Here is a 57,671-nt window from a genome sequence, read left to right on the forward strand (position 1 = left end):
CCTCCCCCTCCTCCCCCCCCCCACCCCCCCCCCCACCCCCTCCCCCTCCCCCCCCCCCCCCCCCCCCCCCCCCCCCCACCCCTTCGCCTTCCGCTCCAGCCCCGCTCCTCGCCTCCCCGCCTCCCCGCTCCCCGCGCCGACTGGAGAACCGCCCATGCGCCGCCGCGTCTCTGTTTCGTACGGTCCGCTCCTCGCGCTGTTGCTGCTGGTCGCGGGCCTGCTCCTGCCCGCCGCGACGGCGACGGCCGCGGACAACGGCACCTGGGGGGTGTTCCCGACTCCCCCGGCGGGCGCCGCGATGACCGACCGCGCGTACTTCTTCCACCAGGGGGCGGCCGGGACCACCGTCGGCGACAGCGTGACGATCCTGAACTCCTCCGACAAGGAGCTGACCTTCCAGATCTTCGCCACCGACGCCGTGAACACCCCGGCCGGCGGCGCCTTCGCCCTGCTGCCGGTAGACCGGAAGCCCAAGGACGTGGGCACGTGGATGGCGCTGCCGCCCGAGACGGCGACGCCCGTGACCGTGCCGCCCAAGGGCCGCAAGGACATCCCGTTCACGGTGAAGGTGCCCGAGGACGCGACGCCCGGCGACCACGTCGGCGGGATCGTCGCCCTCAACACCGCCGTGGAGGGCATCCGGCAGGAGGGCAAGGTCCAGGTCGGGGTGAAGCGGCAGGTCGGCTCACGGCTGTACTTCCGGGTGCCGGGGCCGGTGACACCGGGGCTGAGCGTGGAGAACGTGAAGGTCAGCCGGTCCGCGCCGCTTCTGCCGTGGGTCAAGGAAGCCCGCGCCACGGTCTCGTACACGCTGGTCAACCGGGGCAACGTGGTCGTCGAGCCCAAGGTGGCGGTGTCCGCCGAGGGGCTGTTCGGCCGCACGGTGCTCGACCGGCCGGCCCGCGAGCTGAAGCTGGTGCTGCTGCCCGGCCAGCGGATCGAGCTGACCGAACCGTGGGCGGACGCGCCGCAGTCGGACTGGGTCACCGTACGGATCTCGGCGGGGGCGAGCGCCTATCCGGACCTCGCCTCGGCATCCGAGGCGGAGTTCGTCGCCGTGCCGTGGCCCGCCGCCGGCGCCCTGCTGGTCCTGGCGGGCGCCGCGCTCACCGCCTGGGTGCTTCGGCGCCGCCGCCGGTCCCCTGCGGAACAGGCCGAACCCGCACCGGACTTGGCGGCAACGCACTGACGGGCAAGGGCGTCCCCCCGGTGACGGCATCCGGCCTCCGCACTGGGCCGAGCGACCGGGCACCGGATCGGAAACGGAGCTCGCCCCCCGCGGGAGGGGTGCGGGGGGCGAGCGGGTCCTGCGGTCCTACGCGCCCTGCGGCGCGCGGTCGCCGTCAGTGGTTGCGGGGGAAGCCCAGGTCCACGCCCGCCGGGGCCTCGGACGGGTCCGGCCAGCGGGTCGTGACGACCTTGCCGCGGGTGTAGAAGTGGATGCCGTCGTTCCCGTAGATGTGGTGGTCGCCGAAGAGCGAGTCCTTCCAGCCGCCGAAGGAGTGGTAGCCCACCGGCACCGGGATCGGCACGTTGACGCCGACCATGCCCGCCTCGATCTCCAGCTGGAAGCGGCGGGCCGCGCCGCCGTCACGGGTGAAGATCGCGGTGCCGTTGCCGAACGGCGAGGCGTTGATCAGTGCCACGCCCTCCTCGTAGGTCTCGGCGCGCAGCACGCACAGCACCGGCCCGAAGATCTCGTCGCGGTAGGCGTCCGAGTCGGTCTTCACGTTGTCCAGCAGCGACAGGCCGATCCAGTGGCCCTTCTCGAAGCCGCCGACCGTGTAACCCGTACCGTCCAGGACCACGTCCGCGCCCTGGTCGGCCGCGCCCTTCACGTACGAGGCGACCTTGTCGCGGTGGGCGGCGGTGATCAGCGGGCCCATCTCGGAGGTCGGGTCGTTGCCCGGGCCGATCTTGATCTTCTCGGCGCGCTCGCGGATCTTCTCGACCAGCTCGTCGCCGATGGAGCCGACGGCGACGACCGCCGAGATCGCCATGCAGCGCTCGCCCGCCGAGCCGTAGGCGGCCGAGACCGCCGCGTCGGCGGCCGCGTCCAGGTCGGCGTCCGGCAGCACCAGCATGTGGTTCTTGGCGCCGCCCAGCGCCTGGACCCGCTTGCCGTTCGCGGAAGCCGTGGTGTGGATGTGGCGGGCGATCGGCGTGGAGCCGACGAAGGAGACGGCCGCGATGCCCGGGTGGGCGAGCAGCGCGTCGACGGCGACCTTGTCACCGTGGACGACGTTGAGCACACCGGCCGGCAGGCCGGCCTCGGACGCCAGCTCGGCCAGCTTGTTGGCGGCCGACGGGTCCTTCTCGCTCGGCTTGAGGATGAAGGTGTTTCCGCAGGCCACGGCCAGCGGGAACATCCACATCGGCACCATCGCCGGGAAGTTGAACGGGGTGATGCCCGCGACCACGCCGAGCGGCTGGCGGATCGAGGAGACGTCGACCCGGTTGGAGACGGAGGTCGACAGCTCGCCCTTGAGCTGCGTGGTGATCCCGCAGGCCAGCTCGACGATCTCCAGGCCGCGCGCGACCTCGCCCAGCGCGTCCGAGTGGACCTTGCCGTGCTCGGCGGTGATCAGCTCGGCGATGAGGTCGCGGTTGGCGTCCAGCAGGGCGCGGTAGGCGAACAGCACCTTGGTGCGGGCGGCCAGCGAGGACTGGCCCCAGGTCTGGAAGGCCTCCCGGGCGACCCGTACGGCCGCGTCGACCTCTTCGGCCGACGCCAGGGCGACCTGCGTGGTGACCTCGCCGGTGGCCGGGTCGGTGACCGGGCCGTAGTTGCCCGACGCGCCCTCGACGGTCTTGCCACCGATCCAGTGGTTGACGGTCTTCATTGCCTTGCTCCTTCACAGATGGCGACGTCGCTGCGCGGCTTGCCGGTCGTACTCTTCGCGGGCCGCGTTCGCGGACGCACGGGTCGCGGTCTCGGCCACAGGAACATCCCACCACGCCTGTGCCGGGGGCGGGCCCGACACAGTGTCGGGTGTTCGGGTCTGTGCGTAGACACATGTGGGTCGGTCCGCCTCACGCGCTTCCGCGAGGGCTTTCCGCAGGTCACCGATGGTGCGGGTGCGGATCACGGCCATCCCGAGGGAGGCTGCGTTGGCCGCGAGGTCCACCGGCAGGGGCGCTCCGGTGTACGCACCGTCGTCCGCCCGGAAGCGGTACGCCGTCCCGAAGCCCTCCCCGCCCACGGCACCGGAGAGGCCGCCGATGGAGGCGTAGCCGTGGTTGTCGAGGATCACCACCTTGATCGGGATGCCCTCCTGCACGGCCGTGACGATCTCGGTCGGGTTCATCAGGTACGTCCCGTCGCCGACCAGCGCCCACACGGGGCGGCCGGGGGCGGCGAGCGCGACGCCGATCGCCGCCGGGATCTCGTAGCCCATGCAGGAGTACCCGTACTCCACGTGGTACTGGTCGACCGAGCGGGCCCGCCACAGCTTGTGCAGGTCACCGGGCAGGGAGCCGGCGGCGTTGATCAGGATGTCGTCGGGGCCGACCAAGGCGTCGAGCAGCCCGAGCACCTGGGCCTGCGTCGGGGCGGCGTCCTCGTCCGGGGCCGCGCAGGCCCGGTCGACCAGCTGCTCCCAGCTACGTTTCTTTTCTTTGTACGCCGTCTCGTACGCGGGGTCCACGCGGTACCCGGCAGCCGCGTCCCGGAGGTCTTCCAGGCCGACCCTCGCATCGCAGACCAGCGGCCGGGCGGCGAGCTTGTGGGCGTCGTACGGGTCGAGGTTGAGCCCGAGGAAGCGGACGGCGGGGTTCTGGAACAGGGTCGCCGAGGCGGTGGTGAAGTCGGTGAGCCGGGTCCCGGCGGCGATGATCAGGTCGGCGCCGCGGGCCAGCTCGTCGGCGGTGGCGGTCCCGGTGTGCCCGATGCCGCCGACGTCGGCGGGGTGGTCGTAGGGGAGCGCCCCCTTGCCCGCCTGCGTGGAGGCCACCGGGATCCCGGTCGCCTCGGCGAACTCCGCCAGTGCGGCCTGGGCCGCGCTGTGCCGGATCCCGCCGCCGGCGACGATCAGCGGGCGCGCGGAGCCCCGTACGGCCGCGGCGGCCTGCGCGAGCTCGTCCCGGTCGGGCCGGGGCCGGCGCACGCCCCACACGCGCTCGGCGAAGAACTCGGGCGGCCACGCGTACGCCTCGCTCTGCACGTCCTGCGGCAGCGCCAGGGTGACCGCGCCGGTCTGGACGGGGTCGGTGAGCACCCGCATGGCCTGCAGGGCGGCCGGGATCAGGGCCTCGGGCCGGGTGATCCGGTCGAAGTGACGGGAGACGGGCCGCAGGGTGTCGTTGACGGAGACGTCCCCCGCGTAGGGCACCTCGAGCTGCTGCAGCACGGGATCGGCGGGCCGGGTGGCGAAGGTGTCGCCGGGCAGGAGGAGGACGGGGATCCGGTTGATGGTGGCGAGGGCGGCCCCGGTGACCAGATTGGTGGCGCCGGGCCCGATCGAGGTGGTGACGGCGTGGGCCGAGAGCCGCCCGCGCTGCCGGGCGTACCCGACGGCGGCGTGCACCATGGCCTGCTCGTTGCGCCCCTGGAGGAAGGGCATCTCCCGCGGGCCGCTCTCGAGGAGGGCCTGGCCGATGCCGGCGACGTTCCCGTGCCCGAAGATCCCCCAGGTGGCGGCGATCAGCCGCTCGCGGCGGCCGTCGCGCTCGGTGTACTGGGCGGCCAGGAACCGTACGAGGGCCTGGGCGACGGTGAGCCTCATGGGGTCTCGTCCTCCGCTCGGTGTCGGTGGAGTGGCAGCCGGGGGTCGGTGTCCTGGCCGGTCCAGGTGTCCCGGATCCAGCCGTGGTCGGGGTGGTCGCGGATCAGCCACTCCCGGGGCTGGCCCGGAGGCCCGGCCATGACGTTGAGGTAGTACATGTCGTGCCCGGGCGCGGCGATGGACGGCCCGTGCCAGCCGTCCGGGATGAGCACCGCGTCGCCGGTCCTCACCTCCGTGAGGATGTCGGTCTTCCCCGCGGGGGAGGGGGTGACACGCTGGTAGCCGAGGCCGGGGGTGTCCCCGTGCGGGGCGATCTCGAAGTAGTAGATCTCCTCAAGGCGGGACTCCTGGCCGGGGTGGAACTCGTCGTGCTTGTGGGGCGGGTACGAGGACCAGTTCCCGCCGGGGGTGAGGACCTCGACGGCGATGAGGCGGTCGCAGTCGAAGACGCCGGCGGCGGCGAAGTTGTTGACCTGCCGGGAGCACTGGCCGGCGCCGCGGATCTCCACCGGAACGTCCCGGGCGGGCCCGTACCGGGCGGGCAGCACGGTCTCGCACCGCGCCCCGACCAGCGCGAAGCGCCCTCCGACGGAGGACCCGATCTCGCCGTTCCCGTCCCGGGGCAGGTACGCGAAGTCGGTCGGCCCGCTGAACACATTGTCCCGCCCGCGCAGTTCGAACACCGAGGCCGGTGGCCCTCCGGGAGTCCCTCCCCCACCCCGCCCCTTCCCGAAACCGGGGCTCTGCCCCGGACCCGGCGCCTCAACCGCCGGCGGGGCGGGGACAGGCTCCGCGCAGCGGATCGTGCAGCTGCCGGCCAGCGGGAGGACGATCCACTCGTGGTCCCCGCACGCGTGCGCGTACCGCTCGCCCGGCGCGAGCTCCAGTACCCGCAGCGCGGTGAACGCCATCTCGTGCGACGCAGTCACCGTCACGGCTCCAGCACCTCCTCCACTTCCTTCGCGTACGGCATCGCCACCGAGCACGCCAGCCGTGACGCCACGATCGCCCCCGCTGCATTGGCGTATCGGATCACCCGCGCCAAGTCCCAGCCCGCCAGCAGCCCGTGGCACAGCGCCCCGCCGAACGCGTCCCCCGCGCCCAGCCCGTTCACCACCTCCACCGGCACCGGCGCGGCCTCCACCACCGTTCCGTCCCGCCGCATCGCCAGTACCCCGTCCGGTCCCCGTTTCACCACCGCCAGTTCCACCCCGGCCGCCAGCAGCGCCCGGGCCGCGGCCCGCGGTTCGGACTCGCCCGTCGCGATCGCGCACTCCTGCGCGTTGCCGACCGCCACCGTGGCGAGGCCGAGCGCCTGCGCGTACGCGTCCCCCGGTTCGCCCTCCCACAGCATCGGCCTCCAGTCGAGGTCGAAGACCGTGATCCCGGATTTCGCGCGGGCTTCCAGCGCGGCCAGGGTGGCGGAACGGCTCGGCTGCACGCTCAGGCCGGTCCCCGTCATCCAGAACACCCGGGCGGCCCGCACCGCCGCCAGGTCCAGCTCGGCCGGTTCGATCTCCAGGTCGGGGGCCTTCGGCAGCCGGTAGAAGTAGAGGGGGAAATCGTCCGGCGGGAAGATCTCGCAGAACGTGATCGGGGTCGGATAGCGCGCCGCCTCCCCCACCCACCGGTCGTCCACCCCGAACCCGCGCAGTTCGGCCCGCAGGTAGGCCCCGAAGGGATCCGCTCCGGTCTTGGTGATCACCGCCACCCGACGGCCCAGCCGGGCCGCCGCGACGGCGACGTTGGTGGGCGAGCCGCCCAGGAACTTCCCGAAGGTGTCCGCCTCCGCCAGCGGTACGCCCGTTCTCAGCGGGTAGAGATCCACCCCGATGCGCCCCATCGTGATCAGGTCGAACGCGACATCGTCCGCGGTGGTCACAGGCAGTCCTCCCAGTCGTCTTGCACCCTAAGGTGGCCGTCATGACGTCCTCCCCGCCCGCGTTGACCCGTATCCGCATCGGTTCGGCTCCGGACTCCTGGGGTGTCTGGTTCCCCGACGATCCCCTGCAGACCCCGTGGGACCGGTTCCTCGACGAGGTCGCCGACTCCGGATACGAGTGGATCGAGCTCGGCCCGTACGGCTATCTCCCCACCGACCCCGCCCGCCTTGCCGAGGAGACCGCCAAACGGGGCCTGCGCGTCAGCGCCGGCACCGTCTTCACGGGACTCCATCACGGGCCCGCCGTCTGGGCGGACACCTGGGAGCACGTGTCGCGGATCGCGGCGCTCACGCAGGCCACGGGCGCGGGCCACCTCGTCGTCATTCCCTCGTTCTGGCGGGACGACAAGACCGGCGAGGTGCTGGAGGACCGCACGCTCACGCCCGCGCAATGGCGTGAACTGGCCACGCAGACCGAGCGCCTGGGCCGGGAGGTGCAGGACCGGTACGGGCTGCGGATCGTCGTCCATCCGCATGCGGACACGCACATCGACACCCCGGAGAACGTGGCCCGTTTCCTGGACGCCACCGATCCGGACCTGGTCTCCCTGTGCCTGGACACCGGGCACTACGCCTACTGCGGCGGCGACAGCGTCCAGGCCGTCGAGACGTTCGCCGAGCGGATCGGCTACCTCCACCTCAAGCAGGTAGACCCGCGGATCCTCGCCGAAGTCGTCGCGGAACAACTGCCCTTCGGACCGGCCGTGGCCCGCGGGGTGATGTGCGAGCCGCCGTCCGGGGTGCCCGCACTGGAACCCGTACTCGCGGCCGCCCAGCGGCTCGGCGTGGACCTCTTCGCGATCGTGGAGCAGGACATGTACCCGTGCCCGCCCGACCGGCCGCTGCCGATCGCCCGCCGCACCCGCGCCTACCTGCGCTCCTGCGGCGCCCGCTGACCATTTGGAGGGATACGAACATGAGCACGCTGGGCATCGCCGTCATCGGGACGGGGAAGATGGGCGCCGACCACGTCCGCCGGATCGGGCGGACGGTGGGCGGGGCCCGGGTGGTGGCCGTGGCCGACCCGGACGGCGACCGGGTCAAGGCGGTCGCGGCGGGGCTGGACGGCGCGAGCGCGCACACGGATCCGGCGGCGGCGATAGCCGCACCCGGGGTGCAGGCCGTGCTGATCGCTTCTCCGGGGCCCGCCCACGAGGAGGCGATCCTGCAGGCCCTGGAGCGGGAGCTGCCGGTGCTGTGCGAGAAGCCGCTGACCCCGGATCCGGCGGGGGCGCTGCGGGTGATGGAGGCCGAGCAGCGGCTGGGCCGGCGCCTGGTGCAGGTGGGGTTCATGCGGCGGTTCGACGCGGAGTACGAGCGGCTCAAGGAGCTGCTGGACGCGGGCGGGATCGGCCGACCGCTGTTCCTGCACTGCCGGCACCGCAATGCCTCCTCGCCGTCGTTCTTCACCAGCGACATGCTGATCAGCGACTCCGTCGTGCACGAGGTCGACGCGGCGCGCTGGCTGCTCGGGCAGGAGATCACGGCGGTGTCCGTGCTCTCCCCGGCGCCCACCGCGGCGGCCCCCGAGGGGCTGCGCGACCCCCGGCTGGTGCTGCTGGAGACCTCGGGCGGGGCGATCGTGGACGTGGAGATCTTCGTCAACTGTGGCTTCGGCTACGAGGTGCGCTGCGAGGCGGTCGGCGAGGCGGGCAGCGCCCAGATCGGCGAGGGGCAGGCGATGGTCGTCCGGTCCGCGGGCCGCAGCTACGGGGAGATCCCGCAGGACTTCACCGTGCGCTTCGCCGACGCGTACGACCGCCAGCTGCGGCGCTGGGTGGCCGCGGCCGCGCAGGGTCGGGTGGCCGGGCCCGATGCCTGGGACGGCTACGCGGCGGCCGCGGTCTCCGCAGCGGGGCTCACTGCCGCGCACAGCGGCGTACGGACCCCGGTGGAGCTGGTGGAACGGCCGGCCCTGTACCGCTGAGCCGCCCTCCCGCCCCGCTCCCCGTTCGCCGCTCGCCTCCTATCCGTTGTGCCGCATCTGTCACAGGCGTCGCCCTTGTGTCACGTATATCCGCATGACGCGGGTTTTCCGTCACAGCAACTCAACAGCCCCTCCCCCGCCTTCACCCTCCGTCGTTGTCCGGGCACAACCTGACTGATCGTCTGTGTCCACGCGTCGGCTCCCCCGACGGCCTCCAGGCCGGCCCCGCGGCGTGGACAAGGAGGTGTCGTCGATGAGCGACCGACAGCTGTGGTCGTACAAGGAGATCGCCGCCCACATCCGGGTCCAGCCGGACACGGTGCGCTCGTACCGCAAGCACGGCCTGCTCCCCGCTCCCGACCACGTGGAAGGCGGCAAGCCCTACTGGTACGCCGACACCATCCGCGCCTGGGTGGCCCGCCGCCCCGGCAACCGGGGCCGCCGCGAGGACTGACCCCCACGCTCGGGGCCCTGCGGACGGGACCGCCGGGGCCCCGTCCACAGGGGGGAGCCGCCCCCAGCCGCGGCGGCTCCCCCCACCGGCCCCCCACCGGCCCCCATCGCCCCCTAGCGGCTTCCCGCGGGTATCCGGTCCGGCTCCGGTGCCTCCCCCGGCACCTGCGGCAGCGCTCCCGGCTCGGACTCCCCCTCGCTCAGCCCGAACCGGTCGTGCAGTCGCCGCAGCGGGCCCGGCGCCCACCAGGTGGCCTTCCCCGTCAGCTTCATGACCGCCGGAACCAGGAGGCTCCGTACGACCAGTGCGTCCATCAGCACGGCCAGTGCGATCCCGAGCCCCAGCATCTTGGTGTTGGTCACCCGGGAGCTGCCGATGGCCACCATGACCACCGCCAGGATCACGGCCGCCGCGGTGATCAGCCCGCCCGTGCGGACCAGTCCGGTGCGGACCGCCCCCTCGTGGTCCCCGGTCCGCTCGTACTCCTCCTTGATGCGGGATATGAGGAACACCCCGTAGTCCATGGAGAGTCCGAAGGCGATGCAGAACATCAGGACGGGCAGGGTGGTCTCGATGTCCCCGGTGGAGGTGAAGGAGAGCAGTCCGGACAGGTTTCCGTCCTGGAAGACCCACACCACCGCCCCGAACATCGCCGTCAGGCTCAGCGCGTTGAGCAGCACCGCCTGGACGGGTATCAGCACGCTCCCGGTGAGCAGGAAGACCAGCAGCAGCGTGGCCAGGACCACCAGCGCCAGGGCGGCGGGCAGCTTCTGCGCTATCGCCTTCTGGGCGTCCACGAGCACCGCCGCCTGCCCTGTCACCGAGGTGTCGAAGGGCGCGTCCACCTTGCGCACCTCGCCGACGAGGTCCTGGGCCCGCTGCCCCACCGCCTCGCCCTCGGTGGCCACCGAGAAGTACGCGTACCCCGGCCGGGCCTCGGAGCTCACCGGCCCGGCCACCCGCACCCCGGGCAGCGCCGCCAGCCGGTCCCGGTAGGCGGCGAGGTCCGCGGGACCGGCCGCGCCCTCGGCCAGCACGGTCAGCCCGGCGCCGGGGCTGCCCGGGAAGCCGTCGCGGATCTGCTGCTGGACCAAGTGGGACGAGGCGGTCTCCGGCAGCTGCCGGTCGTCCACGGTGCCGAACTTCACCCCGAGGAAGGGCAGTCCGAGGAGGAGCAGCCCGGCCGTGGTGGCGATGGCGAACACGGGGGCCCGGCGCATCACCAGCGCGGTCGCCCGCGCCCAGCCCCGACCGGCCTCGGCGTTCGTGCCCGGCGCCCCCGCAGCGGCCCGTCCGCGCCTGCGCCGCCACAGCCGCCGCATGTCGAGGGAGTTGACCCGCTCCCCGAGCAGCACCAGCGCCGCCGGCAGCAGGATCAGGGCGGCGGCCGCCGCGAGCAGGACCACCGCGACCCCGGAGTAGGCGAAGGACCGCAGGAAGTACATCGGGAAGAACAGCATCGCCGAGAGCGAGACGGCCACGGTCAGCGCCGAGAACAGCACCGTGCGCCCGGCGGTCCGCAGCGTGGCCCCGACGGCTGCCACCGGATCCCGCCCGGCCGCCAGCTCCTCGCGGAACCTCCGCACGATGAACAGGGCGTAGTCGATGGCGAGTCCGAGGCCGAGCGCGGTGGTCAGGTTCTGGGCGAAGACGGAGACGTCGGTGAACTCGGTGAGGCCGCGCAGCACGGCGTTGGTGCCGAGGATGGCGACGATGCCCACGCCCAGCGGCAGCAGCGCGGCGACGGCACTGCCGAAGACGATGACGAGCAGGACGAGGGTCACCGGCAGGGCGATCACCTCGGCCCGCAGCAGGTCCTCCTGGATGGTGGTGGTCACCTCGCGCTGGACGGCGACGGGCCCCCCGAGCGAGACCTGCACCGGCCCGTGCTCGCCCCGGTAGCGCGGGGCGATCCGCTCCAGCACCGCGGCGCGGGTCTTCTCGTCGCCGAGCACCCGGGCGGCGATCAGGGCCTGCCTGCCGTCCTCGGAGCGCAGCGCGGGCAGGTGCGTGCGCCAGTACGAGCCGACCCCGGCCACCCCCTGCTCGGAGGCGAGTTGCGCGGTCAGCCGCTCGGCCTCGGCGGCGACGGCGGGATCGTCCACCTCGGCCGCCCCCGCCCTCGCGCCGGCCCCGGTGCCGGTGCCGGTGCCGGTGCCGGTGCCGGTGCCGGCGTCCACCAGCAGGAGCAGGTTGGGCTGGGAGCCGGGGAACTCGCGCTCCAGGACCTTGGCGGCATAGGTGGACCGGGCGTCCGGGTCCTCCCAGCCGCCGCTGCCCATCCGGTCGGCGACGCCGCCGCCCGCGAGGACGGCCAGTGCCGTGACCACGAGGGCGAGCAGCAGCGAGAGCCGCGGCCTGGCCGTGACGATCCGGGTCCACCGTCCGCTCTCCCCTGGCGACGGCGGTTTTTTGACTTCGGACATGACTCGGTGTCCCCTTCACCGTGATTGCCAGGCAACTTAGACTGGCAAACACGAGCAGTCGCTCGCGTTTTCCAAGAATGCGAGCGCCCTCTCGCGTTTGTCAATCACCCACGGGAAGCAAAGGACGTGACATGCCGGAGAGGCCGCAGGTCGAAACCGCCACAAAGGCCCCGAAGGCCACGAAGAAGGCTGCCGCGCCCCGGCGCCAGGCCCGCGGGGAGCGCCGGATCGCCCAGCTCCTGGCGGCCGCCGCCAGCGTGTTCTGCCGCACCGGCTACGCCGCGGCCAGCACCAACGCGATCGCCCGCGAGGCCGAGGTCTCGCCGGGCACGCTCTACCAGTTCTTCCCGAACAAGGAGGCCATCGCCATCGAGCTGGGCGGCCAGCTGCTCCGGCGCGCCCACGAGATGCACGGCCAGGCCTTCCTCCCCGAGAACCTGGACAGGCCCCTGCCCGAGCTGCTCGACGCCGTCCTGGACCCGGTCATCGCCTTCAACTGCGAGAACCCGGCGTTCTGGGCCCTCATGCACGGCTCCGGCATCCCCGGCATCACCCAGGAGCACGAGGAGCTGCACTCCGGGCTGCTGACCCGGGTCCAGGGCATCCTGCGCAGCTTCTGCCCGGACGGCACGCCCGACGAGATCACCCACGTCTCCAACATGATCCTGGGCATCTTCAAGGCGTCGCTCGACCTGATCCTGGCGAGCGAGGGCGCCGAGCGGGCCGCGTACGTCGCCGAGCTGAAGACCGTACTGCTGCGCTACCTGGAGCCGATGACCACGTCGTCCCGCGCGCACTGACGTACATCCGGAACCGGGCCGGAAGTGGCGCCGAACGCTCGCATTGATACCCCCTAGGGGTATAGTCTCCAAGAGTCGGGAGGACGGTAAAGCGAAACCGCCGGCCCCGGCGACCGGAAACGCCCTTGAAGAGGAGAACGACATGACCGCCGAGACGGACACCCAGACCACCACCGTCTACCGGGTGACCGGCATGACCTGCGGGCACTGCGAGGGCGCGGTGACCACCGAGATCTCCGCCCTGCCGGGCGTCAGCTCGGTCAAGGCCGTCGCCGCGACCGGCGAGGTCACCGTGGTCTCCGCCGCCGCGCTCGCCGACGAGGACGTCCGCGCCGCCGTGGACGAGGCCGGGTACGAGTTCGCCGGCCGAGCCGCCTGAGCACCCTCTCCTCCGCAGTACCCCGCCGGGTCGTGCCGGCCAGCTCATACTGGTTCCGTACGACCCGGCCCTCCCCCTGGAGCCGGACATGAGCAGCAGCACAGTGCACGACGGGCCCATAGCGGCGGCCGGAGCCGCCGAGGTCGAGCTGAGCATCGGCGGGATGACCTGCGCCTCCTGCGCCGCCCGCATCGAGAAGAAGCTGAACCGGATGGACGGGGTCACCGCCACGGTGAACTACGCCACCGAGAAGGCCCGTGTCTCGTACGGCGGCGGAGTCCAGGTCACCGACCTGATCGCGACCGTCGTCAAGACCGGGTACACGGCCGAGGAACCCCCGCCGCCGGAACCGGAACCGCGAGCAGAGGCCCCCGAGGCCGCGCAGGCCGGGGCCCCCCGCGACCCCGAACTGGCCGCGCTGCGCCAGCGACTGCTGGTCTCCGCCGTGCTGGCCCTGCCCGTCGTGCTGCTCTCGATGATCCCTGCCCTCCAGTTCGACAACTGGCAGTGGCTCTCGCTGACCCTGGCCGCCCCCGTCGTGGTCTGGGGCGGCCTCCCCTTCCACAAGGCCGCCTGGACCAACGCCCGGCACGGCGCGGCCACCATGGACACCCTGGTCTCGGTCGGCACGCTCGCCGCCTTCGCCTGGTCGCTGTGGGCCCTGTTCTTCGGCCACGCCGGGATGCCGGGCATGCGGCACGGCTTCGCCCTCTTCACAGCTCAAGGGGGCACGATCTCGCGTACGGACGGCTCCTCCGCGATCTACCTCGAGGTCGCCGCCGGCGTCGTCACCTTCATCCTGCTCGGCCGCTACCTGGAGGCCCGCTCCAAGCGCAAGGCGGGCGCCGCGCTCAAGGCCCTGCTGGAGCTGGGCGCCAAGGACGTCGCCGTCCTGCGCGGCGGCAGCGAGGTACGGATCCCCGTGGCGCAGCTCGCCGTCGGCGACCGCTTCGTCGTGCGCCCCGGCGAGAAGATCGCCACCGACGGCACGGTCGTCGAGGGCGCTTCCGCCGTGGACGCCTCGATGCTGACCGGCGAGTCCGTCCCCGTCGAGGTCGGCGTGGACGACTCCGTCGCCGGCGCCACCGTCAACACCTCGGGCCGTCTCGTCGTCGAGGCCGCGCGGATCGGCTCCGACACCCAGCTCGCCCGCATGGCCAGGCTCGTCGAGGAGGCGCAGAACGGCAAGGCCGAGGTGCAGCGCCTCGCCGACCGGATCTCCGGGGTCTTCGTACCGGTCGTGCTGGTGCTGGCGCTCGGCACCTGGGTCACCTGGCTGCTGATCACCGACAACCCCACGGCCGCCTTCACCGCCGCCGTGGCCGTCCTGATCATCGCCTGCCCCTGCGCCCTTGGCCTGGCCACCCCGACCGCGCTCATGGTCGGGACCGGGCGGGGCGCGCAGCTCGGCATCCTGATCAAGGGCCCCGAGGTCCTGGAGTCCACCCGCCGCGTCGACACGGTCGTCCTCGACAAGACCGGCACGGTCACCACCGGCCGGATGACCCTGTCCGGCGTGCACACCGCCGCGGGTACGGACGAGCGCGAACTGCTGCGCCTCGCGGGCTCGCTGGAGCACGCCTCCGAGCACCCGATCGCCCGGGCCATCGCCACCGGCGCCGCCGAGAGGGCCGGCTCCCTGCCGGCACCGGAGTCCTTCGAGGCCCTCGCCGGGCTCGGGGTCCAGGGCGTGGTCGACGGGCACGCCGTCCTGGTGGGCCGCGAACGCCTGCTGGCCGACTGGTCGATCACCCTGCCCGCCGGCCTCGCCGAGGCCAGGGCGGCCGCCGAGGCCGCGGGCAGCACCGCCGTCCTGGTGGCCTGGGACGGGGCGGCGCGCGGGGTCCTGACCGTGGCCGACGCGGTCAAGGAGACCAGCGCCGAGGCGGTGTCCCGGCTGCGGGCGCTGGGCCTGGCCCCCGTACTGCTGACCGGCGACAACAAGGCCGTGGCCGAGACGGTGGCCCGCGAGGTGGGCATCGACGAGGTGATCGCCGAGGTGCTCCCGCAGGACAAGGTGGACGTCGTGCGCCGGCTCCAGGCGCAGGGCCGTACGGTCGCCATGGTGGGCGACGGGGTCAACGACGCGGCAGCGCTGGCACAGGCGGACCTGGGCCTGGCCATGGGCACCGGCACCGACGCCGCGATCGAGGCGGGCGACCTGACCCTCGTACGGGGGGACCTGCGGGTGGCGGCGGACGCGATCCGGCTCTCCCGGCGGACCCTGGCCACGATCAAGGGCAACCTGTTCTGGGCGTTCGGCTACAACGTGGCGGCCTTGCCGCTCGCGGCCGCCGGCCTGCTCAATCCGATGATTGCGGGGGCAGCGATGGCGTTCTCCTCCGTTTTCGTGGTGAGCAACAGCCTCCGGTTGCGATCCTTCCGCTAGTGGATCTTCTCCCCACTGCGCGCACACTTCCTTCACAGGAGACGCAGATCACAGTGATTGCAACGTAACCATCTGGCACTGCAGTGGGTCTAATGGGGCGATGCCGGGAACGTCTTGGGGGACGTTCACGGGGGTCTTGGGGGACGTCCGGGGCATCAGCCGGCCGGGACGCGTGCTCAACGGGGTGCTTTGAGCGGCCCTCCCGACCCGTACGGGTCCCGGCAGACACCCACCGGAGCGCACCACGCGTGCGCTCCTCGCCGACGCCCCGGCTCGGATCCCGTGGGGGGAATCCGTTCCGGGGAAAGGAAAGCGCCCCGACCGTCGACCCGTGGGGGGATCGACGGCGGGGCGCTTTCGCTTGCTCGAGGTACCTCGGGTCAGCGGGCCTCGACCGGGACGAAGTCGCGCAGGACCTCGCCGGTGTAGATCTGGCGCGGACGGCCGATGCGGGAACCCGGCTCCTTGATCATCTCGTGCCACTGGGCGATCCAGCCGGGAAGGCGGCCGAGCGCGAAGAGCACGGTGAACATCTCGGTCGGGAAGCCCATGGCCCGGTAGATCAGGCCGGTGTAGAAGTCCACGTTCGGGTAGAGGTTGCGCGAGACGAAGTACTCGTCGGCCAGCGCGTGCTCTTCCAGCTTGAGCGCGATGTCGAGCAGCTCGTCGCTCTTGCCGAGCGCCGAGAGGACGTCGTGCGCCGCCGCCTTGATGATCTTCGCCCGGGGGTCGAAGCTCTTGTAGACGCGGTGCCCGAAGCCCATGAGGCGGACGCCGTCTTCCTTGTTCTTCACCTTGCGGATGAAGGCGTCGACGTCGCCGCCGTCGTTCTTGATGCCCTCGAGCATCTCCAGAACCGACTGGTTGGCGCCACCGTGCAGCGGACCCCACAGGGCCGAGATGCCGGCGGAGATCGAGGCGAACATGTTCGCCTGCGAGGAGCCGACCAGGCGCACGGTGGACGTCGAGCAGTTCTGCTCGTGGTCCGCGTGCAGGATCAGCAGCTTGTCGAGCGCCGAGACCACGACCGGGTCCAGGTCGTACTCCTGGGCCGGCACGGAGAAGGTCATGCGCAGGAAGTTCTCGACGTAGCCGAGGTCGTTGCGCGGGTAGACCACCGGGTGGCCGACCGACTTCTTGTACGCGTACGCCGCGATCGTCGGCAGCTTGGCCAGCAGCCGGATCGTCGACAGGTTGCGCTGCTTCTCGTCGAACGGGTTGTGGCTGTCCTGGTAGAACGTGGACAGCGCGCTGACCACGGACGACAGCATCGCCATCGGGTGCGCGTCGCGCGGGAAGCCGTCGTAGAACCGCTTGACGTCCTCGTGCAGCAGCGTGTGCTGGGTGATCTCGTTGCGGAACGACGCGAGCTGGTCGACGGTCGGCAGCTCACCGTTGATCAGCAGGTACGCGACCTCGATGAAGGTCGAACGCTCGGCCAGCTGCTCGATCGGGTAACCGCGGTAGCGCAGGATTCCCTGCTCACCGTCGAGGTAGGTGATCGCGGACTTGTAGGCGGCGGTGTTGCCGTATCCGCTGTCCAAGGTGACGAGCCCGGTCTGGGCCCTCAGCTTCGAGATGTCGAAGCCCTGGTCACCGACGGTGCTTTCGACCACCGGGTAGGTGTATTCACCGTCCGCGTACCGGAGTACTACAGAGTTGTCGCTCACGTCATCCCTCACCGACGTAGTGCCTCTTCTTCGAGGTGCCCTGACTGCCTCTACCTTCCCCCATTTGGCGCAGGAGAGTGCACTCGGGGTCGGCCTTTGGTCTTTTTGACGGCACTGAGTGCCTTCAGCCTGCTCATCCTGCCCCCTCCACGCCGGTGCCGGAACCCCAAATGATCGATCATTTAGGTGATGTTTCCCACCGGTATCCGTCCGGACAGCCTGGGCGCGACCGCCGTGTACCTCCTGCCTGCAGAAACGGTACGCACAGCCTGGCCGAGGGCCTTGCGGGACCCGACCAGCACGACGAGTTTCTTCGCCCTGGTCACCGCCGTGTAGAGCAAGTTGCGCTGGAGCATCATCCAAGCCCCGGTGGTGACCGGGATCACCACGGCCGGATATTCACTCCCCTGGGAGCGGTGGATGGTGACGGCGTACGCGTGCGCCAGCTCGTCCAGTTCGGCGAACTCGTAGCCGACCTCCTCGTCCTCCTCCGTCCGCACCGTCAGCCGCTGTTCGTCCACGTCGAGGGCGGTGACCACGCCGACCGTTCCGTTGAAGACGCCGTTGGCGCCCTTCTCGTAGTTGTTCCGGATCTGGGTGACCTTGTCGCCGACCCGGAAGACCCGGCCGCCGAACCGCTTCTCGGGCAGGTTCGGCCGGGCCGGCGTGATGGCCTGCTGGAGCAGGCCGTTGAGGTTTCCGGCGCCGGCCGGGCCTCGGTGCATGGGCGCGAGCACCTGGATGTCGCGGCGCGGGTCCAGCCCGAACCTGGCCGGGATCCTCCGGGCCGCCACGTCCACGGCGAGCCGCCCGGCCTCCTCGGTGTCCTCCTCCGGGAACAGGAAGAAGTCCGGCAGCCCGTCGGTGAGCGGCGGCAGTCCCGTGTTGATCCGGTGGGCGTTGGTGACCACACCCGACTGCTGGGCCTGCCGGAAGATCCGGGTCAGCCGGACCGCGGGCACCGGCCCCCCCTCGGCCAACAGGTCCCGCAGCACCTCCCCGGCGCCGACCGAGGGCAGCTGGTCCACGTCCCCGACCAGCAGCAGGTGCGCGCCCGGTGCCACCGCCTTGACCAGCTTGTTCGCCAGCAGCAGGTCCAGCATCGAGGCCTCGTCGACGACCACCAGGTCCGCGTCCAGCGGACGCTCCCGGTCGTACGCCGCATCCCCGCCCGGCCTGAGCTCCAGCAGCCGGTGCACGGTGGAGGCCTCGGCCCCGGTGAGCTCCGCGAGCCGTTTCGCGGCCCGGCCGGTGGGCGCGGCCAGCACCACCTTGGCCTTCTTGGCACGGGCCAGCTCCACGATCGAGCGCACGGTGAAGGACTTGCCGCAGCCCGGCCCGCCGGTGAGGACGGCCACTCTGTGGGTCAGCGCCAGCCTGACGGCGTCCCGCTGCTCGGGGGCCAGCTTGGCCCCGGTGCGCCCGGCCAGCCAGCCCAGGGCCTTGTCCCAGTCCACGTCCTGGAAGCCCGGCATCCGGTCGTCCTCGGCGCCCAGGAGCCGCCGCACCTGCCCCACCAGCGAGAGCTCGGCGCGGTGGAAGGGCACCAGGTACACCGCGGTCAGCGGGTCCGGCCCGCCCTGCGGATCCGGCACGGATTCCCGTACGACGCCCTCCGGGTCGGCGGCGAGCTCGGCCAGGCATTCGATGACCAGCCCGGTGTCCACCTGGAGCAGCTTGACCCCGTCGGCGATCAGCCGCTCCTCGGGCAGGAAGCAGTGCCCCTGGTCCGTGGATTGGGACAGGGCGTACTGGAGCCCGGCCTTGACCCGCTCGGGGCTGTCGTGCGGTATGCCGACGGCCTGGGCGATCCGGTCGGCGGTGAGGAAGCCGATGCCCCACACGTCGGCGGCGAGCCGGTACGGCTGGTTCTTGACCACCGAGATGGAGGCGTCGGCGTACTTCTTGTAGATCCGGACCGCGATGGAGGTGGAGACTCCGACGCCCTGGAGGAAGACCATGACCTCCTTGATCGCCTTCTGCTCCTCCCACGCGGCGCCGATCAGCTTGGTCCGCTTGGGGCCGAGCCCGGGCACCTCGATCAGCCGCTTCGGCTCGGCCTCGATGACGTCGAGGGTGTCGGTGCCGAAGTGCTCCACGATCCGGTCGGCGATCTTCGGGCCGATGCCCTTGATCAGGCCGGAGCCGAGGTAGCGGCGTATGCCCTGGATGGTCGCGGGGAGCACGGTGCGGTAGTTCTCGACCGTGAACTGCTTGCCGTACTGCGGGTGGGAGCCCCAGCGGCCCTCCATGCGCAGCGATTCGCCGGGCTGGGCCCCGAGCAGGGAGCCGACGACCGTGAGCAGGTCCCCGCTGCCGCGGCCGGTGTCGACCCGGGCGACCGTGTACCCGCTCTCCTCGTTGGCGTAGGTGATGCGCTCGAGCACCCCCTCGACCACCGCCAGTTGCACCGCCCCGTTGGTTGCCATGGCAAGGAAACTACCGCCCCCCGCCGACAGCCCGTCACGCCTGTGGACAACCCGGTACGACCCAGAAGGGGGTCCGGCCTCGCGGCCGGACCCCCTCACGGTTACCCCTCCCGTGTCGGACTTCCCGATCCCCCCAGATCCCTCCCCGGAAGTGCCGACGCACCATACGACCCGCTGTCCCGCCCGGGGGTTGCACACGGAATCGGAACTTTACGTTTCCATTACTCACGGGCCCTCCGGCGGGGATCCGAGGTGCCCTTGAATCACCACAGAAGTAGCGTTTCCGGCATGAGCGAATCTTCATTCCAGGATGACGTGCTCGGCGAGCTGGGCCCCGGCGGGCTGACCGAGATCGCCGGCCTGCTCGGCACCGACGCGGCGGGCGCCCGCGAGACCGTCGCGACCACGGCCGACGCCATGGCGGGCGGCCTCCAGGAGAAGGCCGACGCCGCGGACGCCTCCGACGACGACGAGGTCCGCCAGGCCTTCGCCGAGGTCGCCGAGCCCCCGCTGAAGGGTGTGGCCACGCTCGGCGGCGGGCTGCTGGGCGGCGGCCTGATGGCCGGGGTGCTCGCGAAGGTGGGCAAGCCGGTCGCGGCGGCGGTCTCCAAGAAGACCGGCATCCCCCCGGCCACCGTCAGCCGCGTCATCGAACTGCTCATCCCGGTGCTGCTGACGGTCTTCGCCAAGCGCGCGGCCGCCCGCAAGGGCGCCGCCGGAGCCCCGGCACCCGGGGCCGCGCCGGGAGCCGCTCCGGCGGAAGGCGGCGGACTCGGCGACCTGCTGGGCCAGATCCTGGGCGGCGGGAAGAGGTAGCCCGCTACCCTGGGGCGCCATGGAGCCCCCTGCTGACAACTCCGCCGCAGCGGTACGGCTGCGGGACCCCGAGCCCGGGGAGCTGGGCTGGATCGTGCAGCGGCACGGCGCGCTGTACGCCGCCGAGTACGGCTGGAACACGGACTTCGAGGGCCTGGTGGCCCGGATCGTCGCGGACTTCGCCGAGGACCACGACCCGTATCTGGAGCGGGTCTGGATCGCCGAGCTGAACGGCCGCCCGGTCGGCTCCGTGATGTGCGTCCGCGAGGACGGCCCGCCCGGGACGGCGCGGCTGAGACTGCTGCTCGTCGAGCCGGAGGGGCGGGGCCACGGCATCGGGTCCCTCCTCGTCGACACCGTCGTCGCGTTCGCCCGCTCGGTCGGCTACCGCGAGCTGGTGCTGTGGACCAACGACGTGCTGACCTCGGCCCGTTCCCTCTACGAGCGCGCCGGGTTCACCCTGGTCGCCGAGCGCCCGCACCGCTCGTACGGCGTCACGCTCACGGGGCAGGACTGGCGGCTGCCGTTGCAGGAGGACTCCCCGCACTGACCGCCGCCGTGGCGCCGTCTGCCGTGGTACCGCCCGCCGTCGCGCCGCCGCCCTTCGTACGGGTTCCCGCCCGGACGGGAGCCAGCGAGGTCATGCCCACCCCGCCGACCAGCAGCAGCGCCGCCACCCAGCGCAGCCCCGAGATGCCCTCGCCGAGGACCAGCGCGGCCGAGGACATCCCGAACACCGGAACCAGCAGCGAGAACGGCGCGACCGAGGAGGCCGGGTAGCGCTTCAGCAGGTGGTTCCAGGCGCCGAAGCCGAACACGGTGGACACCCAGGCCACGTACCCGATGACCGCGACCCCGGACCAGTCCAGCCCGCGCAGCGCGACCAGGTCCCGCTCGGGCCCCTCCAGCAGCAGCGAGAGCCCGAACAGCGGCAGCACCGGGACGGTGCACACCCAGACCATGAAGTTCAGCGCGTCGGGCGGGGACGCCTTCCGCGTCAGCACGTTGGACACGCCCCAGCAGGCGGCGGCCGCGACGACCAGGGTGAACCCGAGCACCGGCCCGGAGGTGCCCCCGTCCACGGCGGCGACGGCGATCCCCGCGAGAGCCACCGCCATGCCGGCCACCCGGACCCGCCCGGGCCGCTCGCGCAGTACGAGCGAGGCGAGGACGGCGGTGAAGACGGACTGGACCTGGAGCACGAGGGAGGACAGTCCGGCCGGCATCCCCGCGGCCATGCCGGTGAACAGGAGGCCGAACTTGGCGATGCCGAGGGCCACTCCGACCGCGATGATCCACTTCCAGGCGGTCTTGGGCCGGCCGACGAAGAACACGGCGGGCAGCGCGGCGACCAGGAAGCGCAGGGCGGACAGGAGCAGCGGCGGGAAGTGGCCGAGGCCGATCTCGATGACGACGAAGTTGAAGCCCCATACGGCGGCGACGAGTACGGCGAGTGCAGTGTGGACGGGACGCATGCTTCGAGCATCGGCGGCGCAACCATGTAGCACCAGCGCGGATCTCTTCCGGGATGGATGAAGCATTGCTTACGGGTGCTGCATGGTCCGGCGGTGCCTACGATGGGCCGCATGCTCGACCTCTCCCGGCTGCGCGCCCTGCACGCCGTCTCCGTCCACGGCTCGGTCGCGGGCGCGGCGGCCGCCCTCGGCTACACCCCCTCCGCCGTGTCCCAGCAGATCGCCAAACTGGAGCGGGAGACCCGGACCACGCTGCTGGAGCGGCGCGGACGCGGGGTCGCGCTCACCGAGGAGGCCCGGCATCTCGCCGAGACCGCCCGGGAGTTGCTGGCGATCGTGGAGCGCGCCGAGACCACCTTGGAGGAGCGGCGCGGGCAGCCGAGCGGGCTGCTGACGGTGGCCGCCTTCGCCTCGGCGGCGCGCGGGCTCCTGCCGGGGGTGCTCGCCGATCTCGCGCGCCGGCATCCCGCGCTGGACGTGCGCCTCACGGAGGTCGACCCCCATCTGTCGGTGGACCTGGTGGCCCGGGGGGTCACCGATCTGGCGGTGGCCCACGACTGGGACATCGCGCCGCTGCCGGCCCCGGAGGGCGTCGAACAGGCGGTCATCGGGGACGACCCCTGCGACCTGGTGGTGCCGCACGACCACCCGTTCACGGCCCGGGCGGTCATCCGCAGGGCCGAGCTCGGCGGCCAGCGCTGGGTCTGCCAGCCGCCCGGCCGGGTCTGCCACGACTGGCTGATGCGGACGCTGCGCACGGCCGGGTTCGAGCCCGACATCGCGCACGTGGCCGAGGAGAACCACACCATCGTCGCGCTGGTCGCGGCCGGTCTCGGGGTGGCCGTCGTACCCCGGCTGGGCACCGGAGCGCTGCCGCCGGGCGCGGTGGCCGTCCCGCTGGAGCCCGGCCCCGTACGCAGGTTGTACGCCCTGTGGCGGACGGGGGCGGCCCGCCGGCCGGCGATCACCGAGGCCGTGCGGACCCTGCAGGAGCACTGGGCCCAAGCGGCACCCCTTCCGGGGGACCTCGCGAGTGTCCGCGGCGCCGGGGGCGCGGCCCGGCAGTAGGGTCCGGCGCGTGTCGTACCACGCGTCCCGCAGATCCCTGCTCACCGCGGCCGCCATGGCCGCCGTCACGGCCGCCGGGGTGGCCTCGTACGCCGTGGGCGGCGCCACGGGCGGCGAGGGCGGCGATCCGGGCGCCGACGATCCTCGCCCCGGTGACCGCCCGCCCGGCCGGGCCCCCGACCGGGCGGCGCTGCGCCGTCTGGTGGCCGGGATGAGCCTGGCCGAGAAGGTCGGGCAGCTCTTCGTGTCCCGCGCGTACGGCCATTCGGCGACCGAGCCGGACCCGGCGGATGCCGAGCAGAACCTGAAGCTGTTCGGGGTGCGCACGGCGGCGGAGCTGGTCGCCCGCTACCACCTCGGCGGGATCATCTACTTCTCCTGGGCCCACAACACCCGTGGCCCGCAGCAGATCGCCGAGCTGTCGGCCGCCCTCCAGCGGGCGGCCGCAGGCACCGGCTCCGGCATCCCGCTGATGCTGTCCATCGACCAGGAGCACGGCGCGGTCGCACGCATCGGCAAGCCGGCGACCCTGCTGCCGGGGGCGATGGCGCTGGGGGCGCGGCACGGCGCGGGCGGTACGGGCAGTGGTACGGGTAGCGGTACGGGTGGTACCGATACCGGCTCCGACTCCGCGGCCGCCGCCGAGGCCCGCCGCGCCGCGCGCATCGCGGGCGCCGAGCTGGCGGCGATGGGCATCCGGCAGGACTACGCGCCGGTTGCCGACGTGAACGTCAACCCGGCCAACCCGGTGATCGGCGTACGGTCCTTCGGCGCCGACCCGCAGGCGGTGGCGGCCCTGGTCGCCGCCCAGGTCCGCGGCTACCAGGGCGCCGGGGTCGCCGCCACCGCCAAGCACTTCCCCGGCCACGGGGACACCGAGACCGACAGCCACGTCGGGCTGCCGGTGATGCGGCACAGCCGGGCCCAGTGGGAGGAGCTCGACGAGCCGCCGTTCCGGGCGGCGGTGGAGGCGGGCGTGGACGCCGTCATGACGGCGCACATCGTCTTCCCCGCGCTCGACCCTTCGGGGGACCCGGCGACCCTCTCGAGACCGATCGTGACCGGCATCCTGCGCGAACGCCTGGGCTTCCGGGGCGTGGTGGTCACCGACGCCCTCGACATGGCCGGGGTCCGCCAGAAGTACGGGGACGACCGGGTTCCGGTCCTGGCGCTGAAGGCGGGCTGCGACCAGCTGCTGAACCCGCCGGACCTGGGGCTCGCGCACCGCAGCGTGCTCGCGGCCGTGGAGGCGGGCGAGCTGACGCAGGCCCGGATCGAGGAGTCGGTGCTGCGGATCCTCGAACTGAAGGCCCGCCGGGGCCTGTTCGATGCGGCGCACACCGCCGCCGGCCAGATGGACGCGGTGGTGGGGATCCCGGCGCACTTGAGCGCCGCCGACGAGATCGCGGCGGGTACGACGACCCTGCTGGCCAATCCCGTGAAGCTGCTGCCCCTGGATGCGACGACCGGGCCCCGGCTGCTGGTCACCGGGACCGACCCGGCCTCCCCCAGCGGTACGACAGGGCCCCCTACGGCGGTACTGGCCCGGGAGCTGACCGCCCTGGGCTGCCGTGCGACGGCCGTACCACCCGCCCGGGCGGTGGCCGCGGCCCCCGGCAACGCGGCGGTGCTGGTGTGCACGTACAACGTCCCGGAGGCGGACGATCCGCAGCGCACGCTGGTCACGGAACTGCTGGCCACCGGGGTGCCGGTGGTCGTGGTGGCGATCCGCAATCCGTACGACCCGGCCCGGCTGCCCACCTGCGCGGCGGAGCTGGCGACGTACACCTGGACGGACGTGGAGATGCGGGCGGCGGCCCGGGTGGTCACCGGGGCGGCACGCCCCTCGGGCCGCCTCCCGGTCCCGGTGCCGGGCCGCTACCCGCTGGGCCACGGGCTGTCGTACGACTAGTACCCCCAGTACGCCTGGGACCAGGACCAGGACCAGGACCAGCCGTACTACCTCACCCGTGGCCCCTCGGGCCCTAACGGGAGCTACGGCCGCAGCTGCGGCTCGCGCTCCTGGTCCTTCTGGTCGAGCACCGCGTCGGGCTTCGCCAGCGGCGTCGCCCGGCCCGCGTCGGCGAGCGCGGCGGCCGGGGCGACCCCGGCCCACTGCAGGATCTTCTGCGTGGCCAGCGCCTTCTCGCCCTCCTGGAGCTTGGCGACGTTGGCCCCGTGATTGGCGCCGGGCGCGATCATCACGTAGCTGTCGCGGACGGTGTAGCCGAGGTGGAACGGTTCGGCACCCCACGGGTCGTTCTGCCCGTACACGAACAGCATCTGGTTGGCGTTGCGCTTCACCCAGCCGTCCACGTCCGCCATGACCCCCGGCTGGAAGGTCATCGGGATCTCGCGGGGGACGAAGTTGCGCGGCGGCTGGTAGCCGTAGCGGCTCAGGCCCTTGAGGTGCGGCTGCTTGATGTCGGGCGAACCGAGCTGCGTACCCGCCTGGTAGTAGTACGGCGTGTACGTCTCGAGGCCCTGGTCGGCGTAGGCCGAGAAGCCGGAGATCGTGTCGATCGAGTCCCAGATCTCCTGGTCGCTCGCGGTCGCGGCGGCCGGGACGGAGGCGCAGTCGGCGAGCAGGCTGTACTGCCAGAAGGCCCACACGTAGTCGAGCACGACGGCCTCGTAGGCCTTGTCGAGGTTGCCGACGGTGGTGAAGGTCCAGCCGTTCTCGACGGCGGCGGCCGCGTACTTGGCCTCGAGCGGTTCACGGCGGACGAGCGCCTCGCGCTGCACCGCGTTCAGCTTGTCGCGGCACTCCTTGGTGCCGACCTTGGCGAAGAACCGGTCGTACGCCGAGTCCTCCTTGTTGACGACGTCGTTGGGCGCGACGTACGCGACGACACCGTCCATGTCATGCGGGTAGTAGCGCTCGTAGTACGTCGCCGTCATACCGCCCTTGCTGCCGCCCGTGGCGAGCCAGTTCTTCTTGTAGACCTTCTTCAGGGCGGTGAAGATGCGGTGCTGGTCGCTGGCGGCCTGCCAGATGTCCAGGTTCGCCCAGTTGGCCGGATCGGGCCGGGAGGGTGTGAAGAATCGGTACTCCAGCGACACCTGGTTGCCGTCGACGATCGTCGTCGGCTCGCTGCGGCGCGGGCTGGTGTTGACGTTGTAGCCGGAGGTGAAGAACACCGTGGGCCGGGAGACGTCCTTGTGAAGCAGGGTGAGGCGCTGCTTGAAGGTGCCCTTCGACGGGTTCCGGTGGTCGACCGGCTGCTCGTAGTTCAGTACGAAGAAGCGGTACCCGGGGTACTCCTTCTCCTCGATCAGACTCATCCCCGCAATGGCGAGGATCTCGTCCTTGATGTCCGTCGCGGCGGACGGCCCTGCGGCGGTGGCCGCCTGAGCCGTGAAGCCGGCTGCGCCCATGGTGCCGATCAGCACCACGAGCGACAGCAGCCAGCCGAGCGTCTTGCGCATTCACCCTCCCCTGAGTTCACTTCGGTCGCCCGTGAACCTAGCGGGGTCAACGCGTCGCTGACCAGACCTAGTTGGGACGCTCGTTCAGCACAGAATCCAGCCGGATTCGACGGATCCGGCCTCGATGCTCCCCTTTACATACACGCAGCGACTGATCGCACCGACGGTGACAGGTCCGGCATATCGGGTGAATCGCCCTGCATCGCCGACCGGGACCCCGCCGCGGGGCTGGATGCTCACCGCCATCGCCCGGCGTCGGCCCGGGTCGTGGGCCACCGTCACCGCGCAGGCCTGCGTACGGCTCTTGTAGATGCGCACCTCGCCCGTCGGCAGGGGCAGCGTCCTGACCAGGCCGCCCCCGCAGCCACCGGTCGCCGCGTGCGCCGGAGGCGCGGCGAGCAGCCCGCCGACGCACAGCATCAGCCCCGCCGCGAACACCCTCGCCGACGCGGCCCCCCGGCCGCGCCCCTTCCGCCCGTGCTCCACCCTGTCCCCCGATCGGTCGTACGTAACACGTACGCACGTACGACGCGCAGACCCCCCGGAAGGTTGCATACAGCAAGATCCGGGGGGCCTGGGCAGCGCGGCAGCGTGTACTGCGGCTCGGACGGGGCGGCTCAGGCCGCGGCGGGTTCGTCCTCGCCGACGAAGGTGCGCCACAGTTCGGCGTAGTGGCCGCCGCGGGCGACGAGTTCGGCGTGGGTGCCGTCCTCCACGACCCGGCCGCGGTCCATCACCACGACCCGGTCGGCGCGCGCGGCCGTGGTCAGCCGGTGTGCCACCACGAGGGTGGTGCGCTTGCCGGCGAGCCGGTCGGTGGCCTGGTTGACCTGGGCCTCGGTGGCCAGGTCGAGCGCGGCGGTGGCCTCGTCGAGCAGCAGCACGTCCGGGTCGACGAGTTCGGCGCGGGCCAGGGCGATCAGCTGGCGCTGGCCGGCCGAGAGGTTGCGCCCGCGCTCGGCGACGGTGTGCAGGTAGCCGCCGTCGAGGGTGGCGATCATGTCGTGGGCGCCGACCGCGCGGGCGGCCGCCTCCACCTCGGCGTCGCCCGCCTCGGGCCGCCCGTACGCGATGGCGTCGCGGACCGTCCCCGGGAAGAGGTACGGCTCCTGGGGGACGACCCCCAGCCGGTGGCGGTACGCCGTCAGGTCGAGCTCCCGCAGATCGGCGCCGTCGGCGGTGACCCGGCCGGAGGTCGGGTCGTAGAACCGGGCCACGAGCTTGACCAGCGTGGACTTGCCGGCGCCGGTCTCGCCGACGAAGGCGACGGTCTGGCCGGCGGGTATCCGCAGGCTGATTCCGGCCAGCGCGTCGCCCTTCTCGCCGCGCTCCTCGGCGGTGCCGTACGCGAACCGCACGTCCTCGAAGGCGATCTCGCCGCGCAGTTCCCGCACGGGAGCGGGGGCGGCGGGCCGCGGGGTGCTGGTGGGCTCGCGCAGCAGCCCCTGGATCCGGCCCAGGGAGACGGTGGCCTGCTGATAGCCGTCGAAGACCTGGGAGAGCTGCTGGACGGGGGCGAAGAACAGGTCGATGTAAAGCAGGTACGCCACCAGCGCGCCGGTGGTGAGGGTGCCGGCCTCGACCCGGCCCGCGCCGACGATCAGCACGGCGGCCGCGGCCCCGGAGGACAGCAGCTGCACGAAGGGGAAGTAGACGGATATCAGCCACTGGCCCCGCACCCGGGCCTCGCGGTACGAGTCGCTCCGCTCGGCGAACCGGGCGGCGCCGCTCCGCTGGCGGCGGAACGCCTGGACGATGCGCAGCCCGGAGACGGACTCCTGGAGGTCGGCGTTGACCAGGCTGACCCGGTCGCGGGCGAGTTCGTACGCGGCCACCGACTTGCGGCGGAACACGATCGTGCCGAGGACCAGCACGGGGAGCGTCGAGAAGACGATCAGCGCGAGCTCGACGTCGAGGACGAGCAGGGCGATCAGGATGCCGAAGAAGGTGAAGACGGAGACGACGGCGGTGACGAGCCCGGTCTGCAGGAAGGTCGACAGGGCGTCCACGTCGGTGGTCATCCGGGTCATGATCTTGCCGGTCAGCTCACGCTCGTAGTAGTCGAGGCCGAGGCGCTGGAGCTGGGCGAAGATCTTGACGCGCAGGGCGTACAGGACGCGTTCGCCGGTGCGCCCGGTCATCCGGGTCTCGGCGAACTGGGCGGCCCACTGCGCGACGACGACGCCGAGCGCGAGAAGGGCGGCCACCCAGACGGCGCCCAGTGCGGCCTGCTCGACGCCCTTGTCGATGCCGTGCCGGATCAGGATCGGGAGCAGCAGCCCGGAGCCGGCGTCGACGGCGACGAGGCCGAGGCTGACGGCGAGGGGCGCCCAGAAACCGCTGAGCAGCCGGCGCAGGTTGTAGCTCTTCTCGGCGGACGCGGCCTGGTCCTCGTCCACGGCGGGCTCGTCGTCGGCGGGCGGCAGCGCGGCCACCTGCGCGAGCAGCTCGGGGGTGGCCGGCATGCCGGCGACGGCGCCGGCCATGGAGGGCGCGGCGCCGGGCGCGCCGGGCGCCGCGGCGGTCCCGGCCGCGGCGGCGGACTCCGATTCCTCCTGGCGGCGCCAGAGCTCGGGGGTCACCCCGTCGGCGACCCGCCGCTTGGCGTTGACCGGCTCGGAGTCGATCTCGGCCTCGAGCTCGATGTCCCGTTCGAGGTTCCCTTCGATGTCCCGCTCGAACTCGGCCATCGCGGGCGCCTCGGGGGTGCGGGGCGAGCCGGCGCCGAGCGCGTCCGGGTCGGTGAGCAGCCGCCGGTAGAGGGGCGAGCGGCGCTGCAGCTCCTCGTGCGTTCCGATGTCGGAGAGCCGCCCGCGGTCGAGCACGGCGATCCGGTCGGCCAGCGCGAGGGTGGAGCGGCGGTGGGCGATGAGGAGGGTGGTGCGGCCGGCCATGACGGCGCGCAGCGCCTCGTGGATCTCGTGCTCGACGCGGGCGTCCACCGCGGAGGTGGCGTCGTCGAGGAGCAGCAGCCGGGGGTCGGTGAGGAGGGCGCGGGCGAGCGCGATGCGCTGGCGCTGGCCGCCGGAGAGGGTGAGCCCCTGCTCGCCGACCTTCGTGTCGTACCCGGCGGGCAGGGCCTCGATGAAGCCTTCGGCCTGGGCGGCGCGGGCGGCGGCCTCGACCTGTGCGTCGCCGGCTTCGGGGTGGCCGTAGGCGATGTTGGCGCGGATGGTGTCGGAGAAGAGGAAGGAGTCCTCCGGCACGAGCCCGATGGCGGCGCGCAGGGAGTCGTACGTCAGCCCGCGCACGTCGTGTCCGCCGACGCGGACGGTGCCGCGGTCGGCGTCGTAGAAGCGGGGCAGGAGGAGGGAGACGGTGGACTTGCCGGAGCCGGAGGCTCCGACGACGGCGACGGTCTCGCCCTCGGTGATGGAGAGCGAGAACCCGTCGAGGACGGGCCGCTCGGGGTCGTACCCGAAGACGACCTCGTCGAACTCGACGGTGGCGGGGGCGTCGGCGGGCAGCTCGTGCGTGCCCTCTTCGATGGCGGGCTCGGTGTCGATGAGCTCGAAGACCCGCTCGACGCCGGCGCGGGCCTGCTGGCCGACGGTGAGGACCATGGCGAGCATGCGGACGGGGCCGACGAGCTGGGCGAGGTAGGTGGAGAAGGCCACGAAGGTGCCGAGGGTGACCTGGCCGTTGGTGGCCATCCAGCCGCCGAGGGCCAGCATGGCGACCTGCGCGAGGGCGGGCACGGCCTGCAGGGCGGGGGTGTAGCGGGAGTTGAGCCGGATGGTCCGCATCCGCCCGGCGAACAGCCGCCGCCCGGCGGCGCGCAGCTTGCCGGTCTCCTGCTCCTCCTGGCCGAAGCCCTTGACGACGCGGACGCCGGTGACGGCCCCGTCGACGACGGTGGCGACGGCGGCGGCCTGGCCCTGGGCCCACCAGGTGGCGGGGAAGAGCTTCTTGCGGCTGCGCTTGGCGATGAACCAGAGGGCGGGGGCCATGAGCAGCGCGACCAGGGTCAGCAGCGGGGACAGCCACAGCATGACGCCGAGGGATATCCCGAACAGCAGGAAGTTCCCGATGGTCATGGGCAGCATGAAGAGCAGCCCCTGGATCAGCTGGAGGTCGCTGGTGGCCCGCCCGACGACCTGCCCGGTGGACAGCTCGTCCTGGCGTCGCCCGTCGAGGCGGGCGATGGTGTCGTACATGTCGGTGCGCAGGTCGTGCTGGACGTCGAGCGCGAGGCGGCCGCCGTAGTACCGGCGTATGTACGTCATCACGTACACGAGGACCGCGGCGCCTATGAGCAGCCCGGCCCATATCCCCATGGGCTTGCTGTGGTCGCCGATGACGTCGTCGATGATGACCTTGGTGACCAGCGGCACGAGCGCCATGACCGCCATGCCGCCCAGGGAGGACCCGAGCGCCAGCAGCACATTGAGCCGGTACCGCCATGTGTAGGCGGCGAGCCGCCGGGCCCAGCCCTGTTTCTCGCCCGCTGCCATCTCTGCCGCCGCCACGTGGAGCCTCCCCGTTGATCCTGTCCTGCCGCCTCCCCCAACGCCCCGACCGGCGGATTTCATCCCCCTGCAACGATCGCACTGCCGTACGGAAGCCCGCACGCAGACTTCACCCCTTCGGGTGCCCGTCACTCGTCGGCCGGCCCGCGCGCCGCGCCCGCTACGGAGCGTCGAACGCGTACTCCAGTACGTAGGCGGAGGCGTCGAGCACCATTTCGTCGACCTCGACCGCCCGTCCGTCGGCGTCGAAGGCGGTACGGCACACCAGCACCACCGGGGTCCCGGCCGCCAGGCCGAGCCGTTCGGTCTCCTCCGGGGACGGCATCCGCGAGCGGACCTCCTCCCGGAACCGGGCCGGCCCGTGACCGAGCTCGGCGAGCCGGGCGTAGATCCCGCCGGGGCCGGAGTCCGGCTCGGCGATCGGCGTACCGGCGACGAGCACGGCGTCGAGGTACGAGGTGGCGAGCATGACGGGCTTCCCGTCGAGCAGGAACCTGCGGCGCCGGACGCAGGCGGGCGCTCCGCCCTCCAGCCCGAGCACGCCCCCGACGGCGTCGGGCACCGGCTCGTCGAGGACCTCGACGTCGACCTCCGGGTCGTGGCCCTGGCCGTCCGCCGCCCAGATGGAACCCCCGGTGCCCCACACCTCGACCGAGAGCCGCTGGATCCCGCGCCGCCGGATCGGGTTCTTGGGCTGCCGCCCGGCGACGTCCTTCGGCATGCCGTCCTCCCTGATCATGTCCCGACAGCGTAGGCGCCGGATCACGACGGCAAGCTCTGCTCGCCCGCCGACACGCGCCGGCATCGAACGCGTTGCCGCCGGCGGCTACGGGCTGGGGAGCGGCTTGACCACGGGGGGCTTCTCCACCGGCTTGTTCTCGCAGCCGAGGGCATCGGTGACGCGGCGGGTCATGAGGTAGGCGAGGGCCGTCTGCCGGTCCTTGGCCGCCTGGTCGATGTCCGTCCGCCCGATGTTGACCGTGTACGAGACATCCGCGTACAACCATGCCGACTTCGACGGCCCAGCGAGGTCGCCGGGCATGTCGCACTGGACGAACAGCTTCGTGATGAAGTAGTTGCTCTCGCCGAAGGCACCGTTCACATCGAACCGGCCCCCCTCGGACAGGGACGGTTCGACGTACTTCGAGGTGCGAGGCGCCCACCCGACTCGGAACGTCGCACGCTCGGTCTGAGCAGCCGGCTTGTACGCACACGTGGACGTCGGAAACGTCTCCTCCGTCGGACCGATCTCCCGCAGTTTGCGCTCCAGCGCCTCCACCACACGGCTCGTGCGGTTGGGGATGTAGGTCTCGAAGCCATCTGCGCGGAGGATCCCCCGAAGGAGCACTTCCTCTTCGGAGGCAGGGGTGACGGCGCACAGGTGGTCGACCTTCCCCTCGGACTCGCCCGAGGTGCACGATGCCAGCACCAGCACAGCGAGAACGGCAGCCGTCGCCCGTACGAGAGCTTTGAGCCCGTCAGGGCCGGAGGTGCGCACGAGCGGCCTCCCGCCCGGTCGAGTAGGCGGTGTTCGCTTCGTTCTGGGCATGTTCCGCCGCCGGGTCGTCCTTCATCTGACGCTGGTGTGTCCACGAGTCGAACAACTCGTTGGTCCCCTCCACACCCCTCGCGTAGTTGCTGCTGGACTCCTTCTTGCTCTGCTCCTCGGCCGCGTCCTTGACGCCCTCGACCCAGTCGTACTTGCCTGCGTCGATCAGCGAGCCTCCGATCGTGCTCACGACCGGGATCTCGCCGATGAGTCCGTTCACTCCGGCAGCCGTGTACTCGGCCGTGCCCTCCGCCCACTTGACCTGGTCGTCTTCCTTGTCCTTGTAGACGTCGGCCCCGATGCCGTTGAGGGCGCCGGCTGCCACCCCGATGTCGTGCGCACGGTTGTCCCAGTCAGCGCTGACCGAGTGAGGGGAGTCGGCCTTGTACGGGGCGGCGGTCGCGAGCTGCTCCGCCGAGTAGGCTCGCTCCGCCTCGACCATCAGGGCGTAGGACGGGCCGTCGTCCGCGATTCCGCGCATCACGCGGATCAGGCTGCCCTGGCCGACCGCGATCTGCGCCTTGTCGCCCGAACCGTGGATGGAATCGCGGCCCGCCACGGAACCCAGGTCGGGGTTCTTGCCGCCGAGGATCTCGTGGGTGTCCTCGACGTAGTCGACCAGCGCCTTCGCCATCGGCTGCTGCAGGCCCTCCAGGTCCTCCGGGAACTCGTCCCCGCCCATCTCGTCGTCGAGGTAGCGGATGGCGTGGTGCATCACCCGCGCCTGGCCCTCGGTGTGCGGGCCGGGCGGGCCGAGCTTTTCGCCGTCCACGTGACCCGTGGCCGCCGCCTGGATGGCCGCGCCCAGGCCCGCCGTCTTGTCGCCGTCCATCTCCATCGGCTGGCCGACGCCGGTCGAGAACCACGGGTCCGGCATGTCGCGCTCGGAGAGCATGTACTTCAGGTGCTCGTTCTTGTTGCCGGGCGCTTCGGGGTCGAGGAAGAACGTCGTCGAGGCCGGGTCCTTGGCCATGATGCCCAGCAGACCGTCCAGCGGGTCGGAGACCAGGTTCGGGCGCTGGGAGTCGTAGGCGTGGTCGTACATGTGCGGCTTCGACTTCTCGGCCTCGATCATGCCGTCGCCGACGTCGTTGAGGAACTGCTTGCCGTAGCCGCCGCCACTGCCCATGAGGGTGACCAGCGCCTGGTAGCCGTACGTGGGGCGGAGGCCCTTGGCCACCAGTTCCGGGCCCTGCTCCTTGAGGCCGTTGACGAAGGGCTTGTAGGCGTAGCTGTCCGGGTCCTTGGTGCCCGAGGCGATCGTTCCCGCCAGGCCGGAGTTGATCGACTCGTAGAGCTTCTTCTCGGCCGCCGACGCGCCGCGGTCGTTCGACGCCAGGTTCATCTGGTCTGCCAGGAGCAAGGTGTCCTTCGCTCCCAGCGAGTTCAGGTACGCCTCGCTGAAGTGGGCGTCGCCGGAGTTCTGCTTCAGGAGGTCGTCGTAGTGCCGCAGTTCGTCCGGAGAGGCCTTGCCGTCACGGATCTTCTGGGTGAGCGCCAGCGCCTCGACGGCCTCGACGTCGTTGACGGGCTTCGAGTTGAAGCCGAACATCGCCGTGCCGTCCGCGCCGGAGGCGTTCAGCAGGGCGACCTTGACGTCCGCGTCGAACTCCGTGACCGCCTTGACCGTGTCCGAGATCTTCTGCGTCCAGGCCCGCTCGATCGCCGGGAGGTCGGGATCGTGGCGGATCGCGTTCACGGAGGCCGGGTCGGCCTTGGAGAAGTCGTAGCTCGCCATGCCGGCGTCCGAGACCTTCATGCCGGCGGTCACGGCGTCCGCGACGGCGGACGTGACCCGCCCCTTGAGGTCCGTGAAGCGGGCGTGCGCGTCACGGAGCAGGGACTCCATGGCCAGGGCCTCCTTCTGCGCGGAGGCGAACTCCCGGCGCGTCATGGAGGAGTTGGTGGCCGCGGTCGTGGCGCTGGAGCCCAGCCAGCCGTTACCGGAGGAGACGCTCTGGACCTCGTCCCTGTAGACCTCCTCCATGGTCTTGAACTGCGTCGCCATGGCCTTCCAGCCGTCGGCGGCCGTGGTGAGCGCGGAGAGGTCCGTGTGCATGATCTCGGAGTAGTTCGGCACGTACGTCTTCCCCTAGAGTCCTGTGACCTTGGACTGCACCGGCTGGAAGCTCTGGCCCGTCAGCTGGTCGTTTCCGGTGAACAGGTTCGACGCGCCGCGCAGGGCCGTCTTCTCCGAGTTCAGGCGTCCCATCAGGCGCTTCACCTGGTCGTCCCAGTGCGTGTGCGCCTTCGTCAGACCGGACGCCGTCTCCCAGCCGTTGAATGCCTTGACGGCGTTCGTGGTGGGTTCGTCGGCCGCGTCCGCGGCCTTCGTCGTGCCGGGCTGCAGGACGTTCTCGATGGTGTTGGCCGCCTTCTTCTTCGCGGGAGGGGCGGTGGCCAGCACGCCGTATCCGCTGGGCGTCCCGGAGCCGCCGCCCGGGTCGGCGGCGAGCTGGTTCAGCCGCATCTGCGGCGACGGGCCGTCGGTCGCTGCGTCCGGCTGGTGCCGGCCCCACTCTTCCTCGAACGCCACCGCTCCCCCTCGCACTCCGGCCACCTGATCTAGGCCACCCTAACGAGCGCCCGGACGAGCCCTAAACGTGCGTCGGGGCGAACATCTTGAGGGTGGCGGGGAGGACCAGGAGCGTCGGGCCCGGGGTGTCGAGGGACTTGGCCAGGTCCTCGCGGAGGGTTTCCGGGGTGGTCGTCGACGCCGGGACGCCGAAGGAACGGGCCAGGGCGACGAAGTCCGGGCGGGTGAGTTCCGTGCCCGTCGTGCGGCCCTCGAAGGAGTCCGTCATGTACTCGCGCAGGATGCCGTAGCCGCCGTCGTCCACGATCAGCCAGGTCACGTCCAGGTCGTGCTGCTTCGCGCTCGCCAGGTCCGCGATCGAGTACATCGCGCCGCCGTCGCCCGAGACGGCCAGGACCGGGGTGTCCGGTTCCGCGACGCAGGCGCCGAGGGCCGCCGGGAAGGCGTAGCCGAGGCCGCCCGCGCCCTGGGCCGAGTGCATCGTGTTGGGGTGCTTCGCGTCGAACGCCGACCAGGCCCAGTACGAAAGGATCGTCATGTCCCAGAAGGACGGGGAGCGGGCCGGGAGCGCCGCGCGGATGGACGTGAGGAGCTCGCGCTCCAGCGCCACGTCCTGACCGGCAAGTCTCCCTTCGATGTCCGCCAGGACCATCCGGACGCGCTCCGGAGCCTGCGCGTCCTCGCGTTCCGGGACCGTCTCCAGGAGGGCCTGGAGGGCGAGGCGGGCGTCCGCGTGGATGCCGAGGGCCGCGTGGTTGGACTCCAGCTTGCCGAGGTCCGCCTCGATCTGGACGACCCGGCCCGTCGGGAAGAACGTGTGGTAGTTGGAGGACAGTTCGCCGAGGCCGGAGCCCACGACCAGGAGGACGTCCGCGTCCTCGAGGAAGTCCGTCATGTGGCGGTCCTCCAGCCAGGACTGGAGGGACAGCGGGTGCGTCCACGGGAAGGCGCCCTTGCCGCCGAAGGTGGTGACCACCGGGGCACTGAGCCGCTCCGCCAGCTGCCGCAGCTTGCCCGCCGCGTCCGAGCGGATCACCCCGCCGCCCGCGATGATCACCGGGCGGGAGGCCCGCCCCAGCCAGTGCGCCGCCAGAGCGGTGAGCTCGGGGCGCGGGGCGAGCTCGTGCGGGGTCGCGTCCACGCCCGTGACCTGGGGGATCACCGTTTCGGCGCGGAGGACGTCCTCCGGGATCTCCACCCAGACCGGGCCGTGCGGAGCCGTCAGCGCCGACTCCCAGGCCTCCGCGATCACGGACGGGATCTGCGAGGGGGTGCGGGCCGTGTGGACGGACTTCACCACGTCCCGGAACGACGCCGACTGGTCCCGCAGCTCGTGCAGGTGCCCGCGCCGTCCGCCGCCCAGGCCCGCCACCGGGACCTGCGAGGCGATCGCGATGACCGGCGCCGACGCGGCGGCCGCCTCCGCCAGGGCCGGCAGGGCCATCAGCGCGCCCGGCCCGGTGGAGAGCAGGAGGGGGACCGCCTCGCCGGTGATGCGGCCGTACGCGTCCGCCGCGAACCCGGCGTTGTTCTCCGTCCGCAGCCCGATCAGCCGCAGGTCCGAGCGCCCCACCGCGTCGAAGATGCCGAGGGCGTGCTGCCCCGGCAGCCCGAACACGGTGGTGGCGCCGAGCGAGCGCAGCGTCTCCACGACCAGGTCCCCGCCCGTCCGCCCCGGCGGCGGCGCGAGGGCGGCCGCCGTCTGGGCCTCGGTGGGCCGGAGTACCAGGTCGTGGTCGTGCGTCACGTGCGCTTACTCGCCCTTCGTCACGGGTGCTCCGCCGCTCACTTCGTCCTCGACGCAGCGATCTGGCGGCTCATGATCGTCGTCAGCTCGTACGCGGTGTGCGAGGCGGCGACCGAGGTGATCTCGGCGTGATCGTACGCCGGGGCGACCTCGACGACGTCCGCGGAGACCAGGTTGCAGGAGGACAGGCCGCGGATGATCTCCAGCAGCTCGCGGGAGGTCATGCCGCCCGCCTCCGGGGTGCCGGTGCCGGGCGCGTGCGCCGGGTCCAGCACGTCGATGTCGATCGAGATGTACAGCGGGCGGTCGCCGATGCGCTGGCGCAGCTGGTCCGCGACCTCGTCGGCGCCGCGGCGGTAGACGTCGGCCGAGGTCACGATGCCGAAGCCCATCTTGGCGTCGTCGTCGAGGTCCTGCTTGCCGTACAGCGGGCCGCGCGTGCCGACGTGGGAGAGCGCCTCGGTGTCGAGGATGCCCTCCTCCACGGCGCGGCGGAACGGCGTGCCGTGCGTGTACTCGGCGCCGAAGTACGTGTCCCAGGTGTCCAGGTGCGCGTCGAAGTGCAGCAGCGCCACCGGGCCGTGCTTCTTCGCGACGGAGCGGAGCAGCGGGAGGGCGATGGTGTGGTCGCCGCCGAGGGTCATCAGGCGGGAGCCGTTGCCGATCAGCTCGTCGGCGGCGGCCTCGATCGTGTCGACGGCCTCGTTGATGTTGAAGGGGTTCGCGGCGATGTCGCCGGCGTCGGCGACCTGCGCAAGCGCGAAGGGGGAGGCGTCCTGGGCCGGGTTGTACGGGCGCAGCAGGCGCGAGGCCTCGCGGATGGCGTTGCCGCCGAAGCGGGCGCCGGGCCGGTAGGAGACGCCGGAGTCGAAGGGCACGCCGACGACGGCCACGTCCGCCTTGCCGCCGACCTCGTCGAGGCGGGGCAGGCGGGCGAAGGTCGCCGGGCCCGCGTAGCGCGGGATGCGGGAGGAGTCGACCGGTCCGCGCGGCGTCTGCTCGTTGCTCATCGGGGTGTGCCCTTCTGGATGTCCTACGTGCGGTCCTTCGAGCGTAAGCGGGTGCCCCCGAGGCGCGAAGTGTAGATTTCATCCACAGAGCGCCCATTTTCTGTACGGAGTATCCATGGACGTCCCCCGGCCCGGCCCGCCCCCTCCGCCCGATCACCCTGTGGCGCCCGTGGCACTGGGTGCGCTGCTCGCGGACCGGGAGCTCGGACTGCGGCATGTCGCGGGGCCGGCCGAGGCAGGGGTGCACGGCGTGCACGCCTCGGAGATGGCCGACCCTTCCCCTTATCTGCTGGGCGGGGAGCTGCTGCTGACCGCCGCGGCCGGGAACACCGACCACGACGGCTACGTGGCCCGGCTGGTCGCGGCCGGGGCGGCCGCCCTCGGGTTCGGCGTGGCGCCCGTCCACGAGGAGGTGCCGCCCGCGCTGGCCGAGGCCTGCGCCCGGCACGGGCTGCCGCTGCTGGAGGTCCCGCCGCAGACCCGGTTCACGGCCGTCGCCCGCGCCGTCTGGCGCCTCATGGCCGAGGCGCGGACCCGCGAGCTGCGCCGGGTCACCGAAGCCCAGCAGGCCCTCGCGGCCGCGGCCGCCCGCCCCGACCCGGTCCCGGCGGTGCTGGCCCGCCTCGCGGCGGGCCTCGGCGGGCACGTACGGCTGTGGCCGGACGGCCGGGCCGCGGGCAGCCCGCCGCCGGAGGCCGGGGCCGTACCCGCGGCCCTCGACGCGCTGCTGGCCCGCGTCGGCCGCGCCGAGGGTCCCGCGACCGCCACCGACCAGGCCGACGGCTGGCACCTGGCCGCCTACGCCCTCGGCCGCCACGCCGCGCTCGGCACGGCCACCCCGGCGCGGACCCCCGGCGACCACACCGTCGCCTCGGTCGCCGCCGTCCTGCTGGCCCTGCTCACCGCCGACCGGCCGGCCGGGGCCGAGGCCGCCGCGCTGGCCCGGCTGCTGCTGGGCGGCTCCCCCGCCGAGGCGCTGGCCGGGCCGGGGCCCTGGTACGCCGTCCACGCCCGCGGGGGCGCCGACCCGCAGGCCCTCGCCGCCGCGCTGGGCACCGTACTGCTGGACCCGGCCGGCCCGGCCGTACGGCTCCTCACCGACCGGGAGCCCGCCCCGCAGCCCGGGTGGCGGCTCGGGGTGAGCGCCCCGACCGGACCCGAAGCCCTGGCCAGGGCCGACACGCAGGCCCGCCGGGCACTGGAGCGGGCGGAGGCGGCCCGCACCGCGCTGGTCCGGCACACCGGCGCGGGTCTCGGCGCCCTGGTCGACCCCGCCGAGGCCGGCGCCCACGCCGAGGCCCTGCTCGCCCCGCTGTCCCCGGCCCACCGGGAGACCCTGCGCGCCTGGCTGGCGCACCACGGCAGCTGGGACCGGACGGCCGCGGCCCTCGGCGTCCACCGCAACACCGTCCGCCAGCGCATCGCCCGTGCCGCCGCGCTGCTCCACAGTGACCTCGACGACCCGGACATCCGGATGGAGCTGTGGTTCGCACTGACCCGGGACACCGAGGTCTGAGAGCCACGACGCCCGGGCGGCTGCGCCGTACGGATGGACTCGGGCCGTACGGCGGCCGGTGCGGTGCCTCCCGGTGCCCGGCGGCCTACGTTCGCACTGTTCCCCCACCCCCTCCTCGAAAGGCACCACTCGTGCGATCGATCCGCCTCGCCCTGACCGCTCTCGCCGCCGGCGGCGTCATCCTGGCCGGTGCGTCCGCCGCCTCCGCCGACGACAACTTCGTCGTGTACGCGCCGATCGACAACACGTACTCGATCGTCTTCGGCGACCTGTCCCAGGTGGCCGGCGACGACGTGTTCAACGCCGGCCGCGACAACACGGTCGGCTCCCACAACGGAGCGGCGACGGCCGGCGACATCGGCATGGCCTCGCTGCCCGGGACCCAGATCCTGAGCAACGAGGCCCTGATGCAGGGTGCCGCCGGCCAGTGGACCGGCAGCATCCTCGGCAAGTAGGCCCGGGTACCGGGTGTCCGGCGGCCCGCACCGCGAGGCCGCCGGACATCACACCCCGTACCCCTCCCCGACTCTGGACAGCCCGCCCAACCCACGGGTAACTTAGGAGTCTGAGCAAGCGCTTAGACACGGCGCGACAGCGCGACGGGCGACAGGATCGAGGAGGCGGCTGTGCGCCGTACCGTTTTCAACGAGGACCACGAGGCGTTCCGCGAGACCATCCGCGCCTTCATAGAGGCCGAGGTCGTCCCCGTCTACGACGAGTGGTTCGCGGCCGGTCAGGCCCCGCGCGACTTCTACTACAAGCTCGGCGAGCTGGGCGTCTTCGGCATCAACGTCCCCGAGGAGTTCGGCGGCGCGGGCCTGGACACCCACAAGTTCGAGGCCGTCCTGTACGAGGAGACCTCCCGCGCGGGCGTGAACTTCGGCGGCTCCGGCGTCCACGTGCTGCTCGCCCTCCCCTACATCAAGATGCTGGCCGACGACGAGCAGAAGAAGCGCTACCTGCCGAAGTTCGTCTCCGGCGAGGAGATGTGGGCCCTCGCGATGACCGAGCCGGGCACCGGCTCCGACGTCGCGGGCATGAAGACCACCGCGAAGCTCTCCGAGGACGGCACGCACTACGTCCTCAACGGCTCCAAGACCTTCATCACCGGCGGCGTGCACGCCGACCGTGTGATCGTCTGCGCCCGCACCGCCGCCCCGCGCGAGGACGACCGCCGCTTCGGCATCTCCCTGTTCGCCGTGGACACCAAGTCCGAGGGCTACTCGATCGGCCGCAAGCTCGACAAGCTGGGCCTGCGCACCTCCGACACCGCCGAGCTGGCGTTTGTCGACGTCAAGGTCCCGGTCGAGGACCTGCTCGGCGAGGAGGGCAAGGGCTTCTACTACCTCGGCCACAACCTGGCCTCCGAGCGCTGGGGCATCGCGTTCGGCGCGTACGCCCAGGCCGCCGCGGCCGTCCGGTTCGCCCAGCAGTACGTCACCGACCGCACCGTCTTCGGCAAGCCGGTCGCGCACTTCCAGAACACCAAGTTCGAGCTGGCCGCCTGCCAGGCCGAGGTGGACGCCGCCCAGGCCGTCGCGGACCGCGCCCTGGAGGCCCTGGACGCCGGCGAGCTGACCCCCGCCGAGGCCGCTTCCGCGAAGCTGTTCTGCACCGAGGTCGCGCACCGCGTGATCGACCGCTGCCTCCAGCTGCACGGCGGCTACGGCTACATGAACGAGTACCCGATCGCCCGCCTGTACGCCGACAACCGCGTCAACCGCATCTACGGCGGCACCAGCGAGATCATGAAGTCCATCATCGCCAAGTCGATGGGCCTGTAAGGGCCCTTCGGGACAAGGGACTTACCCTTCCCCTCATGAACGAGGCACTGACGACGCTCCTCGATCTGCTCGACCTCGAGCAGATCGAGGAGAACATCTTCCGCGGTACCAGCCGTCCGTCGCTGGTACCGCGCGTCTTCGGCGGCCAGGTCGCGGCCCAGGCCCTGGTCGCGGCCGGGCGGACCGTACCCGAGGACCGCACCGCGCACTCGCTGCACTCGTACTTCCTGCGCGCAGGAGACCCGGGCGCGCCGATCGTGTACGCGGTCGACCGGATCCGCGACGGGCGCTCCTTCACCACCCGCCGGGTCGTCGCCGTCCAGCACGGCCAGCCGATCTTCCACCTCTCGGCGTCCTTCCAGACGTACGAGGAGGGCCTCGACCACCAGGTCGCGATGCCGGACGCGCCCGACCCGGAGACCCTGCCGACGGCCGCCGAGTCCCTGCCCGCGTACCGGGAGATCTTCCGCGACCCGGGCACGGTGGAGCGGCTGATCGACGCGCGCGGCGCGGTGGACCTGCGGTACGCGACCGTCCCGCCGTGGGGCAGCGTCGGCGAGCCGGTCGAGCCGCGCTCGCAGGTGTGGTTCCGTACGGCCGGCAAGCTGGAGAGCGACGACGCACTCCTGCACACCTGCCTGGCCACGTACGTCTCGGACATGACCCTGCTCGACTCGGTGCTGCTCGCGCACGGCCGGGGCGGCTGGGCGGTCGGCGACGTGGTGGGCGCCTCGCTGGACCACGCGATGTGGTTCCACCGGCCGTTCCGCGCCGACGAGTGGCTGCTGTACGACCAGGAGTCCCCGTCGGCGGCCGCCGGGCGCGGCCTCGGGCAGGCCCGGATCTGGACCCAGGACGGGCGACTCGCCGTGACCGTCATCCAGGAAGGCGTGGTGCGCGTCCCGCGCGCCTGACCCCGGAGCACGGTCGGCCGGGCCCCGCGTGGGCTCGGCCACAGTGCGGAACTGACCGGGCGGGCGGGGCGTCGACTGCAAACATGATCATTCTGCTCCTCGCCCTCACCCTGATCTCCCCGTTCGCGGGCGTCCTGGTCCTCGGCCGGCTCGCCGTCCACGTGGTCGTCACGGTCCGGCGGCGCTCCGCCCCGGAGCTGCTCGGCGCGGGCATCTTCCTGCTGGCCGCCCTCCTCGCCCTGTGCGCCGCCGGTTCGGTCTACATCTGGGGCGTGTCGTACGGCGTGTACGTCCTCGATCCCGACGAGGTGTGCGGGTACGCCCAGTGGGGCGAGCACGAGAAGATGGTCGTCTGGGAATCGTCGCTCCCGCTCTCCGTCCACTGCGCCGACCACCCCGGGGATCCGGGCGGGCGACAGCTGATCCCCCACTGGGTGAACCCGGCCTTCGTGGCCGCCGCCGCGACCGCCGTCGCCTGCGCGTTCGCGGCGCCGTTCGGGGCCCTGCTGCGCCGCAAGGTGCTCGGGGGCCGGAGGGACGGCACCCCCTAGTTCTGGGCCTGCTGTTCGTTTTCCGGGCGGGCCTTGAGCTTGGCCCAAACCGCCTCCAGCGCGGCTATGTCCGCGTCGTCGAGGCGGTCGTCGAAGACCTCGGCGAGGGCCTCACGGCGGGTGGCGTCGGCCTCCGCGAAAGCGCGGCGGCCCGCCTCGGTGAGGGCGATGCCCACGGACCGGGCGTCCGTCGGGGACGGCACCCGTTCGACCAGGCCGCGGGCCCGGAGCGAATCGGCGACGCGGGAGACCTGACTGCGGCTGAGCAGGGTCCTGGCACCCAGCTCCGAGGGCGCGACCGGCTCCTGCTGGACGCTCAGCCACAGCATGACCTCGAACCAGGACAGCGGCAGGTCGTGGCGGCGCGTGAGCACCTGGTCGACCCGGGCGGTGAGGGTGGTTCCGGCCCAGACCAGCCCGTAGAAGGCGTGGTCGCGGGGGGTGAGGCCGTCCAAGTTGAGATTCGTGTGCGCCATGGGGGAAGGATACCGGGTTGCGTGCACACGCACACAACGTTAATGTGTGTGTGCACGCACAAATCTAAGGAGCCTTCCGTGAGCACCGAGACCACCGCCAAGACCGTCCTCATCACCGGCACCTCCTCCGGCATCGGCCTGGCCGCCGCGGTCGCCGCCGCCCGGGCGGGCTGGCACGCCGTCGCCACCATGCGGGACACCACCCGCGCCGACGCCCTGCAGAAGGCCGCCGCCGAGGCCGGCGTCTCGGACCTGGTCCAGGTCAAGCGGCTCGACGTGACCGACGCGGACTCCGTGGCGGCCTGCGTGGCCGAGGTCGTCGCCGAGCACGGGCACCTCGACGCGGTCGTGAACAACGCGGGCGCCGGCTTCGTCGGCACCATCGAGCAGCACGGCATGGAGCAGCTGCGGTCCGTCATGGAGGTCAACTTCTTCGGCGTCGCCGAGCTCACCCGGGCCGCGCTGCCCCACCTGCGCGCCTCGGGGGGCCGGGTCATCACCGTGACGAGCGTCGGCGGCGTGGTCGGCCAGCCGTTCAACGAGTCGTACTGCGCGGCCAAGTTCGCCGTCGAGGGCTTCATGGAGTCCCTCGCCCCGGTCGCCGCGTCCGCGGGCGTCCAGGTGGCCGTCGTCGAACCGGGCGCCGTCGCCAGCGAGTTCGTGAACAACGTCGGGCTCGACATCCCGGCGCTGCTCACCCAGGCGGGTCCGTACGCCCCGGCGCTCCAGGGCTACATCGACCACGCCCTGAAGTCCTTCGGCAGCGACACCGCACAGACCTCGGAGCAGGCCGCGGCGCCGGTCGTCGAGGCGCTGACCGCCGAGAAGATGCCGTTCCGGATCCAGACCTCCGACTGGGCCCGCGACTTCGTGGGCATGAAGCTCGCCGACCTCGACGGCTCGGCCGTCCAGACCGAGATGACCAACTGGCTCGGCTAGTCCGGGCCGCAGACGCCGGCGGGGCCGGAAAGAAGCCCCGCCGGGCGGGCAAGGCACCCCCAGGGGGTGTCCCCCAGGGGGTGTCCCCCTAGAGCAGGCCCGCCGCCGACAGCAGGTACGCCACCATCGGGTCGTAGAAGCGCGGGTCGCGGACGTGGTCGTCGAGCGGGACCGCCACCTGGAGGGTCCCCTCCGCCTCGCCGATGAACAGCGCGGGGTCGTTGCAGTCCGCGTAGCCCACCGCGTCCAGCCCGCGCTGCGCCGCACACCCCGCCCAGCCGTGGTCGGCGACGACCAGGTCCGGCTGGGGGCGGTTCGCGGCCGTCAGGCCGTCCAGGATCGCGGCCATCGGCTCCGGGGAGTGGGTGTGCCACAGCGTGGCACCCCGCTCCAGCACGGCGACGTCCGCGAACTGCCACACCGAGCCCTCGTCCGCGACCAGGCCGGGCGGGATCACCACGATCTCGCAGCCCGCGGCGCGCAGCGCGGCCGCCGTCGCCCGGTGGACGTCCAGCAGGCCGCCCGGGTGCCCCGTGGCCAGGAGCACGCTCTGCCGGTCCAGCGCCGCCTTCCGAAGCCGCGCCGCCATCCGGTCCAGGCCGGACACCGTCAGCTCCGGGTCGATCGTGTCCTGGCCGAACCGGTACGCGGCGTCGTCGACGACCCCGCACCGCTCCGCCATCACGGCGAGCACGTCCTGCTCGTCCGCCCAGCGCTCGCCCAGCTCGAGGCCCAGCCAGTAGTGCCGGTCGCCGTTGGCGAGCTTGCGGTAGTGCGACAGGTTGTTCTCACGGGGCGTGGCGACCTGGCCCGAGATCCGGGTGCGGACCAGGTGGTCGACGAGTTCGGCGCGGCTCGGCGGTTCAACTGACAGGGCGGGCGTCTTTATCGGCTTCGGCATGCGGCCCATTCTGCCGCCGCCGAAGCCGAGTCGCCGGTTCCATTCCGACCAGCGGACGCGTCGCTTCACCCCGACAGCGCCCCGAACGCCCCGTGCGCGAGGCGCCGCAGCAGCGATTCGGTCGCCTCCCGGCCCAGCGCCGCCAGGTGCGGGGTGGAGTTGAGCAGGCCGAAGACGGCATGGACGGACACCCGCACCTCCGCCTCGCCGACCTCCGGGTGCAGTTCCCGCACGACCTCCACCCACAGCTCGACGTACTTGCGCTGGAGCTGCCGTACGAGCTTGCGGTCGGTCTCCCGCAGCCGGTCCAGTTCCCGGTCGTGCAGGGTGATCAGCGCCCGGTCGTCGAGGGCGAAGTCGATGTGGCCGTCGATGAGGGAGGCCAGTACGCCGACCGGGTCGCCCGCGGCCTCGGCCACCCGGTGGCGGCCGCCGGTCAGCAGCCGCTCGCTGATCCCGACCAGCAGCTCGGCGAGCATGGCGTCCTTGCCCGCGAAATGGCGGTACAGGCCGGGGCCGCTGATGCCCACCGCGGCCCCTATCTCGTCCACGCCGACGCCGTGGAACCCGCGCTCGGCGAAGAGGCGGGCGGCCTCACTGAGGATCTGCTCGCGACGGGTCGGGGCGGCCGCTCTGGTGCTCATGGGAATCCATTCTAGACAGGGCCGTTAGCGCTCGTTAACCTAGGCGGTACATGCGTTAACGCTCATTAACAGCGTGCACCGAGCAAGGGAGCTCGACCGATGCAGCAGGCACCAGTGCTGACGAGCGCCGCGGACCCGGCGTCCGAGGCCTGGCGGACCAACGAGGCCGCCCACCGCGAGCTCACCGAGGGGCTGCGGGCCCGGCTCGAAGCGGCCCGGCTCGGCGGCGGCGAGAAGGCCCGCGCCCGCCACACCGCCCGCGGGAAGCTGCTCCCCCGCGACCGCGTGGACGCCCTCCTGGACCCCGGGTCCCCCTTCCTGGAGCTGGCCCCGCTGGCCGCCGAGGGCATGTACGGGGGCGCGGCGCCGGCCGCCGGGGTCATCGCGGGCATCGGCCGGGTCAGCGGCCGCGAGTGCGTGATCGTCGCGAACGACGCCACCGTCAAGGGCGGCACGTACTACCCGATGACCGTGAAGAAGCACCTCCGCGCGCAGGAAGTGGCCCTGGAGAATCGTCTCCCCTGCCTCTACCTGGTCGACTCGGGCGGCGCCTTCCTCCCCATGCAGGACGAGGTCTTCCCCGACCGGGAGCACTTCGGCCGCATCTTCTACAACCAGGCGCGCATGTCCGGCGCCGGCATCCCGCAGATCGCCGCCGTCCTCGGCTCCTGCACGGCGGGCGGCGCGTACGTCCCGGCGATGAGCGACGAGGCCGTCATCGTCCGCAACCAGGGCACGATCTTCCTCGGCGGCCCGCCGCTGGTGAAGGCCGCCACCGGCGAGGTCGTCACCGCCGAGGAGCTCGGCGGCGGCGAGGTCCACTCCCGGATCTCGGGCGTCACCGACCACCTCGCGGAGGACGACGCGCACGCGCTGCGGATCGTGCGGAACATCGTGGCGACCCTGCCGGAGCGCGGGGCCCTGCCCTGGTCGGTCGAGGCGCCGGAAGAGCCCAAGGTGGACCCGTACGGGCTGTACGGCGCGGTCCCGGTCGACTCGCGCACCCCGTACGACGCCCGCGAGATCATCGCCCGGATCGTGGACGGCTCCCGCTTCCAGGAGTTCAAGTCGGAGTTCGGGCAGACGCTGGTCACCGGCTTCGCCCGGATCCACGGACACCCGGTCGGGATCGTCGCCAACAACGGCATCCTGTTCGCCGAGTCCGCGCAGAAGGGCGCGCACTTCATCGAGCTGTGCGACCAGCGCGGGATCCCCCTCCTGTTCCTGCAGAACATCTCGGGCTTCATGGTCGGCCGCGACTACGAGGCCGGCGGCATCGCCAAGCACGGCGCCAAGATGGTCACGGCCGTGGCCTGCACCCGGGTCCCGAAGCTGACCGTGGTCGTCGGCGGCTCGTACGGCGCGGGCAACTACTCGATGTGCGGGCGGGCGTACTCGCCGCGGTTCCTGTGGATGTGGCCCAACGCCAAGATCTCCGTGATGGGCGGCGAACAGGCCGCGTCCGTGCTCGCCACGGTCAAGCGGGACCAGATCGAGGGCGCCGGCCAGGAGTGGCCGCTCGAGGACGAGGAGGCCTTCAAGGCCCCGGTCCGCGCGCAGTACGAGGAACAGGGCAACGCCTACTACGCCACCGCGCGGCTGTGGGACGACGGGGTCATCGACCCGATGGAGACCCGGCAGGTGCTGGGACTGGCCCTGACCGCGTGCGCGAACGCCCCCTTGGGCGACTCGGGCTTCGGCATCTTCCGTATGTGACGTGTGACGTGAGGACCTCTTCGATGTTCAGCACTGTTCTGGTCGCCAACCGCGGCGAGATCGCGGTCCGGGTCATCCGCACCCTGCGGGAGCTCGGCGTACGGTCCGTGGCCGTCTTCAGCGACGCGGACGCCGACGCCCGGCACGTACGGGAGGCCGACACGGCCGTCCGGATCGGCCCGGCGGCGGCCGCCGAGAGCTACCTGTCGGTGGATCGGCTGCTCGACGCCGCCCGCCGCACCGGGGCCGAGGCGATCCACCCGGGGTACGGGTTCCTCGCCGAGAACGCGGGCTTCGCACAGGCGTGCGCGGAAGCGGGCCTGGCCTTCATCGGGCCGCCGGCCTCGGCGATCTCCCTGATGGGCGACAAGATCCGCGCCAAGGAGACCGTGAAGGCGGCCGGGGTCCCGGTCGTACCCGGCTCTTCGGGAAGCGGCCTGTCCGACGCCGAACTGGTCGCGGCCGCCGAGGAGATCGGCATGCCGGTGCTGCTGAAGCCCTCGGCGGGCGGCGGCGGCAAGGGCATGCGGCTCGTCCGCGACGCCGGCGCGCTGGCCGAGGAGATCGCGGCGGCCCGCCGCGAGGCGCGGTCCTCCTTCGGCGACGACACGCTGCTCGTGGAGCGGTGGGTGGACCGGCCGCGGCACATCGAGATCCAGGTGCTGGCGGACGCGCACGGCAACGTGGTGCACCTGGGCGAGCGCGAGTGCTCGCTCCAGCGGCGCCACCAGAAGGTGATCGAGGAGGCCCCGTCGGTCCTGCTCACCCCGGAGCTGCGGGCCTCGATGGGCGCGGCGGCGGTGGAGGCGGCGCGCTCGTGCGGGTACGTCGGCGCGGGCACGGTGGAGTTCATCGTCCCGGGCGGCGACCCGTCCTCGTACTACTTCATGGAGATGAACACCCGGCTCCAGGTGGAGCACCCGGTGACGGAGCTGATCACCGGGCTGGACCTGGTGGAACAGCAGCTGAGGGTCGCGGCGGGCGCGGAGCTGGGCTTCGGCCAGTCGGACGTGGTCTTGACCGGGCACGCGATCGAGGCGCGTGTCTGCGCGGAGGATCCGGCGCGGGGCTTCCTGCCGTCCGGCGGCACGGTCCTCGCCCTCTCGGAGCCGTCCGGGGCTTCCGTACGTACGGACTCCGGCCTGGTGGCGGGGGTCGACACGGGCTCGACGTACGACCCGATGCTGTCGAAGGTGATCGCGTACGGTCCCGACCGGGCCGCTGCCCTCCGGGTGCTCCGTGGAGCCCTGGCGGACACGGTGATCCTGGGCGTCCAGACCAACGCCGGGTTCCTGCGGAGGCTGTTGGCGCATCCGGATGTCGTCTCCGGCGACCTGGACACGGGCCTGGTCGAGCGCGACCTGGGCTCGTTGCTCCCGGAGGGCGTCCCGCCGGAGGTGTTTGCCACGGCTGCGCTGCTGGCCCAGGCTCCTCTCCTCCACCCCGCCCCTTCCCGAAACCGGGGCTCCGCCCCGGACCCCGCGCCTCGCACGCCGGCGGGGCCGACCGGATGGGTCGACCCCTTCGGGGCGGCCAACGGGTGGCGCCTCGGCGGTGTCCCCGCCTGGACGGTCCACCACTTCCGCCTCCCGGGCCAGGATCCGATCACGGTCCGCACCCGCCCGTACGGTTCCGACACGGAGCTGCTGCTCGCCCCCGCACCCGACGGCGACGCCGGCCAGCACCCGGCCCCGCCGGCGATCGAGGCGGGGGGGCCGGGGCAGAGCCCCGGCGCACCGGCCCGCGGCCGGATCGTCAGCCGTACCTCCGAGTACCTGACGGTCGAACTCGACGGGGTCACCCACCGCTTCTCCTACGCCGCCTCCCCGGAGGGGACCTGGCTGGGCCGCGACGCCGACTCCTGGCACGTGCAGGACCACGACCCCGTCACCGCCGCCCTCACCGGCGCCGGCCACGCCGGCAAGGACACCCTCGCCGCCCCCATGCCCGGCACGGTCACCGTCGTCAAGGTCGCCGTCGGCGAGCGCGTCGCCGCCGGGCAGAGCCTGCTCGTCGTCGAGGCGATGAAGATGGAGCACGTCATCTCCGCCCCGCACTCCGGCACGGTCACCGAGCTGGACGTCTCCCCCGGCACGACCGTCGCCATGGACCAGGTCCTGGCCGTCGTCACCCCGGACGAGGAAGAGAAGGAGGAGACGGCGTGAACGGGCTGCCCATGACCGTCCCGGCCCCCGAGCTGCCGGCCCGCGTCCGCATCCACGAGGTCGGCGCGCGCGACGGGCTGCAGAACGAGAAGGCGGCCGTACCCACCCACGTCAAGGCCGAGTTCGTCCACCGGCTGGCCGCGGCCGGGCTGACCACCATCGAGGCGACCAGCTTCGTGCACCCCAAGTGGGTGCCCCAACTGGCGGACGCCGAGGAACTGTTCCCGCAGCTCCGGGACCTGGCCGGGGTCCACCTCCCCGTCCTCGTCCCCAACGAGCGCGGGCTCGACCGCGCCCTGGCCCTCGGTGCCACCCGCATCGCGGTCTTCGGCTCGGCCACCGAGACCTTCGCCTCGCGCAACCTCAACCGGACCGTCGCCGAGTCCCTCGCCATGTTCGAGCCCGTCGTGGCCCGCGCCAAGGAGGGCAAGGCGCACGTCCGCGGCTACCTCTCCATGTGCTTCGGCGACCCGTGGGAGGGCCCCGTCCCGGTCCACCAGGTGGTCCGCGTGGCCAAGGCCCTGCTCGACCTCGGCTGCGACGAGCTCAGCCTCGGCGACACCATCGGCGTCGCCACCCCGGGCCACGTGCAGACCCTCCTCAGCGAGCTCAACGAGGAGGGCGTCACGACCGACCGGATCGGCGTGCACTTCCACGACACCTACGGCCAGGCCCTGTCCAACACCCTCGCCGCGCTCCAGCACGGAGTGACCACCGTCGACGCCTCCGCAGGCGGCCTCGGCGGATGCCCGTACGCGAAGAGCGCAACCGGCAACCTCGCCACCGAGGACCTGGTGTGGATGCTCGACGGCCTCGGCATCGAGACCGGCGTCGACCTGGCCGCCCTCACCGCCACGAGCGTGTGGATGGCCGAACAGCTGGGACGCCCCAGCCCCTCCCGTACCGTCCGCGCCCTCTCCCACAAGGAGTAACGAAGACATGCCCCTCGACCACCGGCTCACCCCCGAGCACGAGGAACTCCGCCGTACCGTCGAGGCGTTCGCGCACGACGTCATCGCCCCCAAGATCGGCGACCTGTACGAGCGGCACGAGTTCCCGTACGAGATCGTCCGCGAGATGGGCCGCATGGGCCTGTTCGGCCTGCCCTTCCCGGAGGAGTACGGCGGCATGGGCGGCGACTACCTCGCCCTCGGCATCGCCCTGGAGGAGCTGGCCCGCGTCGACTCCTCGGTCGCCATCACCCTGGAGGCGGGCGTCTCGCTCGGCGCCATGCCCCTCTACCTCTTCGGCACCGAGGAGCAGAAGCAGCAGTGGCTGCCGAAGATGTGCGCCGGCGAGGTGCTCGGCGCCTTCGGCCTGACCGAGCCGGACGGCGGCTCCGACGCCGGCGGCACCCGCACCACCGCCGTCAAGGACGGCGACGAGTGGGTGATCAACGGCTCGAAGTGCTTCATCACCAACTCCGGTACGGACATCACCGGTCTGGTCACCGTCACCGCCGTGACGGGCCGCAAGGCCGACGGCCGACCGGAGATCTCCTCGATCATCGTCCCGTCCGGCACCCCCGGCTTCACGGTGGCCGCCCCGTACTCGAAGGTCGGTTGGAACTCGTCGGACACCCGCGAGCTGGCCTTCGACAACGTACGGGTGCCGCTGGCCAACCTGGTGGGCCAGGAGGGCCGCGGCTACGCCCAGTTCCTGCGGATCCTCGACGAGGGCCGCATCGCGATCTCGGCGCTCGCCACGGGCCTCGCGCAGGGCTGCGTGGACGAGTCGGTGAAGTACGCGAAGGAGCGCAAGGCCTTCGGCCGGCCCATCGGCGACAACCAGGCCATCCAGTTCAAGCTGGCGGACATGGAGATGCGCGCCCACATGGCGCGGATCGGCTGGCGCGACGCGGCCTCCCGCCTCGTGGCCGGAGAACCGTTCAAGAAGGAGGCGGCGATCGCGAAGCTGTACTCCTCGACGGTCGCCGTCGACAACGCGCGCGAGGCCACCCAGATCCACGGCGGCTACGGGTTCATGAACGAGTACCCCGTGGCGCGGATGTGGCGGGATTCCAAGATCCTGGAGATCGGCGAGGGCACCAGCGAGGTGCAGCGCATGCTCATCGCCCGTGAGCTGGGCTTCGCCGGCTAGGCACCGCAGCTCGCAGTACGCACGAGGGGGCCTTGAGGAAACTTAGGGCCCCCTTACCGCTTTCAGCCAAGGTTAGGCTAACCTTCCCTCCGAACGGCCCAGTGGCCGCCCGGCGCGCACGAAAGCGGACATCGACATGCCCAAGTCCCGTACCTCCTCCCTCTCCCGTCGCGGCCTCATCGCCGCAGGCGGCGCCCTCGGCCTCGTCGCGGCGCTCACCGCATGCGGCGGCTCCGACTCGGCGAAGAGCGAGGGCGACAAGGACAAGGGCGCTTCGACGTCGGGCGCCTGGAGTTTCAAGGACGACCTCGGCAAGGACGTCAGCCTCAAGGCCAAGCCGAAGAACATCGTGGCCTACACCGGCACCGCCGCCGCGCTCTACGACTACGGCATCCAGGTCAAGGGCGTCTTCGGCCCGACCAAGACCGCCGACGGCAAGGCCGACGCGATGGCCGGCACGATGGACATCTCCAAGGTCGAGATCCTCGGCAACGTCTACGACGAGTTCAACGTCGAGAAGTACGCGGCCCTCCAGCCCGAGCTGCTCGTCACCAACACCTGGGACGGCAGCTACTGGTTCGTCCCGGAGGCCTCCAAGGACAAGATCCTGAAGCTGGCCCCGGCCGCCGCGATCGGCGTGGGCGGCGACGCCTCCCTCGACAAGGCGCTGGAGCGCACGGCCGACCTCGCCAAGTCCCTCGGCGCCGACCTGAACACCAAGCAGACCGTTGACGCCAAGGCCCGCTTCGAGTCGGCCGCCACCAAGGTCCGCGAGGCCACCAAGGCCAACCCGGGCGTCAAGGTGCTCGTCGGCTCCGGCTCCGCCGACCTGTTCTACGTCTCCACCCCGAAGACCTCGGCCGACCTGAAGTACTTCGAGACCCTCGGCGTCGAGTTCGTCACCCCGGAGCAGGGCAAGCTGGACGCGGGCGGCTTCTTCGAGAGCCTCAGCTGGGAGAACGCCGGCAAGTACAAGGCCGACCTGGTCCTGCTCGACAACCGCACCGGCACCCTGCAGCCGGAGGAGCTGAAGGCCAAGCCGACCTGGGCCGAGCTGCCCGCCGTCAAGGCCGGCCAGGTCGCCCCGCGCGTGACCGAGCCGATCTACTCGTACGACAAGTGCGCCCAGATCCTCGAGGACCTCGCGAAGTCCATCCAGAACGCCAAGAAGGTCAGCTGACCCTCGACGCCCCGACCAGGCGCCGTTTCCACTGACGAGGGGGGACTCTCCGCATGACCGCCACCGCATCCGACGCCACGGTGTCCGACGCCTCCGCATCCGACACCGCCCCGGCCGCCGCCCACTTCCGGTTCTTCGAACTCGAAGTGCTCCGCACGCGCCGGCTCGGGCACTCGTTCCTGCGGGTCACGTTCGGCGGGGAGTCCCTCGCAGGCTTCCGCTCGGGCGGCTACGACCAGAGCCTCTCGCTCTTCCTGCCGCCCGCCCACCAGGAGCACACCCTGCTCCCGTCCACGGACGAGGACACCTGGTTCGCGGCCTGGCGGACAATGCCGGACGAGGAGCGGCCGGTGATGCGCTCGTACACCGTGCGCGAGCAGCGCCGTACGCCCGAGGGCGCCGACGAGGTCGACATCGACTTCGTGCTCCACGGTACTGCGACTTCAGCCGCTGACGCGGCGGGATCCCCAGCGGCGTACTGGGCCGGGCGGGCGGTGACCGGCCGCCGGATCATGGCGATCGGCCCGGCCGTCGCGGAGAACAAGTCCGTACGGTTCCAGCCGCCGGCCGGCACCGACGCGCTGCTCATGTACGCGGACGAGACGGCGCTCCCCGCGGCCGCCGCGATCCTGGACCGGCTCCCCGCCGGGACCCGGGTCTCCGCGTGGTTCGAGGTCCCGCACGCCGACGACCGGCTCGTCCTGCCGACGGCCGCCGACGCGGACATCACCTGGATCGTGCGGGAGGGCGGCGCGGGCAGGGAGCGCACCGAGCGCGTGCTGGAGGCGCTCCGGGCGGCCGAACTGCCCGCCGCCGAGGCTCCGTACGCATGGCTCGCGGGTGAGGCCGGCACCGTTCGGGCGGTCCGCCGGCATGTCGTGCAGGAACGTTCCATCGACCGGCGCGCGGTGCGTTTCACCGGTTACTGGCGTCTCGGTGCGAGCGAGGAGGAACTCCTGGCCGAGGCGTACGCGGGCCAGGCGGCCAGCGAGGAACCCACCTCCGAGCTGTAGCAACTCCCGCCCTCCCCACCCCTTTTCAGCGATGGGCCCCGGCTTTTGGCCGGGGCCCATCGCTATTTGGCCGGAAGGTTAGGTTAGGCTAACCTAATCACACCTTCCCCACCCGCCTCTTTCCCTGCCGGAGGAACGTTGATGCGCTCGCATCTGCTGAATGAGACGACCGCGGACCTGTACCGCCGTTCCGTCACCGAAGGCGTCGAGCGCGTCGCTGCCAAACTCGCGACCACCGAGCGGCCCCACACCGGCATAACGGTCGACGAACTCGCCCCGGTCATCAACGGGATCGACCTGGACCGGCCGCTCGAAGACCCTGCCGCCGTCCTCGACGAGCTGGAAGAGGTCTACCTGCGCGACGCGGTGTACTTCCACCACCCGCGCTACCTGGGCCACCTCAACTGCCCGGTCGTCATCCCCGCCGTCCTCGGCGAGGCCGTCCTCTCGGCCGTCAACTCCTCCCTGGACACCTGGGACCAGTCCATCGGCGGCACGCTCATCGAGCGCCGCCTGATCGACTGGACCGCGCAGCGCATCGGCCTCGGCCCGGACGCGGACGGCGTCTTCACCTCCGGCGGCAGCCAGTCCAACTTCCACGCACTGCTGCTGGCCCGCGACGAGGCCTGCCGCAAGGTCATGCAGAGCAGCGCGCAGGCGCTCCCCAAGTCCGAGGTCCTGCCGAAGCTGCGCATCTTCACCTCCGAGGCCAGCCACTTCAGCGTCAAGAAGTCGGCCGCCATGCTCGGGCTCGGCTACGAGGCCGTCATCGCCGTCCCGGTCGACCGGAACCGCCGCATGGACACCTCCGTGCTCGACCTGGAGCTGGAGAACTGCGCCGCCGAGGGCCTGTTCCCGATGGCCGTCGTCGCCACCGCCGGCACCACCGACTTCGGGTCCATCGACCCGCTCCCCGAGATCGCCCGCCTGGCCGCCGAGCACTCCGCCTGGATGCACGTGGACGCCGCGTACGGCTGCGGACTGCTGATCTCCCCCACCCGCCGGCACCTGCTCGACGGCATCGAGCTGGCCGACTCGGTCACGGTCGACTACCACAAGTCGTTCTTCCAGCCGGTCAGTTCCAGCGCCATGCTGGTCCGCGACCGCGACACCCTCAAGCACGCCACGTACCACGCGGACTACCTCAACCCCCGCCGCATGGCGGAGGAGCGGATCCCGAACCAGGTCGACAAGTCCATCCAGACCACGCGCCGCTTCGACGCGCTCAAGCTCTGGATGACCCTGCGCACCATGGGCGCCGACGGCCTCGGCTCGCTCTTCGACGAGGTCGTCGACCTGGCCGCGGCCGGCTGGGACATCATCGACGCCGACCCGCGCTTCGAGGTCGTCGTCAAACCGCAGATCTCCACCCTGGTCTTCCGCTACGTGCCCGGCGGCGACGTCCGGGGGGACCTCGTCGACGAGGCCAACCTGCACGCCCGCAAGGCGCTGTTCGCCTCCGGCGAGGCAGTCGTCGCCGGCACCAAGGTGGACGGCGACCAGTACCTGAAGTTCACCCTCCTCAACCCGCAGACCACGACGGCCGACATCGCGGCCGTCCTCGACCTCCTCGCGTCCCACGCCGAGCAGTACCTGGGAGAATCCCTTGTCCACGCCTCGTGAGCCCCGCCAGCCGTTCGATTTCATCGGTATCGGCCTCGGTCCCTTCAACCTGGGACTCGCCTGCCTGACCGCTCCGATCGACGAGCTCGACGGCCTCTTCATCGAGACGAAGCCGCACTTCGAGTGGCACGCCGGGATGTTCCTGGACGGTGCGCACCTGCAGACGCCGTTCATGTCGGACCTGGTCACGCTGGCCGACCCGACCTCGCCCTTCTCCTTCCTGAACTACCTGAAGGACAAGGACCGGCTGTACTCCTTCTACATCCGGGAGAACTTCTACCCGTTGCGGACCGAGTACAACGACTACTGCCGCTGGGCCGCCGACCGCCTCGACAACGTGCAGTACTCCACCTCCGTCACGGAGGTCACGTACGACGAGCAGGCCGGCCTGTACGAGGTCCACACCGACCGGGGCGAGACCCACCTGGCCCGCCGCCTGGTCCTGGGCACCGGCACCCCGCCGTTCGTCCCGCAGGCCTGCGCCGGGCTCGGCGGCGACTTCACGCACAACTCCGCGTACATGCAGAACAAGGCGGAGCTCCAGCAGAAGAAGTCCATCACGCTGGTCGGCTCCGGCCAGAGCGCGGCGGAGATCTACTACGACCTGCTGTCCGAGATCGACGTGTACGGCTACCAGCTCAACTGGGTGACCCGCTCACCGCGGTTCTTCCCGCTGGAGTACACGAAGCTGACGCTGGAGATGACGTCCCCGGAGTACGTGGACTACTTCCACGCGCTGCCCGAGGAGACCCGCTACCGGCTCGAGCACCAGCAGAAGAACCTCTTCAAGGGCATCGACGGCGAGCTCGTCAACGCCATCTTCGACCTGCTCTACCAGAAGAAGGTCACCTCGCCGGGCCCGGTCCCGACCACCCTGCTGACCAACACCTCGCTGAACTCTGCGGCGTACGACACCACCACGGGCGCGTACACCCTGGGGCTGCGCCAGGAGGAGCAGGAGCGCGACTTCTCCCTCGCCACCGAGGGCCTGATCCTCGCGACGGGCTACAAGTACGCGCTGCCGGAGTTCCTGAACCCCGTCCGCGAGCGCCTGTCCTTCGACGGCCACGGCCGCCCCGACGCGGCCCGCAACTACAGCATCGACGTGACCGGCCGCGGGGTCTTCCTGCAGAACGGCACGGTCCACAACCACTCCATCACCTCGCCCGACCTGGGCATGGCCGCGTACCGCAACGCGTACATCATCGGAGAGCTCCTCGGCCGCGAGTACTACAAGGTCGAGAAGTCCATCGCGTTCCAGCAGTTCGCCGCCCCGGAAGGCACGCACGCATGAGCACCACCGAAACCCTGTACAGCCGCGTCGACGCGGACCTCGGGACCTTCTCCGTGAGGCCCCTGGACCCCTTCGCCGACGCGGAGCTGCTCCACGGCTGGATCACCCATCCGAAGGCCTCGTTCTGGATGATGCAGGACGCCTCGCTGCCGGACGTCGAGCGCGAGTACATGCGGATCGCCGCCCACGAGCACCACCAGGCCTTCATCGGCCTGCACGAGGGCCGCCCGGCCTTCCTGATGGAGACGTACGACCCGAGCGAGCTGGAGCTCGTCGGCCTGTACGACGCCCGGCCCGGCGACGTCGGCATGCACTTCCTGGTCGCCCCGAGCGACCGGCCGCTGCACGGCTTCACCCGCGCGGTCATCACCACCGTGATGGCGGCCGTCTTCGCGGACCCGGCGACCGAGCGCGTCGTCGTCGAGCCGGACGTGGCCAACACGGCCGTGCACGCCCTCAACGAGGCCGTCGGCTTCGTCGCGGAGCGCCAGGTCACCAAGCCGGAGAAGGAAGCCCTGCTGAGCTTCTGCACCCGCGCCCAGTTCGAGGCGGCCACCGGCCTGACAGGAGCCTCCATATGAGCCTCGCCGACGCGATCTCGCACCTCTCCCCCGAACTGTGGGCCCGCGCGAACCGCGCACTGGTCCGCAAGGCCCTGTCGGAGTTCTCGCACGAGCGCCTGCTGACCCCGAAGCCGCTCGGCGACGCGGCGTACTCGGTCCTGAGCGACGACGGCACCGTGGAGTACCGCTTCACCGCGGCCCTCCACGCCCTGGACCACTGGGCGGTCGACGAGGCCTCCGTCACCCGCCACCGGGACGGCGCCGAACTGCCGCTGGACGCGATCGACTTCCACATCGAGCTGAAGGACGCCCTCGGCCTGAGCGCCGAGGTCCTGCCGGTGTACCTGGAGGAGATCTCCTCCACGCTGGCGGGCTCGGGCTTCAAGTACACGAAGCCGCAGGTCCCGGCCGCCGTCCTGGCGAAGTCCTCCTTCCAGGACGTCGAGACCGGCATGACCGAGGGCCACCCCTGCTTCGTCGCCAACAACGGCCGGCTCGGCTTCGGCGTGCACGAGTACCTCTCGTACGCGCCGGAGACGGCGAGCCCCGTCCACCTGGTGTGGGTGGCGGCCCGCAAGGACGTCTCGACGTTCACGGCCGGCGCCGGCCTGGACCACGACGCGTTCATGCGCGAGGAGCTGGGCGAAGCCGCCGTCGCGGGGTTCGAGGCCAAGCTGTCCGCCCTGGGCCTGGACCCGGCGGACTACCACTTCCTGCCGGTCCACCCCTGGCAGTGGTGGAACAAGACCACGGTCACCTTCGCGGCCGAGATCGCGAACCGCCGCCTGGTGCTGCTCGGCGAGGGCGAGGACGCGTACCTGGCCCAGCAGTCGATCCGTACGTTCTTCAACACCACCACACCGACGAAGCACTACGTGAAGACCGCCATCTCGGTCCTCAACATGGGCTTCATGCGCGGCCTGTCTGCGGCCTACATGGAGGCCACCCCGGCGATCAACGACTGGCTGCACCGGCTGATCCAGGGCGACGAGGTCCTGCAGTCGGTGGACTTCTCGATCATCCGCGAGCGGGCGGCCATCGGCTACCACCACC

45 protein-coding genes and 2 pseudogenes (1 of these 47 running past the window's edge) are annotated in these 57,671 nt (G+C 71.9%); 27 read left to right on the top strand and 20 right to left on the bottom strand.

Features of this window, described 5'->3' with window-relative positions:
* Positions 1–154: 154 nt before the first annotated feature.
* A complete protein-coding gene (locus ACZ49B_RS18280) occupies positions 155–1,189 on the top strand; it encodes a WxL protein peptidoglycan domain-containing protein (RefSeq protein ID WP_468306781.1) in 1,035 nt (344 codons plus the stop codon).
* Between the two features lie 154 nt (positions 1,190–1,343).
* Here the strand turns inward: ACZ49B_RS18280 and ACZ49B_RS18285 are convergent, their stop codons facing one another.
* Genes ACZ49B_RS18285 through iolC form a run of 4 tightly spaced genes read right to left on the bottom strand, consistent with a single transcriptional unit; the run spans position 1,344 to position 6,567 of the window.
* On the bottom strand, positions 1,344–2,843 hold the full coding sequence (locus tag ACZ49B_RS18285) for a CoA-acylating methylmalonate-semialdehyde dehydrogenase (protein WP_468306784.1): 1,500 nt from the start codon (positions 2,841–2,843) through the stop codon (positions 1,344–1,346).
* Between the two features lie 12 nt (positions 2,844–2,855).
* The gene (gene iolD / locus ACZ49B_RS18290) at positions 2,856–4,724 is read right to left on the bottom strand and encodes a 3D-(3,5/4)-trihydroxycyclohexane-1,2-dione acylhydrolase (decyclizing) (protein ID WP_468306786.1); all 1,869 of its coding nucleotides are present in this window, start codon (positions 4,722–4,724) and stop codon (positions 2,856–2,858) included.
* Positions 4,721–5,635 carry a 5-deoxy-glucuronate isomerase gene (iolB, locus tag ACZ49B_RS18295; protein ID WP_468307229.1) on the bottom strand — a complete coding sequence of 305 codons (915 nt, stop codon included), beginning with the start codon at positions 5,633–5,635 and terminating at the stop codon, positions 4,721–4,723. The genes iolD and iolB overlap by 4 nt, the downstream gene beginning before the upstream one ends.
* A gap of 20 nt (positions 5,636–5,655) precedes the next feature.
* Entirely contained in the window at positions 5,656–6,567 is a 912-nt protein-coding gene (gene iolC / locus ACZ49B_RS18300; protein ID WP_468307232.1) for a 5-dehydro-2-deoxygluconokinase, read from the bottom strand.
* Positions 6,568–6,647: 80 nt separating this feature from the next.
* Between iolC and ACZ49B_RS18305 the strand changes: the two genes are divergently transcribed.
* The 3 genes from ACZ49B_RS18305 (at position 6,648) to ACZ49B_RS18315 (ending at position 9,047) form a co-directional block, all read left to right on the top strand.
* Positions 6,648–7,562: a sugar phosphate isomerase/epimerase family protein gene (locus ACZ49B_RS18305; RefSeq protein ID WP_468306788.1), complete on the top strand. Its 915-nt coding sequence runs from the start codon at positions 6,648–6,650 to the stop codon at positions 7,560–7,562.
* A gap of 20 nt (positions 7,563–7,582) precedes the next feature.
* Positions 7,583–8,593, top strand: a complete 1,011-nt coding sequence (locus ACZ49B_RS18310) for a Gfo/Idh/MocA family protein (protein ID WP_468306791.1) — start codon at positions 7,583–7,585, stop codon at positions 8,591–8,593.
* 253 nt (positions 8,594–8,846) lie between these two features.
* On the top strand, positions 8,847–9,047 hold the full coding sequence (locus ACZ49B_RS18315) for a helix-turn-helix transcriptional regulator (RefSeq protein ID WP_053674774.1): 201 nt from the start codon (positions 8,847–8,849) through the stop codon (positions 9,045–9,047).
* A 113-nt stretch (positions 9,048–9,160) separates the two neighbouring features.
* Here ACZ49B_RS18315 and ACZ49B_RS18320 read toward each other — a convergent pair whose 3' ends face one another.
* Positions 9,161–11,473, bottom strand: coding sequence for an MMPL family transporter (locus ACZ49B_RS18320; protein ID WP_468306796.1), 2,313 nt, complete (start codon positions 11,471–11,473; stop codon positions 9,161–9,163).
* 131 nt (positions 11,474–11,604) lie between these two features.
* Here ACZ49B_RS18320 and ACZ49B_RS18325 point away from each other — a divergent pair, with 131 nt between their 5' ends.
* The 3 genes from ACZ49B_RS18325 to ACZ49B_RS18335 all read left to right on the top strand — a co-directional run bounded on the left by ACZ49B_RS18325 (position 11,605) and on the right by ACZ49B_RS18335 (position 15,041).
* Positions 11,605–12,273, top strand: coding sequence for a TetR/AcrR family transcriptional regulator (locus ACZ49B_RS18325; RefSeq protein ID WP_468306798.1), 669 nt, complete (start codon positions 11,605–11,607; stop codon positions 12,271–12,273).
* 142 nt (positions 12,274–12,415) lie between these two features.
* Entirely contained in the window at positions 12,416–12,652 is a 237-nt protein-coding gene (locus tag ACZ49B_RS18330; protein ID WP_053785573.1) for a heavy-metal-associated domain-containing protein, read from the top strand.
* Positions 12,653–12,740: 88 nt separating this feature from the next.
* Positions 12,741–15,041, top strand: a complete 2,301-nt coding sequence (locus tag ACZ49B_RS18335; protein ID WP_468306801.1) for a heavy metal translocating P-type ATPase — start codon at positions 12,741–12,743, stop codon at positions 15,039–15,041.
* A gap of 380 nt (positions 15,042–15,421) precedes the next feature.
* Here the strand turns inward: ACZ49B_RS18335 and ACZ49B_RS18340 are convergent, their stop codons facing one another.
* Together ACZ49B_RS18340 and recD2 are read right to left on the bottom strand one after the other, a co-directional pair.
* Positions 15,422–16,711 (bottom strand): citrate synthase, encoded by a 1,290-nt coding sequence (locus tag ACZ49B_RS18340; RefSeq protein WP_031145430.1) that lies wholly within the window; start codon positions 16,709–16,711, stop codon positions 15,422–15,424.
* 182 nt (positions 16,712–16,893) lie between these two features.
* A complete protein-coding gene (recD2, locus tag ACZ49B_RS18345; RefSeq protein ID WP_468306804.1) occupies positions 16,894–19,140 on the bottom strand; it encodes an SF1B family DNA helicase RecD2 in 2,247 nt (748 codons plus the stop codon).
* Between the two features lie 288 nt (positions 19,141–19,428).
* On the opposite strand from recD2, the gene ACZ49B_RS18350 reads away from it, so the two are divergent.
* Positions 19,429–19,956, top strand: coding sequence for a DUF937 domain-containing protein (locus ACZ49B_RS18350; RefSeq protein WP_468306807.1), 528 nt, complete (start codon positions 19,429–19,431; stop codon positions 19,954–19,956).
* Between the two features lie 43 nt (positions 19,957–19,999).
* Positions 20,000–20,506 (top strand): annotated as a pseudogene (locus ACZ49B_RS18355) (GNAT family N-acetyltransferase); the annotation flags it as partial.
* On the opposite strand, the gene ACZ49B_RS18360 reads toward ACZ49B_RS18355, so the two are convergent.
* Positions 20,457–21,431 (bottom strand): EamA family transporter, encoded by a 975-nt coding sequence (locus tag ACZ49B_RS18360; RefSeq protein ID WP_468306810.1) that lies wholly within the window; start codon positions 21,429–21,431, stop codon positions 20,457–20,459. The pseudogene ACZ49B_RS18355 and the gene ACZ49B_RS18360 overlap by 50 nt on opposite strands.
* 111 nt (positions 21,432–21,542) lie before the next feature.
* Between ACZ49B_RS18360 and ACZ49B_RS18365 the strand changes: the two genes are divergently transcribed.
* Positions 21,543–22,499, top strand: a complete 957-nt coding sequence (locus ACZ49B_RS18365; protein WP_468306812.1) for a LysR substrate-binding domain-containing protein — start codon at positions 21,543–21,545, stop codon at positions 22,497–22,499.
* A 55-nt stretch (positions 22,500–22,554) separates the two neighbouring features.
* Positions 22,555–24,411 carry a glycoside hydrolase family 3 protein gene (locus tag ACZ49B_RS18370; RefSeq protein WP_468307235.1) on the top strand — a complete coding sequence of 619 codons (1,857 nt, stop codon included), beginning with the start codon at positions 22,555–22,557 and terminating at the stop codon, positions 24,409–24,411.
* An 83-nt stretch (positions 24,412–24,494) separates the two neighbouring features.
* On the opposite strand, the gene ACZ49B_RS18375 is transcribed toward ACZ49B_RS18370, so the two are convergent.
* The 9 genes and pseudogenes from ACZ49B_RS18375 to speB form a co-directional block, all read right to left on the bottom strand.
* On the bottom strand, positions 24,495–25,928 hold the full coding sequence (locus ACZ49B_RS18375; protein WP_468306815.1) for a S28 family serine protease: 1,434 nt from the start codon (positions 25,926–25,928) through the stop codon (positions 24,495–24,497).
* An 84-nt stretch (positions 25,929–26,012) separates the two neighbouring features.
* On the bottom strand, positions 26,013–26,414 hold the full coding sequence (locus tag ACZ49B_RS18380) for a hypothetical protein (protein WP_468306818.1): 402 nt from the start codon (positions 26,412–26,414) through the stop codon (positions 26,013–26,015).
* A gap of 131 nt (positions 26,415–26,545) precedes the next feature.
* Positions 26,546–30,382: an ABC transporter ATP-binding protein gene (locus tag ACZ49B_RS18385; protein ID WP_468307238.1), complete on the bottom strand. Its 3,837-nt coding sequence runs from the start codon at positions 30,380–30,382 to the stop codon at positions 26,546–26,548.
* 175 nt (positions 30,383–30,557) lie between these two features.
* A pseudogene (locus ACZ49B_RS18390) lies at positions 30,558–31,082 on the bottom strand (GntR family transcriptional regulator); the annotation flags it as partial.
* A gap of 141 nt (positions 31,083–31,223) precedes the next feature.
* Positions 31,224–31,895 (bottom strand): hypothetical protein, encoded by a 672-nt coding sequence (locus ACZ49B_RS18395; protein ID WP_468306821.1) that lies wholly within the window; start codon positions 31,893–31,895, stop codon positions 31,224–31,226.
* Positions 31,876–34,026, bottom strand: coding sequence for a hypothetical protein (locus tag ACZ49B_RS18400; RefSeq protein WP_468306823.1), 2,151 nt, complete (start codon positions 34,024–34,026; stop codon positions 31,876–31,878). The genes ACZ49B_RS18395 and ACZ49B_RS18400 overlap by 20 nt, the downstream gene beginning before the upstream one ends.
* Positions 34,027–34,038: 12 nt before the next feature.
* The gene (locus tag ACZ49B_RS18405) at positions 34,039–34,482 is read right to left on the bottom strand and encodes a hypothetical protein (RefSeq protein WP_468306826.1); all 444 of its coding nucleotides are present in this window, start codon (positions 34,480–34,482) and stop codon (positions 34,039–34,041) included.
* A gap of 61 nt (positions 34,483–34,543) precedes the next feature.
* Positions 34,544–36,229: a thiamine pyrophosphate-binding protein gene (locus ACZ49B_RS18410; protein ID WP_468306829.1), complete on the bottom strand. Its 1,686-nt coding sequence runs from the start codon at positions 36,227–36,229 to the stop codon at positions 34,544–34,546.
* A gap of 38 nt (positions 36,230–36,267) precedes the next feature.
* Positions 36,268–37,239: an agmatinase gene (speB, locus tag ACZ49B_RS18415; RefSeq protein WP_468306831.1), complete on the bottom strand. Its 972-nt coding sequence runs from the start codon at positions 37,237–37,239 to the stop codon at positions 36,268–36,270.
* 115 nt (positions 37,240–37,354) lie between these two features.
* On the opposite strand from speB, the gene ACZ49B_RS18420 reads away from it, so the two are divergent.
* The 5 genes from ACZ49B_RS18420 (at position 37,355) to ACZ49B_RS18440 (ending at position 42,004) form a co-directional block, all read left to right on the top strand.
* Positions 37,355–38,755, top strand: a complete 1,401-nt coding sequence (locus ACZ49B_RS18420; protein WP_468306834.1) for a PucR family transcriptional regulator ligand-binding domain-containing protein — start codon at positions 37,355–37,357, stop codon at positions 38,753–38,755.
* A gap of 131 nt (positions 38,756–38,886) precedes the next feature.
* A complete protein-coding gene (locus ACZ49B_RS18425; RefSeq protein WP_468306837.1) occupies positions 38,887–39,210 on the top strand; it encodes a hypothetical protein in 324 nt (107 codons plus the stop codon).
* 171 nt (positions 39,211–39,381) lie between these two features.
* Positions 39,382–40,539 carry an acyl-CoA dehydrogenase family protein gene (locus ACZ49B_RS18430; RefSeq protein ID WP_030297823.1) on the top strand — a complete coding sequence of 386 codons (1,158 nt, stop codon included), beginning with the start codon at positions 39,382–39,384 and terminating at the stop codon, positions 40,537–40,539.
* A gap of 35 nt (positions 40,540–40,574) precedes the next feature.
* Complete coding sequence (locus tag ACZ49B_RS18435) at positions 40,575–41,453, top strand: acyl-CoA thioesterase (protein WP_468306840.1); 879 nt, start codon at positions 40,575–40,577, stop codon at positions 41,451–41,453.
* An 83-nt stretch (positions 41,454–41,536) separates the two neighbouring features.
* Positions 41,537–42,004, top strand: a complete 468-nt coding sequence (locus ACZ49B_RS18440; protein WP_468306843.1) for a hypothetical protein — start codon at positions 41,537–41,539, stop codon at positions 42,002–42,004.
* Here the strand turns inward: ACZ49B_RS18440 and ACZ49B_RS18445 are convergent.
* On the bottom strand, positions 42,001–42,480 hold the full coding sequence (locus tag ACZ49B_RS18445; protein WP_468306846.1) for a MarR family winged helix-turn-helix transcriptional regulator: 480 nt from the start codon (positions 42,478–42,480) through the stop codon (positions 42,001–42,003). The two genes, ACZ49B_RS18440 and ACZ49B_RS18445, sit on opposite strands and share 4 nt — an antisense overlap.
* Before the next feature lie 42 nt (positions 42,481–42,522).
* Here ACZ49B_RS18445 and ACZ49B_RS18450 point away from each other — a divergent pair, with 42 nt between their 5' ends.
* Positions 42,523–43,419 carry an SDR family NAD(P)-dependent oxidoreductase gene (locus tag ACZ49B_RS18450; protein WP_468307241.1) on the top strand — a complete coding sequence of 299 codons (897 nt, stop codon included), beginning with the start codon at positions 42,523–42,525 and terminating at the stop codon, positions 43,417–43,419.
* An 88-nt stretch (positions 43,420–43,507) separates the two neighbouring features.
* Here the strand turns inward: ACZ49B_RS18450 and ACZ49B_RS18455 are convergent, their stop codons facing one another.
* On the bottom strand, positions 43,508–44,329 hold the full coding sequence (locus ACZ49B_RS18455; RefSeq protein WP_468307244.1) for a phosphatase: 822 nt from the start codon (positions 44,327–44,329) through the stop codon (positions 43,508–43,510).
* Between the two features lie 56 nt (positions 44,330–44,385).
* Positions 44,386–44,964 (bottom strand): SACE_7040 family transcriptional regulator, encoded by a 579-nt coding sequence (locus ACZ49B_RS18460; RefSeq protein ID WP_468306849.1) that lies wholly within the window; start codon positions 44,962–44,964, stop codon positions 44,386–44,388.
* Positions 44,965–45,063: 99 nt separating this feature from the next.
* Between ACZ49B_RS18460 and ACZ49B_RS18465 the strand changes: the two genes are divergently transcribed.
* The 10 genes from ACZ49B_RS18465 to ACZ49B_RS18510 all read left to right on the top strand — a co-directional run.
* On the top strand, positions 45,064–46,680 hold the full coding sequence (locus tag ACZ49B_RS18465; RefSeq protein ID WP_468306852.1) for a carboxyl transferase domain-containing protein: 1,617 nt from the start codon (positions 45,064–45,066) through the stop codon (positions 46,678–46,680).
* A 23-nt stretch (positions 46,681–46,703) separates the two neighbouring features.
* Positions 46,704–48,845 carry an acetyl/propionyl/methylcrotonyl-CoA carboxylase subunit alpha gene (locus ACZ49B_RS18470; protein WP_468306854.1) on the top strand — a complete coding sequence of 714 codons (2,142 nt, stop codon included), beginning with the start codon at positions 46,704–46,706 and terminating at the stop codon, positions 48,843–48,845.
* Positions 48,846–48,856: 11 nt separating this feature from the next.
* A complete protein-coding gene (locus ACZ49B_RS18475; protein ID WP_468307247.1) occupies positions 48,857–49,777 on the top strand; it encodes a hydroxymethylglutaryl-CoA lyase in 921 nt (306 codons plus the stop codon).
* Between the two features lie 7 nt (positions 49,778–49,784).
* Positions 49,785–50,945 carry an acyl-CoA dehydrogenase family protein gene (locus ACZ49B_RS18480; RefSeq protein ID WP_053785552.1) on the top strand — a complete coding sequence of 387 codons (1,161 nt, stop codon included), beginning with the start codon at positions 49,785–49,787 and terminating at the stop codon, positions 50,943–50,945.
* Between the two features lie 136 nt (positions 50,946–51,081).
* Positions 51,082–52,125: an ABC transporter substrate-binding protein gene (locus ACZ49B_RS18485; RefSeq protein WP_468306857.1), complete on the top strand. Its 1,044-nt coding sequence runs from the start codon at positions 51,082–51,084 to the stop codon at positions 52,123–52,125.
* Positions 52,126–52,178: 53 nt separating this feature from the next.
* On the top strand, positions 52,179–53,138 hold the full coding sequence (locus ACZ49B_RS18490) for a siderophore-interacting protein (RefSeq protein WP_468306860.1): 960 nt from the start codon (positions 52,179–52,181) through the stop codon (positions 53,136–53,138).
* 141 nt (positions 53,139–53,279) lie between these two features.
* Positions 53,280–54,761 (top strand): pyridoxal phosphate-dependent decarboxylase family protein, encoded by a 1,482-nt coding sequence (locus ACZ49B_RS18495; protein WP_468306862.1) that lies wholly within the window; start codon positions 53,280–53,282, stop codon positions 54,759–54,761.
* Positions 54,745–56,055 (top strand): lysine N(6)-hydroxylase/L-ornithine N(5)-oxygenase family protein, encoded by a 1,311-nt coding sequence (locus ACZ49B_RS18500; protein ID WP_468306864.1) that lies wholly within the window; start codon positions 54,745–54,747, stop codon positions 56,053–56,055. The genes ACZ49B_RS18495 and ACZ49B_RS18500 overlap by 17 nt, the downstream gene beginning before the upstream one ends.
* The gene (locus tag ACZ49B_RS18505) at positions 56,052–56,636 is read left to right on the top strand and encodes a GNAT family N-acetyltransferase (protein ID WP_468306867.1); all 585 of its coding nucleotides are present in this window, start codon (positions 56,052–56,054) and stop codon (positions 56,634–56,636) included. The genes ACZ49B_RS18500 and ACZ49B_RS18505 overlap by 4 nt, the downstream gene beginning before the upstream one ends.
* Positions 56,633–57,671 carry the 5' portion of an IucA/IucC family protein gene (locus tag ACZ49B_RS18510; RefSeq protein ID WP_468306868.1) on the top strand. The gene runs 746 nt beyond the window's last position, so 1,039 of the gene's 1,785 nt are visible here — the first part of the coding sequence; it begins with the start codon at positions 56,633–56,635; its stop codon lies beyond the right edge, outside the window. Before ACZ49B_RS18505 ends, ACZ49B_RS18510 begins: the two co-directional genes overlap by 4 nt.

This window comes from Streptomyces sp. NPDC031132, assembly GCF_055570595.1.

Coding starts and splice junctions, on each gene's coding strand:
- ACZ49B_RS18385 (WP_468307238.1), bottom strand. CDS start 30,382: ATGGCAGCGGGCGAGAAACAGGGCTGGGCCCGGCGGCTCGCCGCCTAC.
- ACZ49B_RS18495 (WP_468306862.1), top strand. CDS start 53,280: ATGCGCTCGCATCTGCTGAATGAGACGACCGCGGACCTGTACCGCCGT.
- ACZ49B_RS18445 (WP_468306846.1), bottom strand. CDS start 42,480: ATGGCGCACACGAATCTCAACTTGGACGGCCTCACCCCCCGCGACCAC.
- ACZ49B_RS18490 (WP_468306860.1), top strand. CDS start 52,179: ATGACCGCCACCGCATCCGACGCCACGGTGTCCGACGCCTCCGCATCC.
- iolC (WP_468307232.1), bottom strand. CDS start 6,567: ATGGGGCGCATCGGGGTGGATCTCTACCCGCTGAGAACGGGCGTACCG.
- ACZ49B_RS18435 (WP_468306840.1), top strand. CDS start 40,575: ATGAACGAGGCACTGACGACGCTCCTCGATCTGCTCGACCTCGAGCAG.
- ACZ49B_RS18440 (WP_468306843.1), top strand. CDS start 41,537: ATGATCATTCTGCTCCTCGCCCTCACCCTGATCTCCCCGTTCGCGGGC.
- ACZ49B_RS18360 (WP_468306810.1), bottom strand. CDS start 21,431: ATGCGTCCCGTCCACACTGCACTCGCCGTACTCGTCGCCGCCGTATGG.
- ACZ49B_RS18475 (WP_468307247.1), top strand. CDS start 48,857: ATGACCGTCCCGGCCCCCGAGCTGCCGGCCCGCGTCCGCATCCACGAG.
- speB (WP_468306831.1), bottom strand. CDS start 37,239: ATGAGCAACGAGCAGACGCCGCGCGGACCGGTCGACTCCTCCCGCATC.
- ACZ49B_RS18285 (WP_468306784.1), bottom strand. CDS start 2,843: ATGAAGACCGTCAACCACTGGATCGGTGGCAAGACCGTCGAGGGCGCG.
- iolD (WP_468306786.1), bottom strand. CDS start 4,724: ATGAGGCTCACCGTCGCCCAGGCCCTCGTACGGTTCCTGGCCGCCCAG.
- ACZ49B_RS18450 (WP_468307241.1), top strand. CDS start 42,523: ATGTGTGTGTGCACGCACAAATCTAAGGAGCCTTCCGTGAGCACCGAG.
- recD2 (WP_468306804.1), bottom strand. CDS start 19,140: ATGGCAACCAACGGGGCGGTGCAACTGGCGGTGGTCGAGGGGGTGCTC.
- ACZ49B_RS18305 (WP_468306788.1), top strand. CDS start 6,648: ATGACGTCCTCCCCGCCCGCGTTGACCCGTATCCGCATCGGTTCGGCT.
- ACZ49B_RS18460 (WP_468306849.1), bottom strand. CDS start 44,964: ATGAGCACCAGAGCGGCCGCCCCGACCCGTCGCGAGCAGATCCTCAGT.
- ACZ49B_RS18315 (WP_053674774.1), top strand. CDS start 8,847: ATGAGCGACCGACAGCTGTGGTCGTACAAGGAGATCGCCGCCCACATC.
- ACZ49B_RS18330 (WP_053785573.1), top strand. CDS start 12,416: ATGACCGCCGAGACGGACACCCAGACCACCACCGTCTACCGGGTGACC.
- ACZ49B_RS18420 (WP_468306834.1), top strand. CDS start 37,355: ATGGACGTCCCCCGGCCCGGCCCGCCCCCTCCGCCCGATCACCCTGTG.
- ACZ49B_RS18455 (WP_468307244.1), bottom strand. CDS start 44,329: ATGGGCCGCATGCCGAAGCCGATAAAGACGCCCGCCCTGTCAGTTGAA.
- ACZ49B_RS18280 (WP_468306781.1), top strand. CDS start 155: ATGCGCCGCCGCGTCTCTGTTTCGTACGGTCCGCTCCTCGCGCTGTTG.
- ACZ49B_RS18320 (WP_468306796.1), bottom strand. CDS start 11,473: ATGTCCGAAGTCAAAAAACCGCCGTCGCCAGGGGAGAGCGGACGGTGG.
- ACZ49B_RS18325 (WP_468306798.1), top strand. CDS start 11,605: ATGCCGGAGAGGCCGCAGGTCGAAACCGCCACAAAGGCCCCGAAGGCC.
- ACZ49B_RS18365 (WP_468306812.1), top strand. CDS start 21,543: ATGCTCGACCTCTCCCGGCTGCGCGCCCTGCACGCCGTCTCCGTCCAC.
- ACZ49B_RS18370 (WP_468307235.1), top strand. CDS start 22,555: ATGGCCGCCGTCACGGCCGCCGGGGTGGCCTCGTACGCCGTGGGCGGC.
- ACZ49B_RS18505 (WP_468306867.1), top strand. CDS start 56,052: ATGAGCACCACCGAAACCCTGTACAGCCGCGTCGACGCGGACCTCGGG.
- ACZ49B_RS18335 (WP_468306801.1), top strand. CDS start 12,741: ATGAGCAGCAGCACAGTGCACGACGGGCCCATAGCGGCGGCCGGAGCC.
- ACZ49B_RS18350 (WP_468306807.1), top strand. CDS start 19,429: ATGAGCGAATCTTCATTCCAGGATGACGTGCTCGGCGAGCTGGGCCCC.
- ACZ49B_RS18310 (WP_468306791.1), top strand. CDS start 7,583: ATGAGCACGCTGGGCATCGCCGTCATCGGGACGGGGAAGATGGGCGCC.
- ACZ49B_RS18375 (WP_468306815.1), bottom strand. CDS start 25,928: ATGCGCAAGACGCTCGGCTGGCTGCTGTCGCTCGTGGTGCTGATCGGC.
- ACZ49B_RS18465 (WP_468306852.1), top strand. CDS start 45,064: ATGCAGCAGGCACCAGTGCTGACGAGCGCCGCGGACCCGGCGTCCGAG.
- ACZ49B_RS18470 (WP_468306854.1), top strand. CDS start 46,704: ATGTTCAGCACTGTTCTGGTCGCCAACCGCGGCGAGATCGCGGTCCGG.
- ACZ49B_RS18480 (WP_053785552.1), top strand. CDS start 49,785: ATGCCCCTCGACCACCGGCTCACCCCCGAGCACGAGGAACTCCGCCGT.
- iolB (WP_468307229.1), bottom strand. CDS start 5,635: ATGGCGTTCACCGCGCTGCGGGTACTGGAGCTCGCGCCGGGCGAGCGG.
- ACZ49B_RS18485 (WP_468306857.1), top strand. CDS start 51,082: ATGCCCAAGTCCCGTACCTCCTCCCTCTCCCGTCGCGGCCTCATCGCC.